Source organism: gamma proteobacterium SS-5 (genome assembly GCA_009497875.2).
Classification (GTDB): domain Bacteria; phylum Pseudomonadota; class Gammaproteobacteria; order Chromatiales; family Chromatiaceae; genus Magnetovirga; species Magnetovirga frankeli.
The window spans coordinates 3467891-3525561 of record CP032508.2; the positions used below are offsets into that span (position 1 = coordinate 3467891).

Annotated in this window: 44 protein-coding genes and 1 riboswitch (2 of these 45 running past the window's edge); of the genes, 25 read left to right on the forward strand and 19 right to left on the reverse strand. The window is 62.9% G+C overall.

The genetic code is table 11. The annotated features are described in order from the left end of the window. Positions 1-653, forward strand: partial view of an extracellular solute-binding protein gene (locus tag D5125_04175; protein ID QFY88736.1) — the 3' portion only. Its footprint begins 661 nt before the window's first position; 653 of the gene's 1314 nt are visible here — the last part of the coding sequence; its start codon lies beyond the left edge, outside the window; the stop codon is at positions 651-653. Between the two features lie 106 nt (positions 654-759). Here D5125_04175 and metF read toward each other — a convergent pair whose 3' ends face one another. From metF to D5125_04190, 3 genes are all read right to left on the reverse strand, one after another. Further along, entirely contained in the window at positions 760-1581 is an 822-nt protein-coding gene (metF, locus tag D5125_04180) for a methylenetetrahydrofolate reductase [NAD(P)H] (GenBank protein QFY88737.1), read from the reverse strand. Positions 1582-1658: 77 nt separating this feature from the next. Beyond that, positions 1659-3095: an adenosylhomocysteinase gene (locus tag D5125_04185; protein QFY88738.1), complete on the reverse strand. Its 1437-nt coding sequence runs from the start codon at positions 3093-3095 to the stop codon at positions 1659-1661. Between the two features lie 16 nt (positions 3096-3111). After that, positions 3112-3189: riboswitch (S-adenosyl-L-homocysteine riboswitch) on the reverse strand. Between the two features lie 123 nt (positions 3190-3312). After that, positions 3313-4512, reverse strand: coding sequence for a methionine adenosyltransferase (locus tag D5125_04190; protein QFY91051.1), 1200 nt, complete (start codon positions 4510-4512; stop codon positions 3313-3315). Positions 4513-4777: 265 nt separating this feature from the next. Between D5125_04190 and D5125_04195 the strand changes: the two genes are divergently transcribed. Further along, positions 4778-5332, forward strand: a complete 555-nt coding sequence (locus tag D5125_04195) for a thioredoxin family protein (GenBank protein QFY88739.1) — start codon at positions 4778-4780, stop codon at positions 5330-5332. A 217-nt stretch (positions 5333-5549) separates the two neighbouring features. On the opposite strand, the gene D5125_04200 is transcribed toward D5125_04195, so the two are convergent. Further along, positions 5550-8021, reverse strand: coding sequence for an FtsX-like permease family protein (locus tag D5125_04200; GenBank protein QFY91052.1), 2472 nt, complete (start codon positions 8019-8021; stop codon positions 5550-5552). Between the two features lie 346 nt (positions 8022-8367). Between D5125_04200 and D5125_04205 the strand changes: the two genes are divergently transcribed. From D5125_04205 to D5125_04215, 3 genes are read left to right on the forward strand one after another with little or no spacing between them, the layout of a single operon-like run. Beyond that, on the forward strand, positions 8368-9543 hold the full coding sequence (locus tag D5125_04205) for an aspartate aminotransferase family protein (GenBank protein ID QFY88740.1): 1176 nt from the start codon (positions 8368-8370) through the stop codon (positions 9541-9543). An 11-nt stretch (positions 9544-9554) separates the two neighbouring features. Further along, the gene (gene argF / locus D5125_04210; GenBank protein QFY88741.1) at positions 9555-10478 is read left to right on the forward strand and encodes an ornithine carbamoyltransferase; all 924 of its coding nucleotides are present in this window, start codon (positions 9555-9557) and stop codon (positions 10476-10478) included. A 5-nt stretch (positions 10479-10483) separates the two neighbouring features. Then, positions 10484-11152, forward strand: coding sequence for a TIGR04211 family SH3 domain-containing protein (locus D5125_04215; protein ID QFY88742.2), 669 nt, complete (start codon positions 10484-10486; stop codon positions 11150-11152). A 128-nt stretch (positions 11153-11280) separates the two neighbouring features. On the opposite strand, the gene D5125_04220 is transcribed toward D5125_04215, so the two are convergent. Next, positions 11281-12753, reverse strand: coding sequence for a threonine synthase (locus tag D5125_04220; GenBank protein QFY88743.1), 1473 nt, complete (start codon positions 12751-12753; stop codon positions 11281-11283). A 411-nt stretch (positions 12754-13164) separates the two neighbouring features. Between D5125_04220 and D5125_04225 the strand changes: the two genes are divergently transcribed. After that, complete coding sequence (locus D5125_04225; protein ID QFY88744.1) at positions 13165-14241, forward strand: agmatinase family protein; 1077 nt, start codon at positions 13165-13167, stop codon at positions 14239-14241. On the opposite strand, the gene D5125_04230 is transcribed toward D5125_04225, so the two are convergent. Then, positions 14226-15788, reverse strand: a complete 1563-nt coding sequence (locus tag D5125_04230; GenBank protein ID QFY88745.1) for a GGDEF domain-containing protein — start codon at positions 15786-15788, stop codon at positions 14226-14228. The genes D5125_04225 and D5125_04230 overlap by 16 nt on opposite strands. Before the next feature lie 29 nt (positions 15789-15817). Then, on the reverse strand, positions 15818-16243 hold the full coding sequence (locus D5125_04235) for a rhodanese-like domain-containing protein (protein QFY88746.1): 426 nt from the start codon (positions 16241-16243) through the stop codon (positions 15818-15820). A gap of 122 nt (positions 16244-16365) precedes the next feature. Between D5125_04235 and nth the strand changes: the two genes are divergently transcribed. Beyond that, complete coding sequence (gene nth, locus D5125_04240) at positions 16366-16998, forward strand: endonuclease III (GenBank protein QFY88747.1); 633 nt, start codon at positions 16366-16368, stop codon at positions 16996-16998. Between the two features lie 249 nt (positions 16999-17247). Here nth and D5125_04245 read toward each other — a convergent pair whose 3' ends face one another. The 6 genes from D5125_04245 to D5125_04275 form a co-directional block, all read right to left on the reverse strand. Then, positions 17248-20070 (reverse strand): valine--tRNA ligase, encoded by a 2823-nt coding sequence (locus D5125_04245; protein QFY88748.1) that lies wholly within the window; start codon positions 20068-20070, stop codon positions 17248-17250. A 317-nt stretch (positions 20071-20387) separates the two neighbouring features. Then, entirely contained in the window at positions 20388-21098 is a 711-nt protein-coding gene (locus D5125_17355) for a TonB family protein (GenBank protein QPB72210.1), read from the reverse strand. An 8-nt stretch (positions 21099-21106) separates the two neighbouring features. Beyond that, positions 21107-21508: a biopolymer transporter ExbD gene (locus D5125_04260; GenBank protein ID QFY88751.1), complete on the reverse strand. Its 402-nt coding sequence runs from the start codon at positions 21506-21508 to the stop codon at positions 21107-21109. Beyond that, complete coding sequence (locus D5125_04265; protein ID QFY88752.1) at positions 21495-22055, reverse strand: MotA/TolQ/ExbB proton channel family protein; 561 nt, start codon at positions 22053-22055, stop codon at positions 21495-21497. Before D5125_04265 ends, D5125_04260 begins: the two co-directional genes overlap by 14 nt. 31 nt (positions 22056-22086) lie before the next feature. Then, positions 22087-24081: a DUF3450 family protein gene (locus tag D5125_04270; GenBank protein ID QFY88753.1), complete on the reverse strand. Its 1995-nt coding sequence runs from the start codon at positions 24079-24081 to the stop codon at positions 22087-22089. 184 nt (positions 24082-24265) lie between these two features. Further along, positions 24266-25039, reverse strand: coding sequence for a TatD family hydrolase (locus tag D5125_04275; protein ID QFY88754.1), 774 nt, complete (start codon positions 25037-25039; stop codon positions 24266-24268). A 99-nt stretch (positions 25040-25138) separates the two neighbouring features. Here D5125_04275 and D5125_04280 point away from each other — a divergent pair, with 99 nt between their 5' ends. Both D5125_04280 and D5125_04285 read left to right on the forward strand, forming a co-directional pair. Continuing rightward, positions 25139-25405: an EF-hand domain-containing protein gene (locus tag D5125_04280; GenBank protein QFY88755.2), complete on the forward strand. Its 267-nt coding sequence runs from the start codon at positions 25139-25141 to the stop codon at positions 25403-25405. 281 nt (positions 25406-25686) lie between these two features. Next, complete coding sequence (locus D5125_04285; GenBank protein ID QFY88756.2) at positions 25687-26295, forward strand: methyltransferase domain-containing protein; 609 nt, start codon at positions 25687-25689, stop codon at positions 26293-26295. Positions 26296-26376: 81 nt separating this feature from the next. Here the strand turns inward: D5125_04285 and D5125_04290 are convergent, their stop codons facing one another. The 6 genes from D5125_04290 to D5125_04320 form a co-directional block, all read right to left on the reverse strand. After that, complete coding sequence (locus D5125_04290; GenBank protein ID QFY88757.1) at positions 26377-28863, reverse strand: hypothetical protein; 2487 nt, start codon at positions 28861-28863, stop codon at positions 26377-26379. Between the two features lie 842 nt (positions 28864-29705). Beyond that, the gene (gene pilQ / locus D5125_04300) at positions 29706-31967 is read right to left on the reverse strand and encodes a type IV pilus secretin PilQ (protein ID QFY91053.1); all 2262 of its coding nucleotides are present in this window, start codon (positions 31965-31967) and stop codon (positions 29706-29708) included. Between the two features lie 146 nt (positions 31968-32113). Continuing rightward, positions 32114-32683 carry a pilus assembly protein PilP gene (locus tag D5125_04305; GenBank protein QFY88759.1) on the reverse strand — a complete coding sequence of 190 codons (570 nt, stop codon included), beginning with the start codon at positions 32681-32683 and terminating at the stop codon, positions 32114-32116. A 2-nt stretch (positions 32684-32685) separates the two neighbouring features. Then, positions 32686-33318 (reverse strand): type 4a pilus biogenesis protein PilO, encoded by a 633-nt coding sequence (locus D5125_04310; protein ID QFY88760.1) that lies wholly within the window; start codon positions 33316-33318, stop codon positions 32686-32688. A 2-nt stretch (positions 33319-33320) separates the two neighbouring features. Continuing rightward, positions 33321-33878 (reverse strand): PilN domain-containing protein, encoded by a 558-nt coding sequence (locus D5125_04315; GenBank protein ID QFY88761.1) that lies wholly within the window; start codon positions 33876-33878, stop codon positions 33321-33323. Position 33879: 1 nt separating this feature from the next. Beyond that, complete coding sequence (locus tag D5125_04320; protein ID QFY88762.1) at positions 33880-34944, reverse strand: pilus assembly protein PilM; 1065 nt, start codon at positions 34942-34944, stop codon at positions 33880-33882. Between the two features lie 416 nt (positions 34945-35360). Here D5125_04320 and D5125_04325 point away from each other — a divergent pair, with 416 nt between their 5' ends. From D5125_04325 to D5125_04400, 16 genes are all read left to right on the forward strand, one after another. Continuing rightward, positions 35361-37769, forward strand: a complete 2409-nt coding sequence (locus tag D5125_04325; GenBank protein QFY88763.1) for a penicillin-binding protein 1A — start codon at positions 35361-35363, stop codon at positions 37767-37769. 120 nt (positions 37770-37889) lie between these two features. After that, positions 37890-39473 (forward strand): ATP-binding protein, encoded by a 1584-nt coding sequence (locus D5125_04330; protein ID QFY88764.1) that lies wholly within the window; start codon positions 37890-37892, stop codon positions 39471-39473. A 213-nt stretch (positions 39474-39686) separates the two neighbouring features. Continuing rightward, positions 39687-41414, forward strand: coding sequence for a cation:proton antiporter (locus tag D5125_04335; GenBank protein ID QFY88765.1), 1728 nt, complete (start codon positions 39687-39689; stop codon positions 41412-41414). 157 nt (positions 41415-41571) lie between these two features. Continuing rightward, positions 41572-42717: an HlyC/CorC family transporter gene (locus tag D5125_04340; GenBank protein QFY88766.1), complete on the forward strand. Its 1146-nt coding sequence runs from the start codon at positions 41572-41574 to the stop codon at positions 42715-42717. Positions 42718-42759: 42 nt separating this feature from the next. Beyond that, positions 42760-42906, forward strand: coding sequence for a hypothetical protein (locus D5125_04345; GenBank protein ID QPB72262.1), 147 nt, complete (start codon positions 42760-42762; stop codon positions 42904-42906). Between the two features lie 136 nt (positions 42907-43042). Continuing rightward, entirely contained in the window at positions 43043-43279 is a 237-nt protein-coding gene (locus D5125_04350; protein ID QFY88767.1) for a DUF350 domain-containing protein, read from the forward strand. After that, the gene (locus tag D5125_04355; GenBank protein QFY88768.1) at positions 43276-44814 is read left to right on the forward strand and encodes a polyamine aminopropyltransferase; all 1539 of its coding nucleotides are present in this window, start codon (positions 43276-43278) and stop codon (positions 44812-44814) included. The genes D5125_04350 and D5125_04355 overlap by 4 nt, the downstream gene beginning before the upstream one ends. Positions 44815-45051: 237 nt before the next feature. Then, positions 45052-46803, forward strand: coding sequence for a methyl-accepting chemotaxis protein (locus D5125_04360; GenBank protein QFY88769.2), 1752 nt, complete (start codon positions 45052-45054; stop codon positions 46801-46803). A gap of 45 nt (positions 46804-46848) precedes the next feature. Then, the gene (locus D5125_04365) at positions 46849-47622 is read left to right on the forward strand and encodes a ParA family protein (protein QFY88770.1); all 774 of its coding nucleotides are present in this window, start codon (positions 46849-46851) and stop codon (positions 47620-47622) included. A 474-nt stretch (positions 47623-48096) separates the two neighbouring features. Next, complete coding sequence (locus D5125_17360) at positions 48097-49257, forward strand: hypothetical protein (GenBank protein QPB72211.1); 1161 nt, start codon at positions 48097-48099, stop codon at positions 49255-49257. A 48-nt stretch (positions 49258-49305) separates the two neighbouring features. Then, on the forward strand, positions 49306-49674 hold the full coding sequence (locus tag D5125_04375) for a response regulator (protein ID QFY88771.1): 369 nt from the start codon (positions 49306-49308) through the stop codon (positions 49672-49674). Continuing rightward, positions 49671-49994, forward strand: a complete 324-nt coding sequence (locus D5125_04380) for an STAS domain-containing protein (protein ID QFY88772.1) — start codon at positions 49671-49673, stop codon at positions 49992-49994. The genes D5125_04375 and D5125_04380 overlap by 4 nt, the downstream gene beginning before the upstream one ends. A gap of 164 nt (positions 49995-50158) precedes the next feature. Then, positions 50159-52336: a chemotaxis protein CheA gene (locus tag D5125_04385; protein QFY88773.1), complete on the forward strand. Its 2178-nt coding sequence runs from the start codon at positions 50159-50161 to the stop codon at positions 52334-52336. A 76-nt stretch (positions 52337-52412) separates the two neighbouring features. Then, positions 52413-55112 (forward strand): methyl-accepting chemotaxis protein, encoded by a 2700-nt coding sequence (locus tag D5125_04390; GenBank protein QFY88774.1) that lies wholly within the window; start codon positions 52413-52415, stop codon positions 55110-55112. Next, positions 55112-55708, forward strand: a complete 597-nt coding sequence (locus tag D5125_04395) for a purine-binding chemotaxis protein CheW (GenBank protein QFY88775.1) — start codon at positions 55112-55114, stop codon at positions 55706-55708. The genes D5125_04390 and D5125_04395 overlap by 1 nt, the downstream gene beginning before the upstream one ends. Positions 55709-55906: 198 nt before the next feature. Next, positions 55907-57671, forward strand: partial view of a methyl-accepting chemotaxis protein gene (locus D5125_04400; protein QFY88776.2) — the 5' portion only. 209 nt of this gene lie beyond the right edge of the window; only the first 1765 of its 1974 coding nucleotides appear in the window; it begins with the start codon at positions 55907-55909; its stop codon lies off the right edge, out of view.

Here is a 57671-nt window from a genome sequence, read left to right on the forward strand (position 1 = left end):
CGAGCATCGGCATCTACGACCTGGCCCTGGCGGTGCAGAGCCAGGGGCTGATGGAGTTTGCCGACATGGGGGCCATGAGCCGGGTGGAGATCGACCAGTTGTTTGCCATTGTCATGGACTTCAAGCGGCGTGGCCATTTCCGTGGCGTCTGGACCTCGGTACCCCATTCCATCGAGCTTATGGCCTCCGGCGAGGTGGTGATCGAGAGCATGTTCTCGCCCGCCGCCAGCAGCCTCAACGGCATGGGCATCCCCTGCATCTACGCCGCGCCCAAGGAGGGCTACCGCGCCTGGCACGGGGTCATGTGTCTATCCAGCGCCACCCAGGGGGAGCAGCAGGAGGCGGCCTACGCCTACATGAACTGGTGGCTGTCGGGCTGGCCGGGGGCCTTTATCGCCCGCCAGGGCTATTACATCTCCAATCCGCAGCGCTCGCGGGCCTTCATGAGCCAGGCCGAGTGGGACTATTGGTATGCAGGCCAACCCGCCACCGAGCCCCTGCCGGGCACCGACGGCCGGGTCTCGGTACAGCCCGGCACGGTACGCAACGGCGGCTCCTACCAGACCCGTTTCGAGAACCTGGCGGTGTGGAACACGGTGCTGGACGACTACGAATACAGCCTGAACAAATGGCGTGAGTTTGTGTTGGCCTAACGATCATGGAGCGGACAGCGCCACCCCGGAACATGAAACATCTCTTGGCGGCTCCGGGACTCGGGACTCGCGATTTGCCACGGATGTTTCACAGTAAGCTCAGGGCTCAGCTCAAGCGGCCGAGGATCGCCTGCGTCGGTCCGGCCTGATTCATGCTGTAGAAGTGCAGGCCGGGGGCTCCGCCGTCGAGCAGGCGTTGGCACAGATCGACCACTACCTCTAGGCCGAAGGCGCGGATGCGCTCCAGGTCATCGCCACAGTCTTGCAGCTGCCTGCGAATCCAGCGCGGGATCTCCGCGCCGCAGGCATCGGAGAAGCGGGCCAGCTGGCTGTAGTTGCTGATCGGCATGATGCCGGGGACTATGGGCAGGTCCAGGCCGATGGCGCGACAACGGCGAACGAAGTGAAAATAGGCATCGGCGTTGTAGAAATACTGGGTGATGGCGGCATTGGCACCGGCCTGCACCTTGCGCTGGAAGTTGCGCAGGTCGGCCTCGGCACCGCTGGCCTGGGGGTGGGTCTCGGGATAGGCCGCCACCTCGATGTGGAACCAGTCGCCGTGACGCTGGCGGATAAAGGCCACCAGTTCGTTGGCATACTGCAACTCGCCCAGCCCACCCAGCCCGGCACCGGAGGGCAGATCACCCCGCAGGGCGACCAGGCGACGTATGCCTTGCTGTTGGTAACGGTCGAGAATGGCCCCGATCTCAGCGCGATCCGAGCCGATACAGGACAGATGCGGCGCGGCGTCCACCCCCTGACTGACCAGCCAATCGACGGTGGCGAAGGTGCGCCCCTGAGTAGAACCGCCAGCACCGTAGGTGACCGAGACATACTCTGGCCCCAGGGGTAGCAACTCGCCCACCGCCGCCTGCAGTTTCTCCATGCCGGCGTCGGTCTTGGGCGGAAACAATTCAATACTGAACATGGGAGCCTCCAGCCGTCAGCGGCCAGCGGCCAGCAGACCAAAGGCTGGCTGCTGACGGCTGGCCGCTGGGGGCTTGATCAATAACGGTAATGATCGGGCTTGTAGGGGCCTTCCACGGGTACGCCGATGTAGTCGGCCTGCTCCTGGGTCAGCACCGTCAGTTTGGCACCGATCTTCTCCAGGTGCAGCCGGGCCACCTCTTCGTCCAGCTTTTTCGGCAGCACATAGACCCCCACCGGGTACTCGTCGGTCTTGCTGAACAACTCGATCTGCGCCAGCACCTGGTTGGAGAAGGAGTTGGACATGACGAAGCTGGGGTGGCCGGTGGCGCAGCCCAGATTCACCAGGCGGCCCTCGGCGAGCAGGATGATGCGCTTGGCTGGCTTGCCATTCATGGGCGGAAAAATGATGTGGTCCACCTGGGGCTTGATGTTCTCCCACTCGTATTTCTCGACGCTGGCGATATCGATCTCGTTGTCGAAGTGGCCGATGTTGCAGACGATGGCCTGATCCTTCATCGCTACCATGTGGTCGTGGGTGATGATGTCCTTGTTGCCGGTGGTGGTGACGAAGATGTCGGCCAGGGGCGCGGCGTCCTCAAGGGTGACCACCCGGTAGCCCTCCATGGCCGCCTGCAGGGCACAGATGGGGTCGATCTCGGTGATCCAGACGGTGGCCCCCAGGCCGCGCAGGGACTGGGCCGAGCCCTTGCCCACATCGCCGTAGCCGCAGACCAGGGCGATCTTGCCGGCGATCATCACGTCGGTGGCGCGCTTGATACCATCCACCAGGGACTCGCGGCAGCCGTAGAGGTTGTCGAACTTGGACTTGGTCACCGAGTCGTTGACGTTCATCGCCGGGAACAGCAGCTCGCCCTTCTTGAACATCTCGTACAGGCGGTGTACGCCAGTGGTGGTCTCCTCGGTGACGCCACGGATGGAATCGGCCATGCGCTGGTAGCGTTGGGGGTCTTCGCCCAGGCTGCGCTTGAGCACGGCGAGGATCACCTTGAGTTCGTGCGGGTCGCTGGCCTGGGGTTCGGGCACGGCACCGGCCTTGGCATAGGCTACCCCCTTGTGTACCAGCAGGGTGGCGTCGCCGCCGTCGTCGAGGATCATGTTGGGCTCCTGGTCACCGGGCCAGTTGAGCACCTGCTCGGTACACCACCAGTACTCCTCCAGGGTTTCGCCCTTCCAGGCATAGACGGGTATGCCGGCGGCGGCAATGGCGGCGGCGGCATGGTCCTGGGTGGAGAAGATGTTGCAGGAGCACCAGCGCACCTGGGCACCCAGATCCACCAGGGTCTCGATCAGCACGGCGGTCTGGATGGTCATGTGCAGCGAGCCGGTGATACGCGCCCCGGCCAGGGGCTTGGTTTCGCGGTACTTGGCGCGAATCGCCATCAGGCCGGGCATCTCCGTCTCGGCGATGCGGATCTCCTTACGCCCCCAATCGGCCAGGGCGAGGTCGGCGACCTTGAAATCGGTAAAGTTATCGTTCAACACAGCATTCATCTGAAGCTCCTGGAAGTTGTGTTGAGCGCCGTTGATCAAAAAGACAACCCCACCGAGCCTGACGGATCAAACCGCTGCAGCGCCCCTCGGGCGGGTTGTTGGAGATTTTGGGACGCAGAGATCGCGGAGAAGCGCAGAGCACGCAGAGTTTGTTATATACCTAATTTTCTTTGCGTTCTTTGCGCTACTTTGCGTCCTCTGCGTCCCTGTCTTGGATTTAAACCCCGGCGTCCTCCTTCAGGGCTGCGGCCTTGTCGGTTTTTTCCCAGCTGAAGGCGGTGAAGCTGTTGCCCTGGCTGTCGGTCACGGCCTCCGGCTCGCGACCGAAGTGGCCATTGCTGGCGGTGCGCTGGTACATGGGGTGGATCAGATCCAGCATCTGGATCAGGCCGTAGGGGCGCAGGTCGAAGTGGCGGCGTACCAACTGTTCGATTTGGGCGTCGTCGATCTTGCCGGTACCGAAGGTATCTACACTGATGGAGGTAGGCTCGGCCACGCCGATGGCGTAGCTGATCTGGATCTCGCAGCGCTCGGCGAGATCAGCGGCGACTATGTTCTTGGCTACATAGCGGCCGGCATAGGCGGCGGAGCGATCGACCTTGGAGGGGTCCTTGCCGGAGAAGGCACCGCCGCCGTGGCGGGCCATGCCGCCGTAGGTATCGACGATGATCTTGCGCCCGGTCAGGCCGCAGTCGCCCAGGGGGCCGCCGATGATGAACTGGCCGGTGGGGTTGATGTGGACCTTGTCACGCGGGCAAGCGGCCAGCCATGCGCTGGGCAGCACCGGCTGGATGATGGTCTCGTACACCGCCTCGTGCAGATCCTTCTGGCTGATCTCCGGGTTGTGCTGGGTGGAGAGCACCACCGCCTCAATGCCCACCGGCTTGCCGTTTTCGTAGCGCAGGGTGACCTGACTCTTGGCGTCGGGGCGCAGCCAGGGCAGCACGCCCTTCTTGCGGATATCGGTGTGGCGCTCCACCAGGCGGTGGGCGTACTGGATGGCGGCGGGCATCAGGGCATCGGTCTCGTTGGTGGCGTAGCCGAACATCAGGCCCTGGTCACCGGCCCCCTGTTCCTCCGGGCTCTTGCGGTTGACCCCCATGGCGATGTCACCGGACTGCTTGCCGATGGCATTGAGCACGGCGCAGGTGGCACCGTCAAAGCCGACGTCCGAGCTGTTGTAGCCGATGCCGAGGATCACCTGACGCACGATATCTTCCAGATCCACCCAGGCGCTGGTGGTGATCTCACCGGCGATGATGGCGACGCCGGTCTTGACCAGGGTCTCGCAGGCCACATGGGCCTGGCGGTCCTGCTCCAGGATGGCGTCGAGTATGGCATCGGAGATCTGATCAGCCATCTTGTCGGGATGCCCTTCGGAGACGGATTCGGAGGTGAAGATAAAGTCTTTGGCCATCTGGCTGTCCTGATTGGTTTGAAATCGGTCGGGCATTCTACTACTTTGTCACGGCGACAGAGAACCCCTGATGCGGAGCGGAAAAGCGGCATTAACCGCGGATTTCACGGATTTACGCAGATCTTCCGCTCGGTTTGTCAAGCACGCCAACGCACCCGGCAGGTGACTGCCAAGATCAATCTAACACAATGAAAACAGGTTATTTAATCTGTGATAATCGGCGTAATCTGCGGTTTACTTAAGATTCAAACACAGGAGCATCTGCATGGTATCCCTACAACCCCCCGTGTGTGATTTCGGCCAACCCGCCCTGGATTTTGACCTGCCCGGCGTCGATGGGCGCAACTGGACCCTGGAGCAATGCCGGGGCGAGCGCGGCCTGCTGGTGATGTTCATCTGCAACCACTGTCCCTACGTCAAGTCCATCCGCGAGCGCATGGTGCGCGACACCCGCGAGTTGCTGGAGCACGGCATCAAGTCGGTGGCCATCATGTCCAACGACCCCAGCGAGTACGCCGAGGACAGCTTCGACAACATGAAGAAAATCGCCCGGCAATTCAGCTTCCCCTTCCCCTACCTGCTCGATGAGAGCCAGGAAGTCGCCAAGGCCTACGGCGCCGTGTGTACGCCGGACTTCTTCGGCTACAACGCCGAACTGAGACTGCAATACCGTGGCCAGCTGGACGCAAGCCGCAAGGAAACCGCCCCGGAGGGCAGCCGCCGTGACCTGTTTGAGGCAATGAAGCAGGTGGCCGCCAGCGGCCAGGGTCCGGCCGAGCAGATTGCCAGCATGGGTTGCTCGATCAAATGGCGGGAGTGAGGCCAGCGGACTTGGCGCGAGCAGCGGTACCCCGGAACATTAAACATATCAAAGGGGGATTCCGGCGCTGGTAGTTACGCGGGGCTGAAGCCCCCCCTGCCCCCTTTCTAAAAGGGGGATTTGACTCTCTCTCCTTAGAGTTGAGGGTGGGCGAGCAGTCGCTCTGGGATGAACGCTTTGCGTCCTTTGCGATCCGGTCTTTTCCGCCCTCCCCCACTCAGGCATCCGCCTGCAGCTGTTGCAGCAGCTGCTTGGGGGTCTGGCGCAGGGGCTGGCGCTGGGTCAGCCAGCCGATGAGCAGCAGCAGGGCGACGCTCAGGCCGAGGGAGGCCAGCCACAGCTGGGGGTTGAGCCGGGCCGGCAGCTCCAGCCAGAATTGGCTGATCAGCAGGCTGGCCAGCTGCGCCAGCAGGGCGGCGAACAGCCCGGCCAGCAGGCCGATCAGGGCAAACTCGGTCATGCCGATGCGGATGATATCGCCCTGGGCCGCGCCCAGGGTGCGCAGCAGCAGCCAGGAGCGCAGCCGACCCCGCTGGGCGGCGCGGGTGGCGGTGAAGATGACGATGAAGCTGGAGGCCAGGGTGAACAGATAGAGCAGGGTCACCGCCAGGGCGGCCTGATCCATCACCTCCTGCACCCGCTGAATCATGTCCTGCACGTCGATCCAGACCACGCCGGGGGCGCTGGCCTGCAACTGGCGGCGCAGCGGCGCGGTCTGCTGGGGCGACAGGCCCAGGTGGAAGTTGGTCATGTAGCTCAGGGGCAGGGACTGGGCCGCCTCGCCGTGCAGGATGAAGAAGAAATTGAGCCGAAAGCTTTGCCACTCCACCTGGCGCAGGGCGCTGATCTGGTAGTCGCGCTGGATGCCGATGAAATCAAACCGCAGCACGTCTCCCAGCTGCAGACCAAACAGCTCGGCAATGCCCTGCTCCACGCTCACCGGCGGCAGGTCCGCCCGGCGCCGCGCCTGGGGCAGCGCGGCGATCACCGGATTATGCTCGGGCACCTGATCCAGCAGGGCGACATTGGCCTCCCGCTGCAACAGGCGCTTGGCCCGTGGCGTGCGCTGTTGGCCAACCTCAAGCGCCTTGCCATTCACCGCCAGCAGGCGGCCCCGCGCCACCGGCACCAACTCCGGGGCCAGACCCTGTTGCGCCAGCAATTGCCGCACCGCCGGGCGCTGATCCGGCTGGATATTGATCATGAACACATTGGGCGTGTCCGGCGGCAGGGAGTCGCGCCAGCCGTTGAGCAGGTCCTGGCGCACGAAGCTGACCAGGATGAGCAGAAAGATCACCAGCCCCAGGGCAATCAGTTGCAGTTTGACCAGCCCCGGCTCGCGGGCCAGGGCGGCCAGGGCCAGACGCAGCCAGCCCCGGCTCAGGGGCTGCAGGCGGCGCAGGGCGGCAAGCAGGGCCAGGGCGAGCAGATAAAACCCGGCGGCGGCCAGCAGCAGGGAGGGCGCGGCCCAGACCACCAGGCCGCCGCTGAGCAGTAGCACCATGAGCAGGATCAGCAACACCAGGCTGACCAGCAGGGCGCTCAGGGGGTTGTAGTCCGGGCGCATCTGGCGAAACACCTGTAGCGGCGAGACCTGGGTGGCCTGGCGAAAGGCGGGCCAGGAGAAGGTCCACAGCGCCAGGCTGCCGCTGGCCAGGCCGAGCAGCGCGGCACGCCCCGGCGGGGGCTGGATCAGCGGATCGAAATAATCAGCCAGCCAAGGGGTTATGGCCTGAAACAGGGCCAGGCCAAGAAGTACCCCGACCAGGCTGCCGAGCAGCGCCAGCCAGCTCAGTTGACTGGCGAAAAGCAGCCGCAGCTGGCGATCCGAGGCCCCGGCGGCGCGCATCAGGGCCATGGAGGCGATCCAGCGTTGCAGGTAATAGCGGCTGGCGATCAGAATCGCCAGCCCCGCCACCAGCACCGTGGCCAGGGCGGACAGGTCGAGAAAGGTCCAGGCGGTATTCAGCGAGCGCTCCATGTCGGGATTGGGCGCGCTGGCGCTGCGCAGTTGCCAATGGGGCTGTAGGCGCTGTTGCAGCTGGCGCTGCCAGGCGGCGATGGCCGCCGCCGGGCCGGCGAAGCTCAGGGCATAGGTCACCCGGCTGCCGGGGCCGATCAGTCCCAGCTGTTTGAGTCGCTCCAGGGGCAGCAGCGCCAGCGGGGCGAAGGCGCTGAAGCTGGTGAACAGGGGGTCGCTGCCGGTCAGCCAGTCGCCCACGCGCAGGGTCTGGTTACCCAGCTGCAGGGGGCTATCACGCTCCAGGTCCAGCAGCCCCTGCAGCTGCTGATCCGCCAGCAGTTGGTCCGGTGCCAGATCGGCCAGGCCCAGGCCCTGCTCGGTGCGCAGCTGGCCGCGCAGGGGATCGGGCCGATCCAGACCGCGCAGGCGGATCAGCTGGAACTGGTCATTGGCCAGGAGCATGCTGGTCAGCTCGATGGACTCGGCCACCTGCAGACCGCGCCGCTGGGCCTGCTGGCGCAGATCAACAGGCAGCGGTCGGCTGCTGCTGAGCACCAGGTCGGCGGCCAGGGCCTCGGCGGCCTTGGCCAACATGCTGTGATGCACGCTGCGCGCCAGCTGTTCCACCAGCACCACGCTGCTGCTGGCGATGACCACCGCCAGCCACAGCCAGAGCCATTCACCTCGGCGCAGGGCGCGCCAGAACCAGAGGCTGGCGGTGTAGATGCTATGAGATCTCGTCAATTGTCCGGCCCCGCTTGATCAATTTACCACCCAGAGGCAGAAGCCACCCCTTGATTGTGGCCCATGATTGACGAAATTGGACGCAAGAGCAATGCAAGCCGACGGTCTAACCGCTGCATTCAACCCATTTGCAGCGCCCTGGCCGCCCTTGCGGATGACAGTCGGGCTGGGAGCCCGCCCTACCCAGGGCAGTTGGGCCAACAATTGCGGCACGGCTATTGATCATCGGCAGGCTTGGGGGTAAGGTTGCCCCTTTCCACCCAAATCAACATTTCTGTCTAAGGTGGTCCGTAGGGACTGCCTTTTTGCTTTTATGGGGCCCCGACTCATGACGGACTCACTGATGGCTACCTACAACCGGCTTGCAGTCGGCTTTGAGCGGGGCGAGGGTGCGCGCCTGTGGGACACCCAGGGGCGGGAGTATCTGGACGCCATCACCGGCATTGCCGTGTGTGGCCTGGGTCATGCCCATCCGGCGGTGCAGCAGGCCCTGTGTACCCAGGCGGGCAGGCTGCTGCACACCTCCAACCTCTATCAGATCCCCCTGCAGCGCCAGCTCGGCGACCAACTCACCGAGCTTACGGGGATGGAGCGGGCCTTCTTCTGCAACTCCGGGGCCGAGGCCAACGAGGCGGCGATCAAGCTGGCACGCAAGCACGGCCACGCCTGCGGTATCGATAGCCCGGCCATCATCGTCATGGAGCACAGCTTCCACGGCCGCACCCTGGCCACCCTCAGCGCCACCGGCAACCGCAAGGCCCAGGCCGGCTTCGAGCCCCTGGTGCAGGGCTTTGTGCGGGTACCCTTCGATGACCCCGAGGCACTGCGCAAAACCGCCGAGATCCGCCACGATATCTGCGCCGTGCTGGTGGAGCCGATCCAGGGCGAGGGCGGCGTGCATATCCCCAGCGCCGACTATCTGCCCGCCCTGCGCCAGATCTGCGACCAGCAGGGCTGGCTGCTCATGTTCGACGAGATCCAGTGCGGCATGGGCCGCAGCGGCAAATTCCTCGCCCATCAGCACACGCCGATCCAGCCCGATGTGCTGACCCTGGCCAAGGCCCTGGGCAATGGGGTACCCATAGGTGCCTGTCTGGCCCGGGGCGAGGCGGCGCAACTGTTCGGCCCGGGCAGCCATGGCTCCACCTTCGGCGGCAACCCCCTGGCCTGCGCCGCCGCCCTGGCCGTGCTGGAAATCATGCAGGCCGAGGATATCCCGGCCCGGGCCGCCGTCGGCGGCGAGCGCCTCAAGCAGGCCCTGAGCCAGGGCCTGGCCGACCTGGATGGCCTGCTGGAGATACGCGGCCAGGGCATGATGCTGGGCATAGAGCTGGATCGGCCCTGTGCCGAGCTGGTATCCCAGGCCCTGGAGCAGGGCCTGCTGATCAATGTCACCGCCGAGCGGGTGGTGCGACTGCTGCCGCCGCTCAACCTGAGCGATGCCGACATTCAGCTGCTCAGCGACCGGCTGACCCGCCTGATCCGCGCCTTTCTGACCCCCTGAGGATGGACCTCATGACCCAGACCGACTCCCCCCGCCCACGGCATTTCCTCAGCCTGCTGGACCTCAGCGGCATCGAACTGCGCGCCCTGCTACAGCGGGCCAGTGAACTCAAGCGCCTGCACCGGCGCGGCGACCTGTATCAGCCGCTGCGCAACCGCACCCTGGCGATGATCTTCGAGAAATCCTCCACCCGCACCCGGGTCTCCTTCGAGGCGGGCATGACCCAGCTGGGTGGCCACGCCCTGTTTCTCTCCCCCAAGGACACCCAGCTGGGCCGGGGCGAGCCCATCGAGGACAGCGCACGGGTGCTCTCGCGCATGGTGGATATCGTCATGATCCGCACCTTTGCCCAGGACACCGTGGAGCGCTTTGCCGCCCATTCCCAGGTACCTGTGATCAACGGCCTGACCGATCTGCTGCACCCCTGCCAGCTGCTGGCCGACATGCAGACCTGGTTCGAGCAGCGCGGCGACATCCGTGGCAAGACCGTCACCTGGGTGGGGGATGGCAACAACATGTGCCACAGCTACATGGAGGCGGCCCATCTGCTGGACTTCCGCCTGCACATCGCCTGCCCCGAGGGCTATGACCCGGAGCCTGGGTTCATGCAGCGTTTTGGCACCCACTGCCAGATCATCCGCGACCCCATGCAGGCCGCCAAGGGTGCCGATCTGGTGGTCACCGATGTCTGGGCCAGCATGGGACAGGAAGAGGAACAGACCCGCCGCGCCCGTGCCTTTGCCGATTATCAGGTGAACGAGACGCTCATGGCCCAGGCCCACAGTGATGCCCTGTTCATGCACTGCCTGCCGGCCCATCGGGGCGAAGAGGTCAGCGCCGGGCTGATGGATCGGCCCGACTGCCTGGTCTGGGAGGAGGCGGAAAACCGCCTGCATGCGCAAAAGGCCCTGCTGGAATTCCTCCTCGCCGCCTGATGCCCATGCGCAAGCCCATCGCCCTGTTGCTCCTGACCCTGGCCATCACGCCCTGGGCCGACCCGCTGTGGGCCGAGACCCGCTTTGTCACCGACAGCATCAACTTCTCCCTGCGCGAGGCCCCCAACAAGGGGGCCAAGTTCCTCATCGGCATCAGCAGCGGCACCCAGGTCGATCTGCTGGAGACCCAGGCCGAGACCGGTTACAGCAAGATCAAGACCCAGGACGGGCTGGTGGGCTACATCGAAACCCGCCGCCTGCAGCGCCAGCCCCCGGCCCGCCTGCTGCTGGAAGAGGCCAACCGCAAGATCAGCGAACTGCAACAGGAGGGGGGGCGCAACGGCGGTGCCCTGATGGACGACTACGAGGTGCTCAAGTTTGAACACGCCCGCCTCAACGAGCAGTTCAACCGGGCAAAAAAGGAGCTGGAGGCGATCCAGCGTACCTCGGCCAATGCGGTGCGCATCTCCATGGAGCGCAACGACCTGCGCAAGCAGCTGGCCGACATGACCCGTGAGATGGCCGCCCTGGAGCAAAAGTACCAGGAGGCCAGCAACAGCCGCGAACAACGCTGGTTCGTCATCGGCTCCGGCGTCCTCTTCGCCGGCATGGTCCTCGGTCTGCTGCTGCCCTCGGTGCGGCTGAAACGCCAGTCCGGTTACTCGGGGTTTTAAGCCAGTGCTTAGAAGGCAAGTGTGACTACCACCGCCAAAATCCCCCTCAATCCCCCTTTGATAAAGGGGGAGGCCAACTACAAACCCATTTCGCCCTCTGCCCCCTGTCCCCTGTCCCCTATCCTCTGTTAATCAAACAGACTCAGGATCTCCGCCTCTACCTCGGTCTTGTCGATCAGGGTCTTTTGCACCACGGGCCTGTCGAACAGCCCGGCGATGGCCGCCGGGATCTGCTGCCCGGCCTGCTCGGCGATGGCCGCCAGGGCCTGCTGCTCCTGCTCGGGCATTTGCCCGGTCAGGGCCAGGGCGATGGTGGGGGAGAACTTGGTCCACTCGGCGGTGGAATAGACGATATCCTTCAATGGCTTGTCGCGGCAGCTGGCGTGGGCCTTGAAGCAGGTGGCGGTGTGCGGGTCCATCAGATAGCCCTCGGCGAAGGCCTGCTTGATATAGGCCTGACCCTCGGCATCGGTACAGAAATCCGCGCTGAAAATCCCCTGCAGCCGGGTCAGCTCTTCAGTACTCAAGGCATAGTGCCTGTCCTCGTCCAGCTGGCGCATCAGGCTGCGGGTGCGCTCGGTACCGAACAGATCCCAGAGGATGCGTTCGACGTTGCTCGACTTGAGAATATCCATCGCCGGTGAGCTGGTGCCGACCACGGCGCGGTCGCGCAGGTCGTAGCGGCCAGTATGAATCCAGTCGGTGAGCACGTTGTTCTGATTGGAGGCGATGAGGATCTTCTCCACCGGCAGGCCCATCTTCATCGCGTAATAGCCGCCCAGGGCGTTGCCGAAGTTGCCGCTGGGCACGTTCAGATAGACCTTCTCCCCCAGCGCGATGGCACCCTGGCGCACCAGCTCCAGGTAGCTGTGGACGTGGTAAATGGTCTGGAAGATGATGCGGCCGAAATTCACCGAGTTGGCCGCCGACAGCAGGGTGTTCTTCTGCCTCAGCAGGTCACGGAAGGCCGCCGAGCCCAGCAGGGTCTTCAGCGCCGTCTGGGCATCGTCGAAATCGCCGCGAATGCCCACCACCTTGAGGTTGCTGCCGCTCTCGGTAACCATCTGCAGGCGCTGCACATCGGAGGTGCCGCCGTCGGGATAGAGGCAGACCACGCGCACATTGGCGCGCTCACGGAAGGTATCCAGCGCCGCCGGGCCGGTATCGCCACTGGTGGCGGCCATGATCAGATAATGCTCGCCGCGCCGCTGCGCCAGGTCTGACAGCACCACGCCAAAAGGCTGCAATGCCATGTCCTTGAACGCCCGCGTCGGCCCGTGATAGAGCTCGCTGACGTATAAATCATCACGCACCCGCACCACCGGCACCGGGTTGGCCGGGTCATCAAAGGCATCATAGGTGGCCAGGGCCTGATCTATCACCTCGGGGGCTATGTCCGGCTCGAAGGCCGCCAGCAGGTCCCGCGCCAGGTCCTTGTAGTGACAATGCAGATGATCGCGCAAAAAGCCCTCGCCCAGGTTGGGCAGGGACTCGGGCACATAGATGCCACCAAAGGAGGACATAGGGCTGAGAATGGCCTCGGAGAAACTGATAGAGGCCGGGCGCTGGCCGTCGTTACCACGGGTTTCGATGAAGTTCATGTTGAGCTGCCAAGATTAGGTGTTGAGATTTGGAGACGCAGAGAATCCATGTAGCCTGGATGTAGCGCAGCGGAATCCAGGGTCGGCTAACCCCGGATTCCGGCTACGTCTGCCGTTCGCTGAGCGAAGTCGAAGCGAGCGGCGGCTGGCTTCGGCCCTTCGGCTAGGCTCAGGACGCCGCTCCGCTCAGCCAGCGCTTTTGCGCTAAGTTGACGACATTGGCTACAAATCTGGATCGGCCTCGGTGAAACACGCCATCCGCGTTTATTCGCGTTCATTTGCGGACTGTTCTTCTAAGCACACAGGCAGTGGAGAAAATCCTATTCAACCTTGCGCCCTTTGCGTACCCTTGGCGTCCTTTGCGTTCCCATTTCGGCCGCCATTATATACAGGAAACATCCAGGAACCCCCATGCTTGAACCCCTTGCCTTTGCCGATGCCATCGCCCAGCTGGAGCTGGGCACCCCGCCCCATCCCGAGGCCGGCTTTCTCGGCGGCCGCTTGCGCCCCGAGGATGCGGCGCTGCTGCTGATCCCAGTGCCCTGGGAGGCCACCACCTCCTACGGCGGCGGCACCAGCGAGGGGCCCAACGCCATCCTCCAGGCGAGCCATCAGCTGGACCTGCAGGACCCCTTTTTCGGCGAGCCCTTTCGCGCCGGCATCGCCTTTGCCGAGGAAAATGAAGAAATCGCCCAGCTCAACGCCCAGGCCAAGGCCGTGGCGCAGCAGGTGATCGAGGCCCTGGAGCAGGGCGAGGAGGCAGCCACGGTCGCCGACAGTCTGGATCTTGTCAATCAGGCCTCAGAGCGGGTCAACCAGCGGGTCTATCAGCAGGCCAGCGCCGCCTTGGGGCGCGGCCAGCGGGTCGGCCTGGTGGGCGGTGATCATTCCAGCCCCTTTGGCCTGATCCAGGCCCTGGCGGAGCGCTATCCCAGCTTCAGCATCCTTCACATCGATGCCCACCACGACCTGCGCCAGGCCTACGAGGGCTTTGAGCACTCCCATGCCTCGATCTTCTATAACGTGATGGCGCAGATCCCCCAGGTCAGCCGCCTGGTACAGCTGGGCGTCCGTGATTACCACCGCAGCGAGGTGGAGCATCTGCAAGGCTTGGGCCAGCGCGGTCGCTGCTTCTATGATGCCGCCGTCTCGCAGCGGCTGCTGCAGGGCGAGCCCTTTGCTGCCATCTGCGGCGAAATCCTGGATGCGCTGGGGGATGCGGTGTACATCTCCCTGGATATCGACGGCCTGGACCCGGTCAACTGCCCCAGCACAGGCACCCCGGTGCCCGGCGGGCTAAGCTACGCGCAGATGGGATTTTTGCTGGAACAGCTGTCCGCCTCGGGCAGACAGATCATCGGCTTTGACCTGTGTGAGGTGGCCCCACCCCCCAACGGCGGCGACTGGGATGCCAATGTCGCTGCCCGCCTGCTTTATCGCCTGTGCGGCTGCCTGCTGTATGGCAGCAAGGCTCAGGCCGGCGGCTGATCGTCGGCATGATAGACGCAGACCCGGTCACGCCCCTGATGTTTGGCCCGGTAGAGGGCCTTGTCGGCATGGCGCTTGAGCTGCTCGATGCAGCCCGGCTCAAAGCTATGGCAGACCCCCACGCCTACGCTCAGGCTGAGGTACTCGCCTATCTCTGAGGCCGCATGGGCTATGCGCTGCTCACGCACCTGCTGCAACAGGCGTTCGGCCACCGCCACCGCGCCCTGCTGGTCGGTGCCCGGCAGCACCACAATGAACTCCTCACCACCGTAGCGGGCAACGAAATCGGTGGCCCGAGGCAGGGCCGATTGCAACAGCTGGGCCACCTCGCGCAGGCAGTCATCACCCGCCTGATGGCCGTAGTAGTCGTTGTAATTCTTGAAGAAATCTATGTCCACCATGAGCAGGGCCAGCTTGTCGTGGCAGCGTGCGGCGCGCGCCTTCTCGGCTTGCAGAAACTGCTCCAGGGCGCGCCGGTTGGGTACCTGGGTCAGCTCATCGGTGATGGAGCGCTTTTCCAGCACCAGTTGTTGCTGCCAGGCCATGCGCAACAGGTGATTGAAGCCCTGGGCCAGGTCATGGAACTCCAGCAGGCCCCAGGTGGATACCGGCTCGCCGGTGAAGTCCAGGGTCTGGCCACGGATCTCCGAGCGCAGACGGCGCATGGGGGCCACCAGCAGGCGTTCCAGACACCAGAGCACCAGCGCCAGAACCGTCAGGCTCACCAGTAGGGAGACCAGCACGCTCTGGGTCTGCTGTTGGCGCATGCGTACATCGAATTCTGCCACATTGGCGTACAGTCTGATCTCGTAGAGCGACCGCTGACGCAGGGAGTCAATCCGGTAGTCGATCTGCTGAAAGTGGTCCAGCTTCTCCTTCGCTGGGGATTTGTCATAGATCTGGCGTTGTTTGATCAGGTTGTGGATCGAAAGCGGGATCTCGACCAGGCGCTCCAGCTCGGGCAGGTTCATGTCGGCATTGATCACCACCTCCAGATAGCCCTGCAGGCGCAGGCCGCCGATGGGCAGGATCAGGGAATAATAGGCATCCCGGCTGCCGGCCCAGCGGCCGCCCAGGGCCTGCAACCGATCCATACCCTGACGCAGCATGGCCTGTCGCGCCACCGGGCTGGGACCGGGGTCCAGCCGGTAGGCATCTATGTTCATGGTGCTGGCGGTGCGCCCTATCGCCAGCGCCCGCCAATCGGTGTCATACACCTTGAGCGCCTCCAGCGACAGGAAGGCACCATTGACATAGCCGTTGATGAAGGGGTCAATCAGCACCGCCTCCAGCCGTGCCGAGCCCTGCCGCTCGGCCTGGGCCTGGGCAAAGGCCTGGGCAAAGTCCGACCGGCCGATAAAGCGCGTACCCATCTCCAGGGTCTTGTGATAGATGTCCTCGTACACCTGACGCACGGCCACATCCAGGATACGGCGCAGGGTCTCCTCCTCCCGCTCATGGGCCGCGGTCCGATAGTTCTTCTCCGACTGGTAGATCTGCAACAGGGTGGTGGCAAAAATGAGCAACAGGCAACACAGGATCAGCATCCGCACAGACAGTCGCTGAACCCTGGGTTTCAATAGCTGATCGGGTATTGCTTTTCGGTCCAACTCATCCACCCACCGCGAAACCAATATACCTGCCGATAGCCCCAGGATACCGCCTTGGCCGCAGCATTACTGCTGCGCAGACAGCGCGGCCCGTTACAGTAAAACAGCAGGGGGTGGTCCTTGTCTTGGGTCAACTCGGCCAGGCGCTGCTCGGTCAGTTCGGTATCCAGGATATTGAGCGCGCCTTCGATGTGGCCCATGGCATATTCATTGCCACGGCGCGAGTCCAGTATCAGCAGATCAGGCAGGCCCTGGGCCAGCTCAATCACCCGCTCGGCATCTACCAGGCTGGCCCCGGCGACCGCCTCCGGCGCGGTGGGCTTGACCGCCCAGCAGGGGCTTGCAACAAAGAGTAACAGCAGGCAGCAGACGTAACCCAGGCGCGAGGCCATGGCAAGTCCTCCAGGTGGTGGTTGGGCATCTCGGCATCAGGCGGCGCGGAGGCCTTGTTTGAGGCTACTATTTCAGAGAATATCCGTCGCTGTCAAATCAGCGCCCCGAGGTCAGGTCAGAGATGAACGCCGAGAAACGCCGCCAGATATTCCAGCGCCTGAGCGCCGCCAACCCCAACCCGACCACGGAGCTGAACTATTCCAGCCCCTTTGAGTTGCTGATTGCGGTCATCCTCTCCGCCCAGGCCACCGACAAGGGGGTGAACAAGGCCACCGCCGGGCTGTTTGCCATTGCCAATGACCCGGCGGCCATGCTCGCCCTGGGAGAGGAGGGCCTGAGACAGCAGATCAAGAGCATAGGCCTGTTCAACAGCAAGGCGAAGAATATCATTGCCACCTGCGCCCTGCTGCTGGAGCGCCACTCGGGCCAGGTACCCGAGCAGAGGGAGGCCCTGGAGGCCCTGCCTGGGGTAGGCCGCAAGACCGCCAACGTGGTGCTCAACACCGCCTTTGGCCAGCCAACCCTGGCGGTGGACACCCATATCTTCCGCATCGCCAATCGCACCGGGCTGGCCCGGGGCAAGACCCCGCTGGCGGTGGAGCAGGGCCTGCTGCGGCATACCCCCAGGGAGTTTCTGCAGGATGCCCACCACTGGCTGATCCTGCACGGCCGCTACTGTTGCCTGGCGCGCAAACCCCGCTGCGCCAGCTGTCCAATCGAGGACCTGTGTGAGTTCAAGGAAAAATCAACCTAACTACTCAGGCCATTAAGCCCCTTACCCCTTCCTGATTACCCCTGTATCTCAGCCATTATCTCGGCTTGGCTGGCCGTGCATGCCCTGGGCTGGGAGGCCGGTTTTGCCGTGCGGCATAGGGCGCTTAAAAAGTTAGAAGTTTGAAGGGTGAAGTTTGAAGGAATGAGCCCTTCGGGCGTTTAAGAAATCCCCCCTGCCCCCCTTTGTACTGACGGCTGGCAGCTTTGACCCGGTGTCGAGCCCCGCAACTCAGAGCGCCCGTATCTTGCCCAGCTGTGTCTGTAGATTGGCCAGGGCCGCCTGGGCCTCGGCCAGCTTGTCGCGCTCCTTCTGCACCACATCTTGCGGCGCCTTATCGACAAACCTGGGGTTCTCCAGCTTGGCACCGATGCGCTGGCATTCCTTTTCCAGACGGCCGATCTCTTTTTCCAAGCGGCCGATCTCCGCCTGTTTATCGATCAACCCAGCCATGGGGATCAGGATCTTCATGGAACCAACCAGGGCGGTGGCGGACTCGGGGGCCTGGCTGGCGTCCTCCAGCACCTCAATGGACTGGGTACGGGCGAGGAAGTCCAGATAGGGCCGGTGGCGCTCGGCGCGCTGGCGGTCATCCGCGCTGGCATCGGCCAGCAGCACCGGCACCGGCTTGCCCGGTGCGATGTTCATCTCGCCCTTGATCTTGCGGATGCCAAGGATGAATTGCATCACCCAGGCCATCTCCTGCTCGGCGACGCTATTCACCAGGGCGGCGCGGTGGCTGGGGTAGGTTTGCAGCAGGATGGATTCGCCCTGTTTTCCCGCCGGAGCCTTGACCTGCTGCCAGATCTCTTCGCTGATGAAGGGCATCAGCGGATGGGCCAGGCGCAGTAGGCCCTCCAGCACGCGCACCAGGGTACGGCGGGTACCTCGCTTCTGTGCCTCACTGGCCTGAGGATTGTTCAGCACCGGTTTGCACAGCTCCAGGTACCAGTCGCAATACTCGTTCCAGGTGAACTCGTAGATGGCCTGGGCGGCCTGGTCGAAGCGGTAGTGGCTGAGGGCCTCGGTCATGGCCTGCTTGGTGCGCTGCAGGCGCGACAGAATCCAGCGGTCGGCCAGGGAGCGTTCGACCGGCTCATCACCAAGACCGGTATCCTGACCTTCCACGTTCATCAGCACGAAGCGGGCGGCGTTCCACAGCTTGTTGCAGAAGTTGCGATAGCCCTCGATGCGGCCCATATCGAACTTGATGTCGCGGCCGGTGGCGGCCAGGGCGGCGAAGGTGAAGCGCAGGGCATCGGTGCCGAAACTGGGGATGCCGTCGGGGAATTCCTTGCGCGTCTGCTGTTCGATCTTCTTCGCCAGCTGCGGCTGCATCATGCCGCTGGTGCGCTTGGCCACCAGGGCCTCCAGGTCGATGCCATCGATCAGATCGATCGGATCGAGTACATTGCCCTTGGACTTGGACATCTTGTCGCCCTGGGCATCGCGCACCAGACCGTGTACATAGACCTCGCGGAAGGGCACCTCATCCATGAACTTCAGCCCCATCATGATCATCCGCGCCACCCAGAAGAAGATGATGTCAAAGCCGGTGACCAGCACGCTGGTGGGGTAGAAGGCGCGCAGGCGCTCGGTCTGCTCGGGCCAGCCCAGGGTGGAAAAGGGCCAGAGCGCCGAGCTGAACCAGGTGTCGAGCACGTCCTCGTCCTGGCGCAGCGGGTAGTCGGTGGCCAGATCGTGGCGCTGGCGCACCTCGGCCTCAGAGCGACCGACATAGACATTGCCGGCCTCGTCATACCAGGCCGGGATGCGGTGGCCCCACCAGATCTGCCGGCTGATGCACCAGTCCTGGATGTTGCGCATCCAGTCGAAATAGGTGTTTTTCCAATTATCCGGCACAAAGCGGATGCGGCCGCTCTCCACCGCCTCGATGGCCGGTTTGGCCAGGGGGGCGATCTTGACGTACCACTGATCGGTCAGATAGGGCTCTATGACCACGCCGGAGCGGTCACCCCTGGGCACCATGAGGCGGTGGTCCACCACCTTTTCCAGCAGGCCGGCGGCCTCCAGGTCGGCGACCATCTGTTTGCGCGCGGCGTAGCGATCCAGGCCGATATAGCGGCTGGGGATCAGCTCGCCCTCCGGCTCCTCGTTGGCGCGAATGGCGGCATCCGGGGTGAAGATATTGATCAGGCCACCGTGGGGCTGGTTGCAGATGGCCAGCTCGTCGCGATGGCGCTGCCAGACGGCGTAGTCGTTGAAGTCGTGGGCCGGAGTGATCTTGACGCAGCCGGTGCCGAACTCGGGATCGACGTGCTCCTCGTCGGCGATGATGGGGATCTTGCGCCCGGTCAAGGGCAGCTCCAGCAGCTCGCCGATCATGTGCCGGTAGCGTGGGTCGCTGGGATTGACCGCCACGGCGCAGTCGCCGAGCAGGGTCTCGGGCCGGGTGGTGGCCACCACCAGATGGCCCTTGCCGTTGGACAGGGGGTAGCGCATGTGCCACATGGAGCCCTGCTCTTCCTCGTTGAGCACCTCCAGGTCTGACACCGCGGTGTGCAGCTTGGGGTCCCAGTTGACCAGGCGCTTGCCGCGATAGATCAGGCCCTCTTCGTACAGGCGCACGAACACCTCCTTGACCGCTTCGGACAGGCCCGCGTCCATGGTGAAACGCTCGTTGGCCCAATCCAGCGAAGAGCCCAGGCGGCGCAGCTGGCGGGTGATGTTGCCGCCGGATTCTTGCTTCCACTCCCAGATGCGCTGGATGAAGGCCTCACGGCCGAGATCGTGGCGGGTCTGGCCGGCGGCCTCCAGCTGGCGCTCCACCACCATCTGGGTGGCGATACCGGCGTGGTCGGTGCCCGGCTGCCAAAGCGTGTTGTCACCCCGCATGCGGTGGTAGCGGATCAGGCAATCCATGATGCTGTTGTTAAAGCCATGCCCCATGTGCAGGCTGCCAGTGACATTGGGCGGCGGGATCATGATGCAGTAGGGTCGGGCATCATTCATGGCCGGCGCGAACCAGCCGCGCGCCTCCCAGGTCTGGTACCACTTCTGTTCGATGGAATGGGGTTCGTAGGTCTTGTCCATTGTGTTTCCGCTGGGTAGGGTTTTGGTGCATTCAGTAATTAGGCCAGGGAGACACAGAGATCAGAGAGTGGTTTCGGCGGTTGGCAACTGCTGGGCCCTCCCCTTCACCTGGCGACAGGCCTAAGGGTTTGAGTAGGCAAAACTTTTCTCTGTGTGCTCTGTGGCTCTGTGGCGCAACGCCCCGGTTCAGGTTGTAGCCCGGATGGAGTGCAACGGAATCCGGGGCTGACGTTGGGCAGGGATTATCCCAGATTTACCGGCCCAGGTGGCCAAAAGGAAACCAGAAATCCACGAACCTTAATCGATGGCCGAACAGATCACCTGAGTTGAAAGCGGATACGGGTGCGGATGCCGTGACGGTCCACCGGCTGCTTGTCGTAGCGCCAGCGTTTTACCGCGGACAGGGCCTGCCGGTCGAACACGCCCCGTGGCTTGGCGCTGACCACGCGCGGGTTGCGCACCGCGCCCGAGCGGGTAACGGTGAAGCTCACCAGCACCCAGCCCTCTATACCCTTACGCTGGGCGCTGCGCGGGTAGCTGGGCTTGGGCCGGTAGAGGGGGCGGTTGCTGAAGCGCGCCTTGGCCCTGGCCTTGCGCGGCTGGGGCTTGGCCTTGGGCCTCTTTTTCTCCGGCGGCTTCTTTTTCGGCGGTTCTTGCTTCGGCTCGGGCTTTTTTTCCGGCTTGGGCTCGGGTTTTGGCTCGGGCTTTTTCTTTTCCACCTCCACCGGCTTCTCTAGCGGTGGTGGCTGTTCAACGGGCTCGGGCTCGGGCTCGGGTTCCGGTTCGGGCTCGGGTTCGGGCTCTGGCTCTGGCTCTGGCTCTGGCTCTGGTTCTGGCTCCGGGGCCGGGGGTTCGGGGTTGGACATCTCCACCTGATCGTTGGAGACGAAGACGATACGCGCCTCGGGCTGTTTCAGTTCATCGGCGATGCTGGGCGCGGTGACCAGGCCCTTCATCAGCCAGACCAGGCCCAGGGTGACCAGCAGGGCCAGGGGCAGGGCGAGGATATGGCGCAGACCGGCGTGCATGGTCGGGCTCAGGGCTTATGGGCGGAGACAGCCACCTGCTCCACCCCGGCCAGGCGGATCTGATCCATCACCCGCACCAGCAGGCCGCTGCTGGCCTTGACGTCGGCCTGGATCACGGCGGCGGAGTTGGGGTTCTCGGCGCGCATACGCTCCACCTGGGCGCGCACCGCTTGCAGGGGCAGACGGCGACGGTCGATCCAGATGTTGTCGTTGGCATCTATGCCCACCAGGATACGCGCCCGTTCCTGGCTGGCGCTGGTCACCGCGCGAGGCCGGGCGAACTCTACCCCGGTCTCGCGCACGAAGCTGGCGGTGACGATGAAGAAGATCAGCAGGATGAACACCACGTCCAGCATGGGGGTGAGGTCGATGGGCTGCTCTTCTGTCTGAGGTCGTTTACGTCGGCGCACCTTGACCTCCTTCCAGCCGCAGTACCCTGAAGCGAATGCGGCGCAGCGAGCGCCGCTCCCAGCTGCCCAACAGGGCGTTGAAATAGAGCCCGGCCAGGGCCATCACCATGCCCGCCAGGGTGGGCAGGGTGGCGCGGGAGATGCCGCCGGCCATGGCGCGGGCGTTGGCGGTGCCGGTCTGGGCCATGACATCGAACACCTCCAGCATACCGGTGACCGTGCCCAGCAGGCCGAGGAGGGGGGCCAGGGCGATGAGGGTGCCGATCAGATGCTTGCCGCTGGCGCTGCGCAGCTCCAGCTCGGCCAGCAGCTCGCGCCGGATCTGCCGCGCCTGCCAGGAGCGGTGCTCGGCCCTGGCCTGCCAGATGGCGCGCAGCCGCTGGCTATCGCGGGCCAGGCCAAAGGCCAGGTAGATGGCCCGTTCGATAATCAACAGCCACATCAGAAAACCGGCCCCGATCACCAGCCAGAGCACCGGCCCGCCCAGCTCCAGGAAGCCGCGCAGGTCACCATGGTCCAGCAGCAGGCCGATGAACTGATCAAGCATGGCGTTCAGCGCTCAGGCCCATGGCATCCACTCAACCCTGCTCCAGCCGCCGCGCCACCAGGGCGGCGGACTGCTCCTCCAGGATCTGCTCCACCTTGCGGCTGCTGCCGGCCGCCAGGCTGTGCAGCAACAGCAGGGGGATGGCGGCGCACAGGCCCATCACCGTGGTCACCAGGGCCTGGGAGATGCCACCGGCCATCAGCTTGGGGTCGCCGGAGCCAAACAGGCTGATGGCCTGAAAGGTGAGGATCATGCCCACCACGGTGCCCAACAGGCCCAGCAGGGGGGCGATGGCGGCAAGCAGACGGATCAACGGCAGGCCGCGCTCCAGGCGCGGCATCTCCTTGAGGATGGCCTCGTCCAGACGGCGCTCGATCAGCTCGATATCGCCCTCGGTCTGGTCCTGCACCGCCAGCAGCACCCGGCCCAGTGGGTTGTTGGCCCGGGGCTGCTCGCTGTGCCGCTTCTGCCAGCCGACCCGGGCGCTGACCAGACGCAGGCCGAGGATGCGCCAGAGGGCGATGACCAGCCCCACCACCGCCAGCAGCAGGATCAGATAACCCACCAGGCCGCCCTGATGCAGGCGCTCCTCCAGTGCCGGTGTCTGCACCAGCAGGGACAGCAAGGCCCCTCGGGAGGGGTCTATGGCGTAGGTGGTAAGCCCCCCCCGGCGCTGGCCGTTGGCCTGCAGGAAGCGGCCGGCCGGCTGCCGATCCAGCACCCGCAGGCGTTGCAATTCCGGTATATATTCCAGATAGCGGCCCTGGTGCAGGGCGACAAAGGGGCCCACCCGGAGGACCTCGGCCTGGCTCTGCTGGCCATCCCCGGCCACCAGCAGGCTGGGAAAGCTGGCCACCTGGGCCTGACCCTGAAGCTCCAGCTGGAGCCGCCAGACCAGCCGGGCCAGATGCCGACGCAGGGCGCTGGAATCGGCCAGGGCAATCGGCCCCTGTTGATCCGGCGCGGCCTGATTGGCGGCCTTGTAGTCCCGGCTGGCCTGGCGCATGGCCTCAAGGTCGATGCGCGCCTCGGGGTGCTGCAAGGCGATCAGCGAACTGGCCAGCAGCTTGCTGCTATCCTCCGCCAACAGCCAGAGGGTACTGCCCAGATCCCCCAAGGCGTCCCTGGCCTTAAGCAGGCGCTGGCGGGCGCTGCTGATCCCCTGGTCAAGCACCTTGGAATCGGCCTGAAGCTGTTTCAGCCGCTGTTTTTCCTGCTCCAGCTGTTCTGCGCTCTTGGCCTGTGGTGGCAGCGGGGGTGGCTGAGGGGCCTGATCCGGGCCAGGGTCGCGCAGCAGTTCCAGCAGGCGCTGGTGAGGGGCTTCCGGCCCCTTGCCGACCGACTGGGTTGGGGCCTGACTTGGGGAGGGATCGGGCAGCGGGTCAAGCCCGGCGCTGGCGGGGTCGGCAGACAGGGGCATGATCAGCAGGTCCGGCGGTATCCGCTTCAGGGCCACCTGGATACCCCGCTTGACCTTGCCCTCCAGGCCTTCGGCCAAGGGCCGCCAGCGCTGCTCGCGCCGGTCCCAATAGCCGCTCTGATCACCGTCAAAGGTCTGATACACCAGCGCCAGCCGACCGTAGCGCAGAAAGGTGACCAGCCGGGGCGGCCGCTCGCTCGCCTGGTCGCTGGCCTGTTCCAGCTCGGCATCCCAGGCCTCCAGGCCCTGCCCCGCCTCCACCTCGTCAAGAAAGGCCTGCGCCAGGCGGCGCAGACGCTCGGCATAGGGCTGGGCCGGATCGGCCATCTCCTGCTTGAGCCCCTGCAACCGGGCCAGGCGCTCGCCGCGGTGAAAGGGCAGGTCGCCCTCCAGATGCCGCTCCAGCCGCCCCAGCCAGTCGTGCAGCAGGGCATCCAGGCGAAGCCGCTCCGCGTCCAGGGCGCTGAATTGGGCCTGCAACTGGCCAAGCACCTGCTGCTGCTGGCCGATCTGCACGCGCAGACGCTCCAGCCGGTCTTCATCGGCCAGCAGGTTCAGGGGCAGCAGCAGGGCAAGCAGCAGGCAGAACAGGGAGATTCGCATCATCGCATCACAGAGATTCACAGCCGCGCCAATCTAGCCCCTACAGCGGGCCAAATCCATAATTTGAGCGCCGCAAGGGCAATAACAGACAGCAAAGCGGGGCATTTGACGCATTCAGAAGACAGAGGACAGAGGACAGAGGACAGAGGACGGAGGGCTGAGGGCTGAGGGCTGAGGGCTGATGCGTTCAGGCGATAAGCAACGCCTGGCGGGCGTTGGCGCTGGTTTGCTCGGCCAGCCAGCTGGCGTCCTCGCCGCGCACCTCGGCCAGGGCGGCGAGGCATTCGGGCAGATAGGCCGGGCTGTTGCGTTCACCCCGGTGGGCGGCCCCGCTCAGGTCCGGGGCATCGGTCTCCAGCACTATGGCCTCGATCGGCAGCACTCGCGCCAGCCCGCGCAGCCGCCGCGAGCGGTCGTAGGTGAGCATGCCACCAAAGCCCAGCTTGAGCCCCAGGTCGAGGTATTCCCCGGCCAGCTGTGGGCTGCCGTTGAAGGCATGCACTATGCCGCCGGGCGGACGGATGCGCTTGAGCAGGGCAAGCATCGGGTTGTGCGCCTTGCGGTTGTGCAGAATCACCGGCAGACCGGCCTTGCGCGCCAGGTCCAGTTGGCGCTCAAACAACCACAGCTGGCGCGGCCGGTCCGCCCCTGGGATGAAGAAATCCAGGCCGATCTCGCCGATGGCGCAGAGGGGCTCGCTCCGCGCCAGCCCGGCCAGCTGGTGCAGCGCCTCATCCCCATGCAGATCGCTGTACACCGGGTGCAGCCCCAGGGCCGGGTGCAGGCCGGCATGGCGGCGGCACAGCCGCAAAATTCCCGGCCAGCCCGCGGCATCAATGGCCGGGATCACCAGATCAGCCACCCCGGCGGCGCGGGCGTCGGCCAGCACCTGCTCGCGGTCGGCGGCAAACCGGGCCACATTCAGGTGACAATGGGTGTCGATAAGTGCAGGCTGGCTCATGTAAGATGCCCAAGGATCAAAACTCAGGCCCCAGCATCCCGCAGCGGCCCGATCTTGACAAGCCCGACAGGACACCACCCAACCAGCCGAGGAACCATCATGAAAACCATCATCACCGCCACTGCCCTGCTGCTCGCCTCCACTGCCGCCCTGGCCCAGCCCAACATGACCGACATGCTGATGAAGCTGGATGCCGATGGCAACGGCAGCGTCAGCCTTGAGGAGTTCCTCAAGCCCTACGAAATGCAGTTCAAGCACCTGGACCAGAACGGCGACGGCGGCATCAGCCAGGCCGAGGCCGAACAGTTCGTCAAACAGATGCAGCAACACATGCAGCAGATGCGTCAGCAGGCCCCCAAGCAGTAAGGCCGGACCCAGCCGGTTACCGTGAAACAAGCGGCCGTTGACCATCATCCGGGGAGCGCTGAGCCCGTTGTAGCCCGGATGAGGCCACGCCCTGCGGCAACACCGGATTCCGTTGCACGGCATCCGGGCTACGGGGCTGCCGGGCCCTGAAGCGGCCAGGCGTTAGGTGTGGGATTGCCCCTCGATCCTTAAGCAGGAATTGTGCAAGTGCGGGCCACAGATGCAGACTCAGCTACGGGAATGAAGGCCCTCAGGTCAACCACCCTGGCCCGGCCTTTGTAGTGGCAACGGCGCTGCACCAGATGCGTCTCGACGCGGTGGCCCACCGCCTGCTCGCCAGTGGCGCACGCCAGGTGGCCGATCTGGGCTGTGGCCAGGGCGAGCTTCTGCATTGCCTGCGGGAATACGATCAGTTCGACCGGCTGCTGGGCATAGACACGGATGCCGAGGTGCTGGCCCTTGCCCGTGCCCGCTTGATGCTGGATCCGCTGCACCCCGACCGGCGCGTGCGACTGCGGCAGGGCTCCTTCGAGGAAAGCGACTGGTGCAGCATGGCGATCGACGCCGCCGTGTTGCTGGAGACCATAGAGCACATCGACCCCGGCCGACTGTCGCGCCTGGAGCGGTCCCTGTTTGGTCAGATCGCCCCGGCGCTGGTACTCATCACCACGCCGAACCGGGATTACAACCCCCTGCACGGCCTGACAGCTGGCGAGCGCCGCCACCCTGGGCACCGCTTCGAATGGAGCCGGACCCAGTTTCGCGCCTGGTGCAGGGGCCTGGCCGAGCGCCAGGGCTATTGCGTTGACCATCAGGATATAGGCCCGCCGGACCCCCAGCGTGGCAGCTCGACCCAGATGGCCTGCTTTACGCGGTGCGGTACAGGCTAGCCGGTCGGCCTGTCCTGCTTGTCTTGCCGTTCCGCGCTGGCGGCGGCCACGGGCCGCCCTATGGGGCGGGGCATGAGGCGGTTACACATAGCCCAGCCCGTTCTGGCTCAGGCCCAACAACTCCAGGTTGTTCCAGTTTATGTCGCTCTCCACCACCGCCATGGCCAGGGAGGTCTGGGTGTATAGGCCCTGATCGATCCAGCCGGCAATCGCGTGCTGCTCGATGTTGGTGGGCTCGCGGCCGTACAGGTTCTCATACAGCAGCCTGGCCACTTCCTGATTGCTGGCATCCTCGCCCAGTTGCAGGTTCAGACCGGCCTGCACCAAGGCCTGGGTGCTCATGCCGCCCTCCAGCAGGTCCAGCACCACGCCAACATAGTGGGGATTTAAGATTGAGCTAGGACCAAACAGCCCGCCCAGCAGCCTGGCCGCCGTGGTGGGATTGCCGGTCAGGTCCAGGATCACTGTTTTGTCGATGAACTGAATCTCCTCCACCTCATACAGGGTGACCTGCTTGAACTTATAGGTGTAGTCCGCTGAGGCCGATCCGGTAATGGTAACCGGCCCGTTGGGCGTGATCTGGATGCTGAAATGGCTCGAATAATCGAACACCAGATTCTTATCCTTGCCGTAGTAGCCATAGCCCCACATGGTATCTTCAGTGGCATGCCAGCTGAGGATGTCATTGCCGTTGCTGCCGTTGGTCTCCAGGGCGGCCAGCTCATAGCCCGCCTCGGGGGTCTGCAAAGGGATAAGCACATCGTTGAACTGGAGCTGCTCCACGTTGTACAGCAGCAGCTCGTCGAACTTATTGTTGTAATCCGCCCCGTCCGAGGCCCAGATCTTGGTCGCGCCGGGGAAGCTGGCGATGCGGTAATAGGCGCTGCTATCCGAGATCACCACCCGGTCTATGCCATCCAGGCCGTCAATGACGCTGTGATCCCCCGCGGCTATGGTCAGCCCGCGATAAGTCAGAATATCGTTGCCATCGGTAGGCGTTTCCACGTACTGGAAGCTATACAGCTGCGGGAAGGCCCGCATCACCCAGTCGTTGAGCAGGGCATTCAGGTCCGACAGGCTGTTGGCGCTGGAGATATCCTGTGTATTGCCGTTATAGCTGATCCGCTCGATGGTACGCTCGCCGTCGATCTGATACAGCTGGTCGGCCCAGGAGATGGTCAGGGGGTTGGCGCCGCCCAAGCCCAGGGTCAGGGTGATGGAGCCATCCGCCGCCGCCTCCAGGTCAAAAGAGGTGATGGGATTCCGGATATAGGATAGGTCCAGCGTATCCACGTCATAACGCTCACCAAAGTCGGTGATGCGCACCGAGGTGGGCACGGAGCCATCCACATCCACGGTGATGCGGTAGGTATCCGAGCCCTGCTTGCCGTCCAGGGTCTCGCTGGGCACGTCTTCGTTCAGTTCGGCCACCAGGATATCATTGCTGGCGGTACCGGTGACATTGTCCGAGATCTCGCCAAAGCCAACGACCGGATGGCCGGCGCCAACCCACTCCTTGACCCAATCGGCGATGGCGTCGATCAGTTCTTGGCGGCTATCCAGGCCAGAGATATCCAGGGTCTTTTGTTCCTCTGCAAGCGAGGAATGGTCAAAGCGCAGAATATCCACCGCCCGCTCGCCACCAGCGTTGTCCTGATAGATCTGGGTGGTCAATACAATATGGGCCGCGCCCATGCCGTAATCCACCCCCAGGATCACCTGGCCTGATGTCTCAGCGGAGACCACAGTGATATTGGGCAGAAAGCCCTCTTTATCGGTCGGCGCGGTGAGCTGGGACAGGTCCAGGGTGTCGGTACCGGCCCCATCGCCGGCGATGGTCAGGTTGACCACGCCGGGGATCAGGCTGCCCAGCAGCTGATAGGTATCGTTGCCCTCCTTGCCATCCACGCTATCGGCCAGGCTGGCGGTGCCGGTGACGTGGGCGGTTATTCGATCATCACCAACATCGCCTACCAGTGTGTCTGGAATCTCAGGATAGCCAACAACTTCGCCATCATAGTCGGATGATGAACCGCTGAGATTGTTGTCCGAATAGTTATCTATCTCTGCCTGAAGCTCCGCCAGAGAGTTGAGCTGAGAAATATCCAGATCCACACCATCTATGCGAATAGTCTCGATGGCGCGTTCTTCTTCAGCACGCTTGTAGAGTTGGTTGTCCCAGGATATTTTTATTGGGTGGCGGCCTTCCAGAAAAACATTCAGTGTGACCGCACCGTCGTCTGTTCCGGTGATAGTGAGGCGCGTAATCTCATTGGTAATATCAGACAGGTCCAGCACATCGGCATTGCCGCCCTTATCCACAATCTTGATGTTGGTCGGGCTTGAGCCGTCAATATCAGTGTCGGCGCGGATAACGTAACGGTCCGAGCCTATGTCGCCCTGCAATTCCTCAGAACTGACATCCTCGTTTAGTTCAGCAATCAGCGTATCGTTGCCTATGCCGCCGACTAGGGTATCGCTGATTTCGGAAAAGCCGATAAGGGTAGTGCCGGGCCAGCGGTCGGTATCGCTGCCGTTGAATGTGCCAGCAGGAAAGCCAGCAGCCACCCACTCAGCAATAAGATCAACAACTTCAGCTCGGGTATTTACAGCGGAGAGATGAAGCAGGGCATTGCCTATCTGGATGTAATCTACGCTATGGTCACCATCTGTTTGATAGGTTTGTTGAGATATCAGTATAAGAGCCTCACCACCATCAGCGGCGGTGACACCAAGGACTATCCCATTATTTTCTTCTGAAGTCGGGTCAGGCGGAGCCGCCCATGCACGCAAGGTTGACAGGTCATTAGTAATACCAGTCAAATCCAGGGTGTCAGTACCAGGCCCTGCCAAATTTCCTGTCCAAGCAACTGATGTGGTAACAGGAAAATTCTGCAGTACGCCATCGCCATTAGCATCTTCTCCAGCATCCAATACCCCGTTATTATTGGCATCTTCGCTTGGATCAATCTCCTCTTCGGGCTTATCTCCGTCAACAACAAAATTAACGCCAGAGTGAAGCGTGCCCCTAAATCGATAGATATCGTCACCCAACTCACCAAAGAGGGAATCCGTTATATTGACGAGTCCATCTTCATTGACACCCACACCCACTTCAGCAATGAGGATGTCATCACCATCACCTCCCTTGATGGTGTCGATAAGATCGGCAAAGCCAACCAGGACGTCGTCGCCAACTGTGCCTGTAAATACTGCCATCGGAAGTTCCTTTGTGAACTCTGGAATTGAATTGGGTTAAACGGTTTCTGTTGTTCTAGGCGTGTGCCCTGGGGCTTGCGTTGCCCACCCTAAGCGGTTTAGCCATCTTGTCACTTCGCGCCAGCGGCGGCCGCGGGCCGCCCTATGTGGATCGCGGCAGGGTCTTTCACACTTCACCCTTCAAACTTTTTTCACTTGCCCCTGCCTGCCCTGAGGCCGATTTGGCCCAGGCCTTCCTTGATGATTCTTGGGGTGACAAAGATCAACAGTTCTTGGTTGGCTGTTCTGGTCATGCGTTGCTTGAATAGATTACCAAAGTAAGGCAGATCACCTAGCACAGGCGTTTGTCTTTTGGACTTGTTAGTCTGTTGTTTGAATACACCACCTAATACTATGGTTTCTCCGTTACTGACCAAAGCCTGTGTTTTTACTTCACGCTTGTACACATAAGGATTCCCATCCACATTGCGCAAGTCATCAGGGTTATCATAGGTAATTATCAGATCCATAATCACATCATCATCGGGTGTGATTTGTGGCGTGACATCCAATTTTAGCAGGGCCTCCTTGAACAAAACGCTTCTTTCTCCATCACTGATGATTTGGAAGGGAATTTCCTCACCCATTTTTATCGAGGCCTGGGTCCGATCACCGGTTAAAACCCTCGGGCTTGCAATGAGTTCACCCTTGCCCTCGGATTGCATCGCGCTCAACTCCAGCGAGATGATGTGAGAGAAGGCCTTGCCAATGACAAAGTTGATGGCACTGGTGGCGGGGTTGTTGGCATCCGTGGGCAGATTGACCAGCAGGTTGTCCTGTAACAAGCTGAATTGGTCAGTTCTTACACTGGGCGCACCGGTTATGGGATCACGCACAATGGTTTGTGCCTGCCCGGCATTGAGACCGGCTTGAGGCAGTTGGCCATTATTGATGTTCGAGTATGAGGGCACGCCGCCACCCACGCTGTAGAAGGTGGAGTTGGGGTCGGTCACCGAGCCTGAGGCACCGGCGCTGCCAAAGCCCAAGCGTACGCCCAAGTCTTTTGTGAAGCTGTCATCTGCAATTACCAAACGAGATTCTATCAGGACCTGATTGATTGGCACGTCAAGGCGCTGAATGATTGTTCTTACTTGGCTCAATGCCTCCTCGGTATCTTTGACGATTAGCACATTGGTCCTTAAATCTCTGTTGACGGAACCTCTGGGCGAAATAATTGAGCCGGTTGAAGACTCTTCAGCTGCCTTGTTTTTGGAGCTTTGAGTACCTTGATCAGTGGCTGCTCGTGCAGTGTCTTCTGAACTCTTCGTAACCGTGGTGCCGGTTAATACGGCGGCAACATCTTCTGCCTTGGCGTAGCTAAGCTTGAACCATTCGGTGACAAGAGGGGCGAGTTCTTCTACTTGTTTCTTTGATTCCAATTCCAATTTCTCAGCTGCCGCAATTTCTGCAGCTGGCCCAATACGCATCACATTATCCTTCTGGCGCATGTCCAGATTTTTTGACTTCAGAATAATATCCAACGCATGATCCCAGGGCACATTCTGCAGGCGCAGGGTGATGTTGCCGGTGACGTTGTCGCTGACCACCAGGTTCATGCCGGTGAAGTCGGCGAGGAGTTGCAGTACCGAGCGCACTTCGATGTCCTGGAAGTTAAGAGACAAACGCTCGCCGGTGTAGCTTTTCTCCCGCAGCTGGGCTTCTTCCTTAGCGGTGAGTGCGCGCAGTTCGACGACGTATTCGTTGTCGGTCTGGTAGGCCAGGTGTTCGTAGATGCCGGTGGCCTCGATGGTGATCTGGGTGTTGCTGCCGTCGGGCTGGGCGGTGATGAATTGGGCCGGGGTGGCGAAGTCGGTGACATCCAGCTTGCGGATGAGCTTGGGCGGCAGCTTGGTGTTGGGGATGTTGACCACTATGTTGGCACCCTGTTTTTGCATGTCGGCCACCGTGCCGGCGTCGGCCAGGCTGATGAGCAGCTTGCCCTCGCCGCTGGGGCCACGGCGGAAGTCGATGTTGCGGATGCCGTAGTTGCCTGGGGCCTGGGCGCGGGGGCTGGCCTGGACTGTGCCGCTGGCCTTTTGCCTGGAGCCGGCGTCGGCCATGCCTTCGTTGGTGCCGCCGGAGACGGTGATGACAGCCTGGTTGCCGCTGGCGCTGACCTCATAGGGGGCGGCGGCGCTGAGGTTGATTACCAGGCGCGTGCGCTGGCCGGCGGCCAGGGTTTGCAGGCTGCGCACCAGGCCGATGCCGACGGGCACCGGTTGTTTGGGTATGTCGCTGCCGACCTGGTTGAAGTCTATGGCCAGCCGCGGCGGGTTGTCGGTGTTGAAGCTGGCGGGCTGGGGCAGCGGGCCGTCGGCCTTGATGGTGATCTGCACCCGGTCGCCGGGGAGGGCGGCGTAGGAGACGTCCTTGATCGCCAGGGCCTGGGCGGTGGCAGGCAGCAGCAGGGCCAGGGCCGGCAGGAGGACCAGGGTTCTGACCAGGGACTGGCCTGGTGCCTGGCCCAGCCTGGCCTTCATTGTGCTCATCAGGTGGGTTTTCCTGTTCATGGTTGGGCTTCCGACGTTGGTTGATTGTGTGCTCATTGAATACCGCTCCCCTAGGTGTCTCCGCCGGCCAGGGCGATGCTGGCCTGGCGCTCTTGGTACCCGCCTTTTCCGTCTGGGACGATTTCGGTCAGGTCGATTTTGTCTTCGGTGATCTGGTTGATCTGGCCGTGGTTCTGGCCCAGGTAGTTGCCCGGCTGAACGCGGTGGATGACGCCGTCCTGGGATTTGACCAGGGCCCAGGCCTGTTCCTTTTGCTCCAGGATGCCGACCATGCGCAGGGTGTCCAGGGGGAACTGTTCCAGCTCTTCCTTGCGCCGGTCAAAGTCGGGCCGCAGGCCGCTGCCGCTGGCGGCGGACTGTTCTTCTTCGTCGCCCATGCCCATGGCCGGGCTGAAGGGGTCGCGGCGGCCGTTGGCGCTGTAGATGAAGCCTTCGATGTGCTTGATCTCGGGCAGGGGTTCGATCTCTGGCGCGGGCCGGGCCTTGACCTCGGCGATGTAGCTGTGCAGGTCGTTCATGTCATGCCCCATGCAGGCGCTGAGGCCGAGGCTGAGCAGGATGATGGCCAGCCGCGCCGGGGCCCGTTGCGTCAACTGGGGTTGGGTGCTGTTGCTGGTCATGGCTATTTCCTCTTGCCTTTCTTTGCCTTGGGCGCGGGCGCTTGGGTGTCATCCAGGTAGCGGTAGGTCTTGGCTACGGCCTTGAGGTTGAGTTGGCCGCCCTTGGCGTCCTTGCCCCCGGTGGGCTTGATGTTGATGTTGTGGATGGTGACGATGCGCGGCAGGGAGGCCAGGCCGCTGACAAAGTCGCCAAACTGGTGGTAGTTGCCGACCACTTCTATGTTGATGGGCAGCTCGGCGTAGAATTCCAGCTTTTTTTCCGCAGCGGGTTGAAAGCGTTTGAATTCAAGCCCAGCGGCAAGCCCGGTCTGGGAGACATCCACCAGCAGGGCGGGCACTTCGGTCTGGTTGGGCAGTTGCTGCAGCATGGTGCCGAGGGATTCCTTGAGGTCGGCCAGTTGCTGGCGGTAGCGCTCCAGGTTGATCGCCTTGACCTGCTTGGCGGCGAATTCGTTGCGCAGGTCGCCCTCTTCCATTTCTACCTTTTCCAGGTTCTGCATCTGTTCCTGCAGGTGGAAGTGCCAACCGGCGTAGCCCAGGGCCCCGCACAGGATGAGGATCACCACGGCCTTGATCGGCCAGGGCCAGATGCCGATTTCCTTGGGGTCGAGGTTGCTCAGATCGTCCAGGTTCATGGCTATTTCTCCTCGGCCTTGGGGCTGGCCTGCTGTAGCTTCATCTTGAACACGAACAGGCCGCTTTGGCTGCGGTCTTTGTCAACGATCTCGGCCAGGGCCGGGTTCTGCATCCATTGGGAACGCTCAACGCCGCGCATGAAGGCGGAGACGCGGGCGTTGGATTGGGCCTTGCCGTCGAGGGAGACCTTGTCGTTGGACTGGCTCAGTGCGGTGAGGTAGGTGCCCTCGGGCAGGGCGGTGATGAGCTTGTCCATCAGGTGGACGATCTGCGGTCGGCTCTGTTGCAGATCCTGGATGACCTTCATGCGCGCCAGTAGTTGGGCCTTTTCCTGCTCGATGTTCTTGATCTCTTCGATGCGCTTGTCGAGCACGGCGATTTCGTTCTTGAGCAGTTGGTTGCGCTGGTTCTGGAAGTTGATCTGGTCGTTGATGATCAGGTGCGCGGCGAGTACGCCAAGCCCAACCAGACCGACTGCGATGCCGACCACTATGCCGAACAGCTTTTCCTGTTGTTTGCGCCGCTCTTCGCGCCAGGGGAGTAGGTTGATACGCGCCATGTCAGTCAAAGCTCCTCAGCGCCAGGCCGCAGGCGATCATCATCGCCGGGGCGTCGTTGTTCAAGGCCTTGGCCCTCACCTTGTTGGACATGCTCATGTTGGCGAAGGGGTTGGCGATCGTGGTGGGTACTTCTATGCGCTTTTCGATGAATTTGTCGATGTTGGACAGGGCCGCGCTGCCGCCGGCCAGAACCAGGAGATCGATATTGTTGTAGGGGCTGGCGGAGTAGAAGAATTGCAGGGCACGGCTGATTTGCAGGGCCATGCCCTCGCGGAAGGGCTCCAGCACCTCGGGGATATAGTTGTCCGGCAGGCCCCCCTGGCGCTTGGCCATGCCGGCCTCTTCCAGGGACAGGCCGTAGCGGCGCTGGATCTCTTCGGTCAGTTGCAGGCCGCCGAAGTTCTGCTCGCGGGTGTAGATGATGACGTTGTTGTGCAGTACCGAGAGGGTGGTGTTGGTGGCACCGATGTCGGCCACCGCCACGGTCATGTTTTCGCCCTGGTTGGGCCAGTCTTCCGCCAGCAGGGAGCAGGCCAGTTCCATGGCGTAGGATTCTATGTCCACCACGGTGGCAGTGAGTCCGGCCAGTTGCAGGGCGGCTACACGGGCATCGACATTTTCACTGCGGCTGGCGGCCAGCAGTACGTCCACCTGGTCCGGTACGCGGGCGTTGGGGCCGATCACCTCGAAGTCGAGATTGACCTCCTCCAGCGGATAGGGGATGTATTGGTCGGCCTCCAACTGGATCTGGATCTCCATCTCGCGGTCATCCAGCCCGGCCGGCATGTTGATCACCTTGGTGATCACCGCAGCACCGGATACCGCCACCGCCGCATGGCTGGCCTTGGAACCGGATTTGGCGACGACCTTGCGGATGGCATCGCCCACCGCGTCCACATCGGCAATGGCCTTGTCCACCACGGCATTGGGCGAGAAGGGCTCTACCCCGTAGCTTTCCACCTGGTAGCGGCTGCCGACCTGGCTCAGTTCAAGCAGCTTGACCGAGGTGGATGTGATATCCAACCCAATGAGTTTATTGGACTTTTTTCCTAAGAATGAAAACATGGCGGTCCCGTCAGTGATTGCCCATGAATCTAATTGCTTAACAATTGACGTCAATAATAGCCGATAACGCCATAAAAGCAAAAGAAATTTTTAAGTCAAATTTTTGCTTGTTGCTGGGAGTGCTGGCCGCGCCCTGCCTGAGCACCCGAAAAGGTCGGGGTCCAGGCAAACCGAGATCGATTTTACCGGAATCAAGCCCCCTGCTTCCTTATTAATATAGGTATAGGGCAAAATCAGCAGTTGGGCTTTTGCCCCGCTCGGGCTGGGAGGCTGGCCCCCGATAGGGGTAGAATTGGCCTTGGCCGCATCTGCGCTCAACTCCATGGCAGGCCAGCCTTGCCGGGCGGTCTTTGCCGGGGCGGCCCACGCCTGGCCTAGATAGATGTGTGGTCGCCCCATTAACCCTAGGATAAACCGTGCGCCTGATCTTTAAACTCCTGCTGTGGATGGCCTCCAGCGGTATGCTGCTGGGCCTTTTGGCCATGGCCGGGGTGTACTTCTATCTGGCCCCGCAGCTGCCCGCCACCGAGCACCTGCGCCATGTGCGCCTACAGGTGCCGCTGCGCATCTACAGCGCCGATGGCAAGCTGATGGCCGAGTACGGCGAGAAGAAGCGCGAGCCCCTGGGCTATGCCGAGATCCCCCGGCCCTTGATCCTGGCCTTTCTCGCCGCCGAGGACGACCGCTTCTTCGAGCACCCAGGGGTGGACTATCAGGGCCTGGCCCGCGCCGCCCTGCAACTGCTCACCACCGGCCAGCGCAGCCAGGGCGGCAGCACCATCACCATGCAGGTGGCGCGCAACTTCTTTCTCTCGCCAGAGAAGACCTACATCCGCAAGATCAACGAGATACTCCTGGCGCTGAAGATCGAGCGGGAACTCACCAAGGAACAGCTGCTGGAGCTGTATCTGAACAAGATCTACATGGGCCATCGCGCCTATGGCGTGGGTGCCGCCGCCCAGGTGTATTACGGCAAGGGGCTGGATGAGTTGAATCTGGCCCAGCTGGCAATGATCGCCGGTCTGCCCAAGGCCCCCTCCAAATACAATCCCATCACCAACCCGCAGCGCGCCAAACAGCGACGCGACTATGTGCTGGGGCGCATGCACGGCCTGGGCTGGATCGACCAGGCCAGCTATGAACAGGCCCTGGCGCAACGGGTCAGCGCCCGCCACCACGGGGTGGAGATCGAGCTGGAGGCCCCCTATGTGACCGAGATGGTGCGTACCGAGATGCTGCAACGCTACGGCGAGGAGGCCTATCACCAGGGCTACCGGGTGTTCACCACGCTCGATTCGCGCTTGCAACTGGCCGCCGAGCGGGCCCTGCGCAACAACCTGCATGCCTACGACGAGCGCCACGGCTATCGCGGCCCGGAGCGCCAGTTACGCCTGCTGAGCGACTCCGACCTGGATGCCTTCCGCGCCCTGCGCCCGATCGAGGCCATCGCCGATCTGCGCCCGGCCCTGGTGCTGGAGCTGGATCAGCGCAGCGCCCAGGTCTATATCAAGGGCGTGGGCCGCGCCCTGCTGGATTGGGATGCCCTGTCCTGGGCCGCGCCCTACCTGAGCGAGAACCGCAAGGGCCGCGCGCCGCAGCAGGCCAGCGATATCCTGCGCCGGGGCGACCTGATCCGGGTGCGCGCCCACCCCGATGACCAGGACCGGCCGGGCTGGCGGCTGGCCCAGCTGCCCCAGCTGGAGGGTGCCCTGGTGGCGCTGGACCCCAAGGATGGGGCAGTCAAGGCCCTGATGGGCGGCTACAACTTCTACCAAAGCAAGTTCAATCGGGCCACCCAGGCCAAGCGCCAGCCCGGCTCCGGGTTCAAGCCGGTGATCTACTCCGCCGCCCTGGAGGCGGGCTTTTCCGCCGCCACCCTGATCAACGACTCGCCGGTGATGTTCGCCCCCGGCCAGGGCCGCACCAGCCAGTGGCGGCCGGAGAACTACAGCGGCCGCTTCCACGGCCCTACCCGCCTGCGCCTGGCCCTGGCCAAGTCACGCAACCTGGTGTCCATCCGCCTGCTGCAGGAGATGGGGCTGAAACAGGCCCTGGAGCACAGCCGCAACTTCGGCTTCGACCCCGACCAGCTACCGCGCAACTTCACCCTGGCGCTGGGTACCGGTGAGACCAACCCGCTGCAGATGGCCCGCGCCTATGCCGTGCTGGCCAACGGCGGCTTCCTGGTGGAGCCCTATTTCATCCAGCGCATCGAGGCACAGGACGGCGGCCTGGTGTATCGCGCCGATCCGCTTATCGCCTGCCCGGAGTGCGAGGAGGCGCTGGCCCCAGGCCAGGTGCTCACCGGCCGCCCGGCACCGCGCACCCTCAGCCCGCAGAATCATTTTCTGATGAACTCCATGCTGCGCGACGTGATACGCATGGGCACCGCCACCCGCGCCAAGGAGCTGGGACGCGCTGATCTGGCCGGCAAGACCGGCACCACCAATCAGCAGCGCGATGGCTGGTTCAACGGCTTTCACCCGCAGATGGTGGCAGTGGTCTGGAGCGGCTTTGATGACATGCGCCCCATGGGCCGCAAGGAGACGGGCGGCAAGGTCTCCCTGCCGGCCTGGATGGCCTTCATGCAAGAGGCCCTCAAGGACCTGCCCGAGCAGCCCCTGAGCCTGCCCGGCGGCATGTACGCCCTGAGCATAGACCCCGCCAGCGGCCAGCCCGCCGCCCCCGGTCAGGCCAACGCCATCCAGGAATACTTCCGCGTCGGCGCGCCCCTGCGCGAGTCTGACCCGCTCGGCACCGACCTGGGGCAGCCGCAAGAGCCCCTGCTCGGCCCCAGCGAGATCCTCTCCGAAGAGCTGTTTTGATCAACCCGGCCCTCAGCCCTGCGACCTGGCGGCGGGCGCGGCCCGCCCTTCTCTGAGCGGCAGGCCACGGAGTACGGCAAGCCTGTTGCCTGGAACCGCGCACAGGGTAGAATCCCACCCATGAACAGCCAGCTCAAACCCCTGCCCACCGGCCACAGCACCCTCGCCACCCTGATCGACGAGGGCATGGTCTATATCGACAAGACCCCGCTGGTACACCGGCTCACCCGGTACCCTGGGCGCTTTTTCCTCTCCCGCCCGCGCCGTTTCGGCAAGAGCCTGCTGGTGGATACCTTTCAGCAACTGTTCGAGGGCAATGAGCGGCTGTTCCGCGATCTCTATATCCACGATCAATGGGACTGGTCGCGCCGCCATCCGGTGATCAAGATCGATTTTGCCGCTGGTGAGTTGCAGAGCAAGGAGGCTCTGGATATTCGCCTTTACCGTATTCTCAAGGAAAACCAAGAACGGCTAGGCATCAGCTGCGATTGGGACACCAACGATGTGCCCGGTTGTCTGTCGCAGCTGATTCTTCGCGCTCGGGAGCAGTTTGGCGAAAAGGTCGTGGTTTTGGTGGACGAGTACGACAAACCGATGTTGGACAACATCGAGAACCTGGAGACAGCCGCTGAAATGCGCAGCGGCCTGAAAAATCTCTACTCGGTACTCAAGGCGCAGGATGCCCAGCTGCAATTCGTCTTCCTCACCGGGGTGACCAAGTTCAGTAAGGTGAGCATCTTCTCCGGCATCAATCAGCTGGAAGACATCACCCTGGACAAGGCCTATGCCACGATTTGCGGCTACACCCAGCATGACCTGGAGACCAGCTTTGCCGGGCATCTGGCCGGGGTGGATTGGGCCAGGCTGCGCCGCTGGTACAACGGCTACCGCTTTCTCGGCGATGCGGTCTATAACCCCTTCGATATCCTGCTGTTCATCAGCAAAGACCGCATGTACCGCAATTATTGGGTCGAGACCGGCAGCCCGTCCTTTTTGGTCAAGCTGTTCCGCCAGCGGCGCTATTTTCTGCCGCAACTGGAGAGCATCGAGGTAGGCGAGGAGATCCTGGATTCCTTCGATATCGAGCACATCAACCCGGTCACCCTGCTGTTCCAATCGGGTTATTTGACCATAGCCTCCACCCAGACCCGGCGCTCGCGCCTGGTGTTTCGTTTGGCCATCCCCAACCAAGAGGTCAAGCTTTCCCTGCATCAATATTTTCTCGATGGCTATTTGCAGGTAGAGATGGACCAGCGCAGCCGCTATCAGGATCAGCTGTATGACCAGCTCATCAGTGGTGATCTGCCCCAGCTCATCGCCACCCTCAAGCGCCTGTTCGCCGCCATCCCCTGGCGCAACTTCACCAACAACGCCATGGCGGATTTTGAGGGCTACTACGCCTCGGTACTCTTTGCCTTTTTCGAGAGCCTCAACGCCCAGGTGATCCCGGAGGACATCACCAACCAGGGCCAGGTGGACATGAGCATCGAGCTGGAGGGCTGGATCTATGTGATGGAGATCAAGCTGCTGGACTCCGCCGCTGATTTAGTTGAAGGGAAAAACCCGGCGCTGCAGCAGATCCAGGCCAGGGGCTACAGCGAGAAGTATCGCGGCAAGGCCAGCCAGGGGCTGTTCGAGCTGGGCCTGGTGTTTGGCCGGGAGGAGCGCAATCTGATCCAGGCGGATTGGCTGAAACCTCACTAACGCTCATGGAGCGGACAGGGCCAGGCCGGGATCGGCAACGGGTTGGCGGGTTAGGCCCAGGTCTAGGAGCCTGTCCATTTCCAGCTTTGGAGAAAAAAACAGGGCCTATAGATTTCAGGTTCCACAAGCCTGCGGTTTGCGCCGGGCAGCGTGGCCCTGCCCTGGGCCAGTTATAACGGATAGAATCGGCCTTTCCTTACAACGAGAACCACCGTGGAACTGCATAGCTTCGTCATCTCTGCTGTCTTGCTGCTGAGCGCCGCCTCCCTGGCGGTGGCCCTGTTCAAGCAGCTTGGGCTGGGCTCGGTGCTTGGCCTGCTGGTGGCCGGGGTGATTGTCGGCCCCCACTCGCCTGGCCCGGTGGCCATCGCCAATGTGGAGGCGGTGCGCCACTTCACCGAGTTGGGGGTGGTGCTGCTGCTGTTTCTCATCGGTCTGGAGATGAAACCGCACCGGCTCTGGGCCCTGCGCCGGGAGGTGTTCGGCCTGGGTTCGCTGCAGATCCTGCTCACCGGTCTGGTGATCGCCGTCTATGCCCAGCAGTACTACCCCGCATGGCCCGTGGCCCTGCTCATTGGGGTCACCCTGGCGCTGTCCTCCACCGCCTTTGTCATGCAGATATTGCAGGAGCGTGGCGATATCACCAGCCGCCACGGCAGCAGCGCCTTTGCCGTGTTGCTGATGCAGGACCTGGCGATTGTGCCCCTGCTGGCCATGGTCCCGCTGCTGTCCGACCACAGCGCGCCGGACAGCCTGCCCCTGGGGCAGCAGCTGGCGCTGGTGCTGGGCATGTTGCTGGTGGTCTGGATATTCGGTCGCTATCTGGTGCGCATGGCCCTGGAGCGATTGGCGCGCAGCAACAATCGCGAGGGCTTCAGCCTGGTGGTGTTCCTGGCGGTGTTCCTGGCCGCCGCCGCCATGCACGAGGCCGGTCTGTCCATGGCCCTGGGTGCCTTTCTGATGGGCATGTTGCTCTCGGAAAGCCGCTTCAGTTATCAGATCCAGGCCCTGGTGGAGCCCTACAAGGGCCTGCTGATGAGCCTGTTCTTTGTCGCCGTGGGCATGTCTATCGACCTTGAGGCGGTGGCGAATGCCCCCGGCCGCTTCGCCGAACATGTGCTGGCGCTGATCGCCATCAAGCTGGTGGTGATGTTTCTGCTCGGGCTGGCCTTCGGCCTGGGCCGGGCGGTGGCCACGCGGGTGGCCTTCATGCTGGCGCAAAGCGGCGAGTTTGGCTTTGTCCTGTTTGGCAGCGCCCTGGCCCTGGGGGTGATCTCCGATGAACTCTTCGTGGTGGCGGTGGCGGCCATCTCCGTAAGCATGCTGCTTACCCCCCTGCTGATCCGCATCGGTGATGGCCTGGCCATGCGCATCGATCGGAAATATGTCGCCAACCAAGACAAGGCAGAGCCCTACAGCTTCTCCGAGGGCGATGCGCAGGACCAGCGGCGGGTAATCATCGCCGGTTATGGCCGGGTCGGCCACACCGTGGCCACCATCCTGGAGGACAGCGCCGTGGCCTATGTCTGCTTCGATACCAACCCCAACCACGTCGCCGCCGGCAAGGCCGATAGCCGACCGGTGTACTACGGCGATATCGGCGATTTCGAGCTGCTCTCGGCCCTGCATCTGCAGCACAGCAGCCTGGTGGTGCTGACCATAGACCACAGTCCCACGGCGCTGCGCGCTGTGTCCCACATCCGCAGCATCAACCCGAGCATCCCCATCATCGCCCGAGCCCGCGACCTGCAAACCAGCACCGCCCTGCTCGACGCCGGGGCCACCAAGGCCTACCCGGAGACCCTGGAAAGCAGCCTGCGCCTGAGCGCCGAGGCCCTGCAGATGATCGGCATCTCCAGCGGCTCGGTGGAGACCCTGGTACAGGACGTGCGCGCCAGCGATTACAAGCAGGTGCTCAAGGGTGAAAACGAGCCCCATTGACCCGGCCAGCGGGTTTGCGGGAACATGCCGCATGGGGCAGGGTTTTGCCTGATTTGTAACCAGTTGCACCCGTTGAGGGAACAGGGCTGGGATGAGGGGATCAATAGCCTAAGCCGTTACCTGATTTGAAAAAGACCACAGCCCGGACACAGCCTGCATGACGCTTTTATTCTTTTACTTGTTCCTCGCCCTGTTTGTTTCCTTTCTGTGCTCCATTCTGGAATCTGTACTCCTGTCTTCCACCAGCAGTTATATACAGACACTGGTAAAGGAGAGCAATACACGGGGCTCCTTGCTGGCCAAGGAACTCAAGACCCATATCGATCGGCCTATCTCCGCCATACTGATTCTCAACACCTTCGCCCACACCATGGGAGCGGCCGGCGTGGGCGCCCAGACGCAAATCCTGTTCGGTGATGAGTGGCAGACCCTGATGGCCATCATTCTGACCCTGCTGATCCTCTATTTCACCGAAATCATCCCCAAGACCATAGGCGCGACCTACTGGAAGAGGTTGCTGATCCCGGCAATCTATACCATTCACTATCTGATCAAGCTCACCTATCCGCTGATACTGGTCTCGATCCAGGTCACCCGACTGCTGTCAAAGGGCAAGCCCCGGCCCAATCACTCACGCAATGAGATCCTCGCCATGGTGGAGATGAGCGAGCGCGAGGGCTCCATCCTCAGTCAGGAAGGGGCCTTGATCGAAAACCTGCTCCGCCTGAAGGAGCACAAGGCCAGGGACATCATGACCCCGCGTAGCGTCATGTTTGCCCTGAGCCAGGATGTCACCGTGGCCGAGGCCCTGGTGCAGGATGGAACCTACATCCACTCCCGCATCCCGGTGTACAAGGAGACCCAGGACAGCATCATCGGCCTGGTATTCAACCAACGCATCCTTCAAAAAAGCATAGAAGATCAGCAGCACAGACGCATGGAAGAGATCGCTGTACCCGTCTTTCATGTATCGGAAAACCTACCGGTGAACACCTTGCTCGATCTCTTCGTCAAGCGCCGCGAGCACCAATTCATTGTGCACGACAGCTACGGTCAAACGGTAGGCCTGGTGACTATGGAAGACGCCATCGAAACCCTTTTGGGCGTGGAGATCATCGATGAGATGGATCAGGTAGTGGACATGCAATCCCTGGCCAGGGAGCGCAGCCGTATCTTTCAAGAGCGCATTCGGCGTGATTTGCACAACGCCCGCGAGGCCAAGGCCGCCCAGACCGAGCAGGACGCCGCCCCGGCAGACGACCTGGCGACCACAGCCAAGCCGAACCATCACAGCGCAAGCTGAGCCACCCCGGCTGCATTCTCAGGCAGCGCCTGAGTACAATACATTGCCCTGGGCAATATCCTCGGCTCCAATCTGTTCAACACCCTGGCGGTGATGGGCATTGCCGGGGTGATCGGCCCGATGGCGGCGGGGCCGGGTCTGATCAATCGGGACGTGACACGAGGCCAACTCAGCGCCTCAAAATCGTGAAAATTTGTTCTCGCTCTTCCACCTTGCTCGCTACGGGCACCTAAACCCGACAGGCTCCTAGGCTATACTTGCAGGGTTGCGCATAATCTGTCCCCAACTGGTCGCTGGCGGCTGGCGGCTTTAACCATCCCAACCCATGAGGGCACTTAACGTGGAATTCTTTTCCGATATCAAACTGGCGCAGGTGGTTTCCACCCTGTTTTATTCCCTGCTGGGGCTGGTGCTGTTTCTGTTCAGCTACTGGGTGCTGGAGAAGCTGACCAAGTTCTCTATCCGCGATGAGATCGTTGAAGATCACAATACCAGCCTGGGGGTGATCATCGCCGGCTATTTCATCGGTATCGCCATTATCCTCGCCGCCGTGATCGGGTGACCGACGCCCGCCTGCGTCTGCAGCACCTGACCCTGCTGTTCGCCACCTTCGTGGTGGCGATCTGTGGTCTGGTCTATGAGCTGCTGATCGGCACCCTGTCGAGCTATCTGATGGGGGACTCGGTGTTCGAGTTCTCCCTGGTCATCGGCCTGTTCATGACCGCCATGGGGCTGGGCTCCTGGCTGTCGCGCCATGCCCAGCTGGAACTGGCGCGCTGGTTTGTCGCCATCCAGTTCGGCATCGGCCTGCTCGGCGGGCTGGCACCGCTGATCCTGTTCTTCGCCTTTGCCCAGCTGGACAACTACCGCTCCTTCCTGCTGCTAATCGTGATTGCCCTTGGCACCCTCACCGGGATGGAGATCCCCCTGGTGATCCGCCTGCTGGAGCACATGCGCGAGCTGCGCGTGAACCTCTCCAATGTGCTCAGCCTGGACTATGTCGGTGCCCTGGTGGCCTCGCTGCTGTTTCCCCTGGTGCTGGCACCCCAGCTGGGTCTGCTGCGCACCGGCCTGCTGTTTGGCCTGCTCAACCTGTGGGTGGCGCTGCTGGCGGCCTGGGTGTTTCGCGATCAGCTGGCCCGCTGGGGGCGCTGGCTTATGGCCCTGCTGCTGGCCATGGCCCTGCTGCTGGCGCTGTTCGTGCTGGCCGAGCGGCTGACCCAGAGCATGGAGACGCGGCTGTACGACGACGAGATCGTCTATGCCGAGACCTCGCCCTACCAGCGTCTACTGCTGACCCGGGATGGGGCGCGCATCCGCTTCTTTCTCAACGGGGCCTTGCAGTTTGACTCCCTGGATGAGTACCGCTACCACGAATCCCTGGTGCATCCGGCCCTGGCCCTGGCCGAGGGGCGCGAGCGCCTGCTGATCCTCGGTGGCGGTGATGGCCTGGCCCTGCGCGAGGTGCTGCGTTGGGGCGACATCGGCCAGGTCGATCTGGTGGATTTGGACCCGGCGGTGACCGGCCTGTTCCGCCGCAACCCCCTGCTGCGCCAGCTCAATGGCGACAGCCTGAGCGACCCCCGTGTGCAGGTACGCAATGCCGATGCCTGGAAGTTCCTGGAACAGGCCGATACCCTGTATGACGTCATCCTGATCGATCTGCCCGACCCGCGCAGCCTCGGCCTCAGCCGCCTCTACAGCGAGAGCTTCTACAAGCTCGCCGCCAAGCGCCTGGCCCGGGGCGGGGTGCTGGTGACCCAGGCCACCTCGCCACTCTATGCCCGCCAGGCCTTCTGGAGCATAGTCGCCAGCCTGGAGCAGGGTGCCGGGCTGGAGGCGCTGCCCTACCACGCCTATGTGCCCTCCTTTGGCGAATGGGGCTTTGTTCTGGCCAGCGCCAAGCGCCTGGATCGGAACAACCCGCTGCACGGGGCCGGTCTGCCGCCGGGGCTTAGGTTTCTGCGCCAGGACCTGCTGGGCCCCATGACCCGCTTCCCGCCCGACATGGCCCGACTTGAGGTGGAGACCAATCGCCTGAGCAGCCACGTTCTCAGCCGTTACTACGAGGAGGGCTGGGCCAATTGGTTTCGTTGAGCCGGTGAGCACCACCCCCATTGAATTTTTCTTTTTGAAGCAAGCTGTTTAACCCTTTATTTGAATCGTCTCTCAAGTTTATTGTGGTGCCTGCCGCTAACCCCTGTGAGCCTGATGGGGTGCAGGGATGCTGTATCCATCGGCACAGATAGAGCCAGACCCGCGCCTGGGCTGGACAGAAAACGCCGCCTGGGTCATGCAGCGGCGGCGATTGACGAGACCCTTACCGAGAAGACTATGTTGAAGTGGTTGACAGCCTATCTGGGCGAGCCGGGCAGCCTGCGTTTCCGCCTGGTGGTGAGCCTGACCGGGGCCCATGTCTTCCTCGTTGTCCTGGTAGCCTGGGGGCAATGGTGGAACGACAACCTGCAGCGCCATGTACAGGGCTCCCGCGAGATCACCCAATTGACCGGGCAACTGACCGCCTCCTGCGGTGCCCTGCTGCACCTGGCGGGCAACCTCAGGGATGAACGGCGCAACCGCGCCGACCAGGCCGAATTACAGGCCATAGCGCGCACCCATGCCGGCTTCGACAGCAAGCTCAATGCCTGGCTGGAGGGGCATTCCCAGGCCCCGGCCCAGCTGCATCAGACCGCCAAGGCCTTCCAGCAACAGTTTGAGAAGACCCTGGGGCTGTTCGGCCAGGCCCTGGCCGACCCGGTCGGCGCGGACATCAAGGGGGTGCTGGCCGCCCACCAACGGTTGGGGGATCAATCACGCCAGCTCTCCGCCCTGCTCGGCGAGCAGATCGAGGCGCACTTCTCGGCCATGGAGGGGGCCACCGAGCAGGCCAACGATCACCTGTTGATCATCCTGTTCGGTGCCATTCCGATTTCTATCTTATTCGCCATGGTGCTGATCCGCTGGGTGCTCAGGCCGATCAACTACCTGCATGAAAACATGCAGCATCTGGTGCAGGGCAAGGGCAGCCTGACCGAGCGCCTGAGCCAGTGCGGCGGTGAGTCGGGCATCCTCGCCCAGGACTACAACGAGCTGCTGGACAAGCTGGAGGACGCCCTGAACCAGGTCGCCGAGGTCACCCTGAGGGTGAAGAAAGGCTCTCTGCAGCTGGATAGCGATGCCCTGCAAACCCTGGGCGCCCTCACCGGGCAGGAGGCCGAGGTGGATGAAGTGGTGATGCGCATGCAATCCATGGAGCAGGAGATCAGCGCCATCCGCGACAACACCAACCAGGCCACAGAGGCGGCCACCTCGGCCCTGAGCATCACGGAGAGCGCCCAGCAGGTGATGAACCAGACCCTGACCTCCATGCGCAGCCTGGATGAAGAGTCGGCCAACAACCTCAGTCAGGTGGAGGAATTTGCCGCCAACGCCGAATCCATTGGCGATATCGGCGCGGTGATCCGTGGCGTGGCCGAACAGACCAACCTGCTGGCGCTCAATGCCGCCATCGAGGCGGCCCGCGCCGGGGAGCAGGGGCGGGGCTTTGCCGTGGTGGCCGATGAGGTGCGCAACCTGGCCTCGCGCACCCAGCAGCTCACCCAGGAAATCAACCAGCAGGTCGAAGAACTCAAGCAGAATGCGGGCAAGACCAAGGTCTCCATGGGCCACAATCGGGAGCACGCCTCGCGCACCCTCAGTCAGGTGGAAGGCCTGGCCGAGCCACTGGCCGAGGTCAGCCGCTCCACTGCGCGCATTGCCGGACTCAATCAGGAGGTGGACGCCGCCATGCTGCGCCAGACCGAAGAGCTGGCCAACATCAACCGCAACGCGGTCAATCTCAAGGCCACCACCAGTCAGGCGGAACTCAATGCCCGCGACATGCAGGACGTCAGCGTCATGCTGGCCACCCAGGTCAATCAGTTGCTGGAGATGCTGCGCCTGTTTAACCTCAAGGTGGATATGCAATCGGTGGAGGCGCAGCAGGCCAGGGGCGGTTACAGGAGCGAGATCAAGTCCAGTGGCGGCACAGCCGCAGCGGACGCAAACCCAACGGCGGGGCAGGAAGATGACATCACCTTCTTCTGAGCAGGGGCAAGGCACCCAACAGCGCCGTGCAGCGGAGACTGAAGCATGAAGGTCATCGCAGTGGCCAACCCCAAGGGGGGTAGCGGCAAAACCACCCTGGTCAGCAATCTGGCCTGCTTTCTGGCCGCCTGGGGCTACAGCGTGCTGGTGCTGGATGCCGACCCCCAGGCCTCGGCCCTGGATTGGGCGGCGGTACGCCCGCGCAGCCTGCCCAAGGTGACGGTACTGGCCTGCCCGGCCGATGACCTGCTCTCGCGCCTGCTCAATGCGCGCAAGAACGCCGATGAGCGCACCTTTTTGATCCTCGACCTGCCGGCGGGCTTTCCGGTGCGGGACGAGCTGGCCATCCACCCCTATGTGGACATGCTGCTGGTGCCCACCATCGCCTCGCCGTTTGATGTACGGGCCATGGTGCGCCACCTGTTTCAGCTCTACCGCAACAACTTCGAGGTGGGCAAGGGCCCCAAGACCGCCGTGGTGGTCAACCGGGCGCGGCCTAACACCCTGTTGCACAAGAGCGTGCTGGATGGCTTTCTGGCCCGCATCAGCTTTCCGCTGATCAGCGAGATACGCGAGACGCAGAACTACCCCAAGGCCGCCCAGGAAGGGCGCGGTATCATCGAACTGCCCCTGCGCGGCGTGATCAAGGACCTGTTGCAGTGGCGCTCCATCCTGCTCTGGGTGGCCGAGGAGTTGAATACCGGGGCGGGCTTTGAGCTATACCCCGGCCTCGGTCTTGAGGCGGAAGCCGGGCCGGAGCCGCCAGCGGGGAACAGACCAGGGAGGTCCAAGGCAGGGGCAGATGAGGCGAAGCGGTGAAGGATTGCTCAAGCCCCGAAAAAATGCGGACAAAGGCCGACCTTGCCGTGCGGCATAGGGCGGGCCGCGCCGGCCGCCAAGCCACGGCAATGAGGCCGGCCCCTGGTGGTTGCGCGGCGGCCACGGGCCGCCCTATTCGATTGGCCGGGATTTGTGGGTAATCAGGAAGGCCGATGGGTGCTGTTTTCAGGATCAAACTTTGCGCTACTACTGATAGACTGTGCCGCATCAAGACAGGCCCTTGGGTTTTGCGGCAAAAGGGCTGGAAGGGTCTGCACCTCACCCCAGCCATATCCCCGCAGGGGAGAGGGAATAGAGGACCTGGCCCGTTACGGCGTTTTTAATTGACATCACTCTGTCCCGACTGTGGGGTAGATTCAGGACCGACAAACCAACAGAACAGATTGCGTACCCATGAGTACAAGCCCGAGTTTACCGCCACCTTCAGAGCTGGGTTCAGGTCTGAGTTACCGTATGGCCGCCTGGCCGCTGCTGGTGGGCCTGACCGGCCTGGCAGCGCTGTTTGTGGCGGATCGGGTGGGGCCTTTGGGCTCGGCCATTGGTTTGCTGCTGATTGCCCTGGCTGCGGCCTATTGGCTGTACAACCGCGCCGAGGGCCTGCAACAGGAATTGGCCCAGTCCCGCCAGCGTGAGATGCAGATGCAGGCCCGCGCCGAGCAGGCCGAGCAGCAGCGTGATGAGCTGGAGCGCCTCAGCGCCGAGGTCTTTCCCATCTGGCAGCGGCAGATCGACAGCTCCATCCGCCATGGGGTAGAGAACATCGACCAGCTGGTGCAACGCTTTTCCGCCATGTCCGAGGAACTGCGTCGGGTACATGGCGCGGTGCATGTGGGCAGCGAAGGCGACCAACTGCTGGGCGAGATCGAGACCGACAAGCGCAAGCTGCGCAGCCTGTTTCAGCAACTGACCCAGATGTTCGACTCCAATGCCTCCATGTTTGCCAGCGTAAAAAACCTGGAGGAGCTGACCGCAGACCTGGACCAGATGGCCCTGCAGGTGGGGCAGATCGCCGATCAGACCAATATGTTGGCGCTCAATGCCGCAATAGAAGCGGCGCGGGCCGGGGAATCCGGGCGCGGCTTTGCCGTGGTGGCCGACGAGGTGCGCACCCTGTCCGGTCAGTCGGCCAAGACCGGCGACCAGATCGCGCAGAAGATCAAGTCCATAGGCGCGGCCCTGCACCGGGTATTCGAAAGCTCGGAAAAGGTGCATGAGAGCGAAGAAGAGACCATCCACCAGGGCGAGCGGACCATAGAACGGGTGATCGAGGGCCTCAGCGGCCAGACCGAGTCCCTGCAGCACGATGGCGAGGAGCTGCTCAAGCTGGGCGGCGAGATCAGCCATGAGATCGATCAGGTGCTCACCGCCTTCCAGTTTCAGGATCGGGTCAGTCAAATCCTGGCACAAGTGGCAAGAAGTTTGCAAGAGACGGCCGGTCGTATCGAGCAGCGCGCTATCCAGCGGGGTCGGGGGCAGGCCATAGAGCCCCTGAATATTGACCAATTGCTGGAGGAAATGCGCGCCAGTTATGCGACCATAGAGCAGCATCTGGACCACGCCCCCGGCGGCCAGGCGGTCGAGGCCGCCGAGGGTGGCGATGTGAACTTTTTCTGACCCGGCCAAGCCGCAAATCCACGAACCACGGAACCACGAGATTCAACCATGAGCAAGACCATTTTGATCGTCGATGATTCGGCCTCCATCCGTCAGGTGGTAGGCATAGCCCTGCGCGGTGCCGGTTATCAGACCATTGAGGCCTGCGACGGCAAGGATGCACTGAGCAAGATGACCGGCGACAAGATCAACCTGATCATCAGCGATGTCAACATGCCCAACATGGACGGCATCACCTTCCTCAAGGAGGTGAAAAAGCACCCGCGCTACAAGTTTACCCCGGTGATCATGCTCACCACGGAGGCGGGCAAGGACAAAATGATGGAAGGCAAGGCCGCCGGGGCCAAGGCCTGGGTGGTCAAGCCGTTCAAGCCGCCGCAGATGCTGGACGCCGTGGCCAAACTGGTGCTGCCATGAAAAGGCCTGCCAGCAAGGAACTCACCCGGCTGAGTCTGGGGGAGGAGATGACCATCTACACGGCGGCCCAGATCAAGGAAGACCTGCTGGGTAATTTCAATCAGTCACAGGGCCTGGAGCTGGACCTGGCCCAGGTGCAGGAGCTGGACAGCTCCGGCGTGCAACTGCTGATGATGCTCAAGCGGGAATCCAAGGAGAAGGGCAAGCCACTGCATCTGGTCAACCACAGCCAGGCGGTGATCGAGGTGTTTGAACTGCTCGATCTCTCCGCCCATTTTGGCGACCCCCTGGTGATACCCGCAGAGTGGCAAAAGCCATGAACCCAAAAAGGGCATTTAGCCACAGGGCCACAGAGCGCACAGAGAAAAATCAATGTGTAGAAAAGCAACCGTGCAACACCTGCCAGATCAACCCGGCCTAAAATGCAACTCATTGAAAAACTCCGTGATCTCCGTATCTCTGTGGCTTAACTGAGGAATATAGGATGAGTAACGATGACGCCAAACTGACCTTTGCCCAAGAGGCCAACGAGCTGTTGCAGGAGATGGAAGACGCCCTGCTCTCCCTGGAAGAGGCCCCGGACGACAGCGAACTGCTCAACAGCGTATTCCGCTCCATGCACACCATCAAGGGCGCAGCTGGGGTATTTGGCTATGACTGCATCGTCGAATTTACCCATCCCATCGAGACCGAGATGGACCGGGTGCGCAACGGCGAGCGGCAGATCGACAGCGACATGATCGCCGTGCTGCTGGAGAGCCGCGACCACTGCATCAATCTGGTGGAGCACGTCCTCCACGGCGATGAGGAGGCCCTGAGCGAAGAGCTGATCCAGCGTGGCGAGGAGCTGCTCAATCGCATCACCGGCGGCGCGAACGCCAGCAAGGGCAGCGCCATGACCCCGGTGAACGAAGACAGTCGGCTGGAAAAGGACGAACGCGGCGAGAGCAGCAACGACTTCTGGATGATCTCCCTGGAATTCGGCCCCGACGCCTTGCGCAACGGCCTGGATCCCATGTCCTTCCTGCGTTATCTGAAGACTCTGGGCGAGATCGACAGCATCGTCAGCTTCCTGCACCACCTGCCCGCCGCCGAGGAGATGGACCCGGAGAGCTGTTACCTGGGCTTTCGCATCGCCTTCAACAGCGATGCCGACAAGAAATCCATCGAGAGCGTGTTTGAGTTCGCCCGCGATGACTGCGACATCCGTATTCTTTCGCCCAGCTCCAAGCTGGAACACTACATGGAGCTGCTCAACTCCCTGCCGGAGACCGAGCTGAACCGGCTCGGCGAGATCCTGGTGGACATAGGCGCGGTCACCGAGACCGAGATCAGCCGCGCCCTGGGCGATCAGGGCCAGTTCGTCGCGGGCGAAGAGGAAGAGACCAGCGAGCCCAGACCCCTGGGCGAGATCCTGGTGGAACGCAAGGTGGTGGACAAGGCGGTGGTCGAGGGGGCCTTGAAAAAACAGGAAAAGACCCGCGAAAAGGTCGCCCAGGAGGCCAAATACATCCGCGTCGATGCCGACAAGCTGGGCCACCTGATCAACCTGGTGGGCGAGCTGGTCATCTCCAGCGCGGCGATGAAGCTACAGGTGGATATCGGCGGCCACAACGAGATGGAGGAGGTGGTCTCCGGCGTCGAACACCTGGTGGAAGAGATCCGCGACAACGCCCTGCAATTGCGCATGGTGCAGATCGGCGACACCTTCTCCCGCTTCCGCCGGGTAGTGCGGGATGTGAGCAAAAACCTGGGCAAGGAGATCGACCTAGTCATCACCGGCGGTGACACCGAGCTGGATAAGACCGTGGTGGAGAAGATCAACGACCCCCTCACCCACCTGATCCGCAACTCCCTGGACCACGGCATAGAACTGCCCGAGGTGCGCCAGGCCAAGGGCAAGCCGGCCACCGGCACGGTACACCTGAACGCCTTCCACGACTCCGGCCACATCGTCATCCAGATCAAGGACGACGGTGCCGGTCTGGACACCGAGCGTCTGCGCGCCAAGGCCGAGGCCATGGGCAAGATCCAGCCCGAGCAGGGCATGAGCAAGCAGGACCTGCTACGGCTGATCTTCGAGCCGGGCCTGAGCACCAAGCAGGAGGCCAGCGACCTGTCCGGCCGCGGCGTCGGCATGGACGTGGTCAAGCGCAATATCGAATCCCTGCGCGGCACCGTGGAGGTGGATAGCGAGATCGGCGAGGGCACCACCATCACCATCCACCTGCCCCTGACCCTGGCCATCATCGACGGCTTCATGGTCGGTGCCGGTAAGGAGAACTACATCATCCCCCTGAGCATGGTGGGCGAATGCGTGGAGATGGACGAGGGCGGCTGGCAACTGAATGAGGATCGGCGCTACGTCAATCTGCGCGGCGAGGTCCTGCCCTATCTGCGTCTGCGCAACTATTTCAGCGTCCCCGCCGCTGGCGAGGAGGAACAGACCAGCGGCCACGAGAGCCTGGTGGTGGTGCGCTCCGGGCGCAGCAAGGCCGGCTTTGTGGTGGATGAGCTGTACGGCGAGTTGCAGACGGTGATCAAGCCCCTGGGCAAGGTGTTCGAGCGCCTGCAGGGCATCAGCGGCGCCACCGTGCTGGGCACCGGCGAGGTGGCCCTGATCCTGGATGTACAGGAACTCATCACCCAGGCATCGGCATGAACGCAAGGCCCGGCCCCAGCCCCGAATCCCGATTGCCAAGTTGGCTATTTACCAACCTATCATCTGAGGTAACCCCATGCTGCGCCTGAAAGATATTCGCATGCAACCCAAGCTGATCCTGCTGATGCTCCTGGTCAGCCTGATCCCCCTCACCCTGGTGGCCTATATTGCCACCAGCAATGCCAGCAAGGCCCTGCTGGAGGGCTCCTACGCCCAGCTTGATGCCATGCGCAGCCTGAAGATGGTGCAGCTGCAATCCTACTTCGACAAGCTCAAGGGCGAGCTTGCAGGCCTGAGCGAGACCGTGGCCACGGTGCGCAAGGATGCCTTTACCCAGTTACAGACCCTGCAAACCCTGAAGAGCAACGAGTTGCAGCGCTTCATCGAGGCCTACAAGACCGACATGCGCGTGCTGGCGGCCTCTGGAGATGCCCAGAGCCTGTATCGCGAGCTGGTCCGCTACCACAACGAGACCGGGGTGACCCCGGATGGGGCCTACGACGTCACCAGCTTTGCCTACAAGGATATCTACCGGCGTTTTGGCCAGAACGTCCTCACGGCGGCCAAGGAGTCGGGGTTTGACGACGTGCTGATGATCTGCGCCGCCCACGGCCACGTCATGTTCTCCACCGCCCAACGCCCGGATCTGGGCACCAACATGCGCCACGGCCCCTATAAGGACAGCGTGCTGCAACGGCTGTGGAGCAAGGTGGTCAGCCGCAAGGGCGAAGCGGTGGTGGACGTGGAGATCTACGCCGCCAACGACGGCAAACCCACCGCCTTTGCCGGGGTACCCATGGTGCTGGACGGCAAGATGGTCGGGGTGATGGCGGTACAGATCTCCCTGGAGGCGATCAACCGGCTGATGACCGACCGCACCGGCCTGGGCAAAACCGGCGAGACCTATCTGGTCGGCCCGGACCTGCTGATGCGCTCCGACTCCTTCCTTGACCCGCAGAATCACTCCATCGTCGCCTCCTTTGCCAACCCCGCCAAGGGCCGGGTGGACACCCCGGCGGTACGCGCCGCCCTGCGTGGCCAGGCCGGTGCCGGGGTAATCGAGGATTACAACGGCAACCCGGTGCTGAGCGCCTGGGCACCGCTGAAACTGGACGATGACCTGACCTGGGCCTTCCTGGCGGAAAAGGACGTGGCCGAGGCCTTCAACCCGGTGGACGATCAGGGCCGCGAGTTCTTCGCCAAATATCAGGAGATCCAGGGCCATTACGACCTCTTCCTGATCGACCCCAAGGGCTTTGTGTTCTACAGCGTGAGCCGGGAGGCCGACTTCCGCACCAACATGGTCAAGGGCAAATACAGCGACAGCAACCTGGGCCAGCTGGTACGCCAGGTGCTCGATAGCCGCGCCTTCGGCATCAGCGACTTCGCCCCCTACGCCCCCAGCAATGGTGAACCGGCCGCCTTTGTCGCCATGCCGGTAATGGCCGGTGGCAAGATCGAGATGGTGGTGGCCCTGCAGATGTCCACCCAGGTGATCAACGCCATCATGCAGCAGCGCGAGGGCATGGGCGAGACCGGCGAGACCTATCTGGTGGGCAGCGACAAGCGTATGCGCTCGGACTCCTTCCTCGACCCCAACGGGCGCAGCATCAAGGCCTCCTTCGCCGGTACGGTGGAAAAGAACGGGGTGGACACCGAGGCCTCCCACGAGGCCCTGGCCGGGGTCAGCGACACGCGCATCGTCATCGACTACAACGGCAACCCGGTACTCTCCTCTTTCTCTCCGCTGAGCGTGGGTGACAGCCGCTGGGCGGTGCTGGCAGAGATCGACGAGGCCGAGGTGATGCAGCCGGTGAACGCGCTGGTGCGCCTGATCCTGATCCTGGGCGCGGTGCTCACCGCCGCCGTGGTATTCATCGCCTACCTGCTGGCCGGCAGTATCACCCGGCCGATCCGGCAGAGCGTGGAGGTGGCCAGGGCCATGGCCGAGGGCCAGCTCGATCAGCGCATCGCGGTGGATGGCAAGGACGAGACCGGTCAGCTGCTACAGGCGATGAAGGACATGCTGGCCAACCTCAGCCGCATCATCCGCGATGTTCGCAGCGGGGCAGACAACCTGGCCAGCGCCTCCCAAGAGGTCAGCGCCACCGCCCAGACCCTTAGCCAGGGTGCCACGGAACAGGCCGCCAGCGTGGAGGAGGTCACCGCCTCCACCGAACAGCTCAACGCCTCGGTGCAGCAGAACACGGAAAACGCCAGGGTCACCGACGGCATGGCCACCCGCTCCGCCGCCGAGGCCGAGCACGGCGGCGAGGCAGTGGCGCGCACGGTCAAGGCAATGAAGGAGATCGCCGGCAAGATCGGCCTGATCGAGGATATCGCCTACAAGACCAACCTGCTCTCGCTCAACGCCGCCATCGAGGCCGCCCGCGCCGGCGAGCACGGCAAGGGCTTTACCGTGGTCGCCGCCGAGGTGCGCAAGCTGGCGGAGAACAGCCGTGCCACGGCGCAGGAGATCAACCAGCTGGCCACCAACAGCGTCGATGTGGCCGAGCAGGCCGGCAAGCTGCTCGAACAGATGGTGCCCAGTATCAAGAAGACCGCCGATCTGGTGCAGGAGATCTCCGCCGCTTCCGAAGAGCAGTCCAGCGGCGTGGCCCAGATCAACAGCGCCATGAGCCAGCTGGACCAGGCCACCCAGCAGAGCGCTTCGGCCTCCGAACAACTGGCCGCCACCTCCGAGGAACTCAGCGCCCAGGCGGAGAACCTGCAACAGGCGGTGGCTTTCTTTCAGCTTGACCGGGGAGGAGACTGATGACCCAGGCAACCGTAGTGAACCAGGACGCGCAGCGGCCTGGTCAACTGGCCCCGGCCGAGGGAGCGGAGCAGACCGGCCAGGCGGGCCAGAACGAGGGCATTCAGTGCCTGACCTTCTCGGTGGCCAACGAGCGCTTTGCCGTGGATATCCTGGATATCCGCGAGATCATCGAGGTGGGCATGATGACCTCAGTGCCCCTGGCACCGGACTTCGTGCGTGGGGTGGTCAATCTGCGTGGCAATGTGCTGCCGGTGATCGACCTGGCGGTACGCCTGGGCCGTGAGCGTCAGGACATCGGCAAGCGCACCTGCATCGTGGTGGTGGAGATCCGGGTGGCACGGGAAGACCTGAGTCTGGGCATACTGGTGGACGAGGTCAACGAGATCCTGGAGATAGACCCGGAACACCTGCAACCGCCGCCCAAGGTGGGCGGACGCATGCGCACCGACTTTATCCGCGCCATGGGCCGGGTGGAGGACATCTTTATCGTGCTGCTGAACATGAACCATGTGCTCAACCGGGGCGATATGGAACAGCTACAGGAGCTGGCCAGCTTCGCCGAAGGCAGCGGCCTGGGACCAGCGGATGAATGAGCGCGAACAGTGCAGATTTGTGAAGCGCTTTAAGCGCAAAGAAAAAGTTAACCCTTAGGGTCCTCTGAGCTTCTCTGTTATCTCTGCGTCCTTCAGGCTTCGCCAGCTTGGGTTTGTGGTTAAACCGTTACGATTTTTGTTTTGTTGGGGGCCAACGCCAGGCCTTTTATCTTGGGAGAGCGTGTCATGCAATTGAATATGAAGTTGAGTACCCAGATCAGTCTGGGCTTTGCCGCCGTCATGGCCTTGCTGTTGGTGGTGTCGGTGTCCGCCTACATGGGTCTGGGCACCGCCATCCAGGGCTTTACCGACTACCGCGGCCTGGCCCGCGATGCCAACCTGGCCGGGCGGGTGCAGGCCAATATGCTGATTGTGCGCATATCCGCCATCAACTACCTGCGCAAGCACAGCGACGCTGCGGTGGAGAACTTCAAGGAAAGATACAAGGTGCTGGGGGAGTTGGTGGACGAGGCCACGCGCGAGATCCAGAAGCCGGAGCGGGCCGAGCGGGTCGCCTTTGTGAAGAAGTCCGTGGCTGAATACGAGCGCGGCTTCTTCCAGGTGGTGGATTTCATGCACAGGCGTAACAAGATCGTGGACGACGACCTGGACCCCAACGGCCTGGCCATGGGTGAGGCGGTGACCGCCATCATGCAGTCCGCACGCAAGGATGGCGACACCGAGGCCGCCGTCAGCGCCGGTGATGTGCGGGCGGCGGTGATGCAGGCGCGTCTCTACGTCAACCGTTACCTGACCACCAATGAGGCGGAGGACGCCGAGCGCGCCCACAAGGAGCTGGACCAGAACCTGAGCGAGCGGCTCAGGGTGCTGGATCAGAACCTGGACAATCCCGAGCGCCGCCGCCTGCTGGCCGACTTTAAAAGCGCCATGGAGAAGTACGCCAAGGCCTGGGATGAGATCAATGAGATCATCGTCGAGCGCAACAAGGTCATCAGCGGCACCCTGGATCGCATTGGCCCGCTGGTGGCCGATGCCACCGAAGAGGTCAAGCTCTCGGTGCAGAAGGATCAGGACATCCTGGGCCCGCAGGTGCAGCAGAGCAACGAAAATACCGTGCAGACCGTGCTGATCATCTCCGGCGTGGCCTTCTTTGTCGCCATCTTCCTGTCCTGGTTCCTGGTGCGGGTGATCAAGAAACCCCTGGGCGGCGAACCGGCCGACATGGCCGCCGTGGCCCGTCGCATCGCCGAGGGGGATCTGGCCATGCACTTTGATAACCGCGACCAGGCCACCGGCCTCTATGCCTCGATGATTGAGATGGCCGAGCAGCTGGGCGATGTCATCGGCCGGGTGCGCGGCGGCGCCGATAATCTGGCCAGCGCCTCGCAGGAGATCAGCGCCACGGCGCAGACCCTGAGCCAGGGTGCCACCGAGCAGGCCGCCAGCGTAGAGGAGACCACCGCTTCGGTGGAGCAGCTCAACGCCTCGGTACAACAGAACGCCGAGAATGCGCGCGTCACCGACGGCATGGCCACCCGCTCCGCCGGTGAGGCCGAACGCGGCGGCGAGGCGGTTGGTCGCACGGTGAAGGCGATGAAGGAGATCGCCAGCAAGATCGGCCTGATCGAGGACATCGCCTACAAGACCAATCTGCTGTCGCTGAATGCCGCCATCGAGGCGGCCCGTGCCGGCGAGCACGGCAAGGGCTTCACCGTGGTCGCCGCCGAGGTGCGCAAGCTGGCGGAGAACAGCCGCGTCACCGCCCAGGAGATCAACGAACTGGCCACCAACAGCGTGAGCATCGCCGAGGAGGCGGGCAAGCTGCTGGAGGAGATGGTCCCCAGCATCAAGAAGACCGCCGACCTGGTGCAGGAGATCTCCGCCGCATCCGAAGAACAGGCCAGCGGCGTGGCGCAGATCAACAGCGCCATGGACCAACTGGACAAGGCCACTCAACAGAATGCCTCTTCCTCCGAGCAACTCGCGGCCACTTCCGAGGAGC

What these genes read in the sequence shown, in the direction of transcription:
- metF (QFY88737.1), bottom strand. Translation starts at nt 1,581, where the DNA reads ATGTTCAGTATTGAATTGTTTCCGCCCAAGACCGACGCCGGCATGGAG.
- D5125_04185 (QFY88738.1), bottom strand. Translation starts at nt 3,095, where the DNA reads ATGAATGCTGTGTTGAACGATAACTTTACCGATTTCAAGGTCGCCGAC.
- D5125_04190 (QFY91051.1), bottom strand. Translation starts at nt 4,512, where the DNA reads ATGGCCAAAGACTTTATCTTCACCTCCGAATCCGTCTCCGAAGGGCAT.
- D5125_04195 (QFY88739.1), top strand. Translation starts at nt 4,778, where the DNA reads ATGGTATCCCTACAACCCCCCGTGTGTGATTTCGGCCAACCCGCCCTG.
- D5125_04205 (QFY88740.1), top strand. Translation starts at nt 8,368, where the DNA reads ATGACGGACTCACTGATGGCTACCTACAACCGGCTTGCAGTCGGCTTT.
- argF (QFY88741.1), top strand. Translation starts at nt 9,555, where the DNA reads ATGACCCAGACCGACTCCCCCCGCCCACGGCATTTCCTCAGCCTGCTG.
- D5125_04215 (QFY88742.2), top strand. Translation starts at nt 10,484, where the DNA reads ATGCGCAAGCCCATCGCCCTGTTGCTCCTGACCCTGGCCATCACGCCC.
- D5125_04220 (QFY88743.1), bottom strand. Translation starts at nt 12,753, where the DNA reads ATGAACTTCATCGAAACCCGTGGTAACGACGGCCAGCGCCCGGCCTCT.
- D5125_04225 (QFY88744.1), top strand. Translation starts at nt 13,165, where the DNA reads ATGCTTGAACCCCTTGCCTTTGCCGATGCCATCGCCCAGCTGGAGCTG.
- D5125_04230 (QFY88745.1), bottom strand. Translation starts at nt 15,788, where the DNA reads ATGCTGATCCTGTGTTGCCTGTTGCTCATTTTTGCCACCACCCTGTTG.
- D5125_04235 (QFY88746.1), bottom strand. Translation starts at nt 16,243, where the DNA reads ATGGCCTCGCGCCTGGGTTACGTCTGCTGCCTGCTGTTACTCTTTGTT.
- nth (QFY88747.1), top strand. Translation starts at nt 16,366, where the DNA reads ATGAACGCCGAGAAACGCCGCCAGATATTCCAGCGCCTGAGCGCCGCC.
- D5125_04245 (QFY88748.1), bottom strand. Translation starts at nt 20,070, where the DNA reads ATGGACAAGACCTACGAACCCCATTCCATCGAACAGAAGTGGTACCAG.
- D5125_17355 (QPB72210.1), bottom strand. Translation starts at nt 21,098, where the DNA reads ATGCACGCCGGTCTGCGCCATATCCTCGCCCTGCCCCTGGCCCTGCTG.
- D5125_04265 (QFY88752.1), bottom strand. Translation starts at nt 22,055, where the DNA reads ATGCTTGATCAGTTCATCGGCCTGCTGCTGGACCATGGTGACCTGCGC.
- D5125_04270 (QFY88753.1), bottom strand. Translation starts at nt 24,081, where the DNA reads ATGATGCGAATCTCCCTGTTCTGCCTGCTGCTTGCCCTGCTGCTGCCC.
- D5125_04275 (QFY88754.1), bottom strand. Translation starts at nt 25,039, where the DNA reads ATGAGCCAGCCTGCACTTATCGACACCCATTGTCACCTGAATGTGGCC.
- D5125_04280 (QFY88755.2), top strand. Translation starts at nt 25,139, where the DNA reads ATGAAAACCATCATCACCGCCACTGCCCTGCTGCTCGCCTCCACTGCC.
- D5125_04305 (QFY88759.1), bottom strand. Translation starts at nt 32,683, where the DNA reads ATGACCAGCAACAGCACCCAACCCCAGTTGACGCAACGGGCCCCGGCG.
- D5125_04310 (QFY88760.1), bottom strand. Translation starts at nt 33,318, where the DNA reads ATGAACCTGGACGATCTGAGCAACCTCGACCCCAAGGAAATCGGCATC.
- D5125_04315 (QFY88761.1), bottom strand. Translation starts at nt 33,878, where the DNA reads ATGGCGCGTATCAACCTACTCCCCTGGCGCGAAGAGCGGCGCAAACAA.
- D5125_04320 (QFY88762.1), bottom strand. Translation starts at nt 34,944, where the DNA reads ATGTTTTCATTCTTAGGAAAAAAGTCCAATAAACTCATTGGGTTGGAT.
- D5125_04330 (QFY88764.1), top strand. Translation starts at nt 37,890, where the DNA reads ATGAACAGCCAGCTCAAACCCCTGCCCACCGGCCACAGCACCCTCGCC.
- D5125_04340 (QFY88766.1), top strand. Translation starts at nt 41,572, where the DNA reads ATGACGCTTTTATTCTTTTACTTGTTCCTCGCCCTGTTTGTTTCCTTT.
- D5125_04350 (QFY88767.1), top strand. Translation starts at nt 43,043, where the DNA reads ATGAGGGCACTTAACGTGGAATTCTTTTCCGATATCAAACTGGCGCAG.
- D5125_04360 (QFY88769.2), top strand. Translation starts at nt 45,052, where the DNA reads ATGTTGAAGTGGTTGACAGCCTATCTGGGCGAGCCGGGCAGCCTGCGT.
- D5125_04365 (QFY88770.1), top strand. Translation starts at nt 46,849, where the DNA reads ATGAAGGTCATCGCAGTGGCCAACCCCAAGGGGGGTAGCGGCAAAACC.
- D5125_17360 (QPB72211.1), top strand. Translation starts at nt 48,097, where the DNA reads ATGGCCGCCTGGCCGCTGCTGGTGGGCCTGACCGGCCTGGCAGCGCTG.
- D5125_04375 (QFY88771.1), top strand. Translation starts at nt 49,306, where the DNA reads ATGAGCAAGACCATTTTGATCGTCGATGATTCGGCCTCCATCCGTCAG.
- D5125_04380 (QFY88772.1), top strand. Translation starts at nt 49,671, where the DNA reads ATGAAAAGGCCTGCCAGCAAGGAACTCACCCGGCTGAGTCTGGGGGAG.
- D5125_04385 (QFY88773.1), top strand. Translation starts at nt 50,159, where the DNA reads ATGAGTAACGATGACGCCAAACTGACCTTTGCCCAAGAGGCCAACGAG.
- D5125_04390 (QFY88774.1), top strand. Translation starts at nt 52,413, where the DNA reads ATGCTGCGCCTGAAAGATATTCGCATGCAACCCAAGCTGATCCTGCTG.
- D5125_04395 (QFY88775.1), top strand. Translation starts at nt 55,112, where the DNA reads ATGACCCAGGCAACCGTAGTGAACCAGGACGCGCAGCGGCCTGGTCAA.